This is a genomic window from Microvirga splendida (assembly GCF_016427565.1).
In the GTDB taxonomy this organism is placed as follows: Bacteria; Pseudomonadota; Alphaproteobacteria; order Rhizobiales; family Beijerinckiaceae; genus Microvirga; species Microvirga splendida.
On sequence record NZ_JAELXT010000001.1, the window covers coordinates 393,528 to 438,022 of the forward strand.

Annotated in this window: 38 protein-coding genes and 1 tRNA gene (1 of these 39 only partly in view); 20 read left to right on the forward strand and 19 right to left on the reverse strand. The window is 66.2% G+C overall.

What is annotated here, in order from left to right:
* From JAO75_RS01905 to JAO75_RS01915, 3 genes are all read right to left on the reverse strand, one after another.
* Positions 1 to 83: the beginning of a CAP domain-containing protein gene (locus JAO75_RS01905; protein WP_199046206.1), read on the reverse strand. Its footprint begins 415 nt before the window's first position; 83 of the gene's 498 nt are visible here — the first part of the coding sequence; it begins with the start codon at positions 81 to 83; the stop codon falls past the left edge of the window.
* On the reverse strand, positions 80 to 2,647 hold the full coding sequence (locus JAO75_RS01910) for a DUF3772 domain-containing protein (protein ID WP_246742311.1): 2,568 nt from the start codon (positions 2,645 to 2,647) through the stop codon (positions 80 to 82). The genes JAO75_RS01905 and JAO75_RS01910 overlap by 4 nt, the downstream gene beginning before the upstream one ends.
* Before the next feature lie 201 nt (positions 2,648 to 2,848).
* Positions 2,849 to 3,139, reverse strand: coding sequence for a hypothetical protein (locus tag JAO75_RS01915; protein ID WP_199046208.1), 291 nt, complete (start codon positions 3,137 to 3,139; stop codon positions 2,849 to 2,851).
* A 327-nt stretch (positions 3,140 to 3,466) separates the two neighbouring features.
* Between JAO75_RS01915 and JAO75_RS01920 the strand changes: the two genes are divergently transcribed.
* On the forward strand, positions 3,467 to 6,217 hold the full coding sequence (locus JAO75_RS01920; protein ID WP_199046210.1) for a glycoside hydrolase family 2 protein: 2,751 nt from the start codon (positions 3,467 to 3,469) through the stop codon (positions 6,215 to 6,217).
* 122 nt (positions 6,218 to 6,339) lie between these two features.
* On the opposite strand, the gene JAO75_RS01925 is transcribed toward JAO75_RS01920, so the two are convergent.
* The 7 genes from JAO75_RS01925 to JAO75_RS01955 form a co-directional block, all read right to left on the reverse strand.
* The gene (locus tag JAO75_RS01925) at positions 6,340 to 8,511 is read right to left on the reverse strand and encodes a family 1 glycosylhydrolase (protein WP_199046212.1); all 2,172 of its coding nucleotides are present in this window, start codon (positions 8,509 to 8,511) and stop codon (positions 6,340 to 6,342) included.
* A gap of 75 nt (positions 8,512 to 8,586) precedes the next feature.
* Entirely contained in the window at positions 8,587 to 9,741 is a 1,155-nt protein-coding gene (gene glf / locus JAO75_RS01930; protein WP_199046213.1) for a UDP-galactopyranose mutase, read from the reverse strand.
* 6 nt (positions 9,742 to 9,747) lie between these two features.
* Positions 9,748 to 10,965: a glycosyltransferase gene (locus JAO75_RS01935; protein WP_199046214.1), complete on the reverse strand. Its 1,218-nt coding sequence runs from the start codon at positions 10,963 to 10,965 to the stop codon at positions 9,748 to 9,750.
* Positions 10,966 to 11,157: 192 nt separating this feature from the next.
* The gene (locus JAO75_RS01940; RefSeq protein ID WP_199046215.1) at positions 11,158 to 11,469 is read right to left on the reverse strand and encodes a polyhydroxyalkanoic acid system family protein; all 312 of its coding nucleotides are present in this window, start codon (positions 11,467 to 11,469) and stop codon (positions 11,158 to 11,160) included.
* Between the two features lie 161 nt (positions 11,470 to 11,630).
* The gene (locus JAO75_RS01945) at positions 11,631 to 11,936 is read right to left on the reverse strand and encodes a hypothetical protein (RefSeq protein ID WP_199046216.1); all 306 of its coding nucleotides are present in this window, start codon (positions 11,934 to 11,936) and stop codon (positions 11,631 to 11,633) included.
* Positions 11,937 to 12,009: 73 nt separating this feature from the next.
* Entirely contained in the window at positions 12,010 to 12,366 is a 357-nt protein-coding gene (locus JAO75_RS01950; protein WP_199046217.1) for a hypothetical protein, read from the reverse strand.
* Positions 12,367 to 12,424: 58 nt separating this feature from the next.
* Positions 12,425 to 12,844 (reverse strand): septal ring lytic transglycosylase RlpA family protein, encoded by a 420-nt coding sequence (locus JAO75_RS01955; RefSeq protein WP_246742312.1) that lies wholly within the window; start codon positions 12,842 to 12,844, stop codon positions 12,425 to 12,427.
* Positions 12,845 to 13,150: 306 nt separating this feature from the next.
* Here JAO75_RS01955 and crtI point away from each other — a divergent pair, with 306 nt between their 5' ends.
* From crtI to ispH, 8 genes are all read left to right on the forward strand, one after another.
* Complete coding sequence (crtI, locus tag JAO75_RS01960; protein WP_199046218.1) at positions 13,151 to 14,701, forward strand: phytoene desaturase family protein; 1,551 nt, start codon at positions 13,151 to 13,153, stop codon at positions 14,699 to 14,701.
* 139 nt (positions 14,702 to 14,840) lie between these two features.
* The gene (locus tag JAO75_RS01965) at positions 14,841 to 15,938 is read left to right on the forward strand and encodes an SAM-dependent methyltransferase (protein ID WP_199046220.1); all 1,098 of its coding nucleotides are present in this window, start codon (positions 14,841 to 14,843) and stop codon (positions 15,936 to 15,938) included.
* A gap of 82 nt (positions 15,939 to 16,020) precedes the next feature.
* On the forward strand, positions 16,021 to 17,556 hold the full coding sequence (locus tag JAO75_RS01970; RefSeq protein ID WP_199046222.1) for a phytoene desaturase family protein: 1,536 nt from the start codon (positions 16,021 to 16,023) through the stop codon (positions 17,554 to 17,556).
* Between the two features lie 95 nt (positions 17,557 to 17,651).
* Positions 17,652 to 18,392 carry a lysophospholipid acyltransferase family protein gene (locus JAO75_RS01975; protein WP_199046224.1) on the forward strand — a complete coding sequence of 247 codons (741 nt, stop codon included), beginning with the start codon at positions 17,652 to 17,654 and terminating at the stop codon, positions 18,390 to 18,392.
* Positions 18,389 to 19,501, forward strand: a complete 1,113-nt coding sequence (locus JAO75_RS01980; RefSeq protein WP_199046225.1) for a glycosyltransferase family 2 protein — start codon at positions 18,389 to 18,391, stop codon at positions 19,499 to 19,501. The genes JAO75_RS01975 and JAO75_RS01980 overlap by 4 nt, the downstream gene beginning before the upstream one ends.
* Positions 19,498 to 21,156: a squalene/phytoene synthase family protein gene (locus tag JAO75_RS01985; RefSeq protein ID WP_199046226.1), complete on the forward strand. Its 1,659-nt coding sequence runs from the start codon at positions 19,498 to 19,500 to the stop codon at positions 21,154 to 21,156. Before JAO75_RS01980 ends, JAO75_RS01985 begins: the two co-directional genes overlap by 4 nt.
* Positions 21,153 to 22,439, forward strand: coding sequence for a hydroxysqualene dehydroxylase (locus tag JAO75_RS01990; RefSeq protein ID WP_199046227.1), 1,287 nt, complete (start codon positions 21,153 to 21,155; stop codon positions 22,437 to 22,439). Before JAO75_RS01985 ends, JAO75_RS01990 begins: the two co-directional genes overlap by 4 nt.
* Complete coding sequence (gene ispH, locus JAO75_RS01995) at positions 22,436 to 23,404, forward strand: 4-hydroxy-3-methylbut-2-enyl diphosphate reductase (protein WP_199046228.1); 969 nt, start codon at positions 22,436 to 22,438, stop codon at positions 23,402 to 23,404. Before JAO75_RS01990 ends, ispH begins: the two co-directional genes overlap by 4 nt.
* Here ispH and JAO75_RS02000 read toward each other — a convergent pair.
* Entirely contained in the window at positions 23,383 to 24,804 is a 1,422-nt protein-coding gene (locus tag JAO75_RS02000) for an MATE family efflux transporter (RefSeq protein ID WP_199046230.1), read from the reverse strand. The two genes, ispH and JAO75_RS02000, sit on opposite strands and share 22 nt — an antisense overlap.
* Before the next feature lie 133 nt (positions 24,805 to 24,937).
* Here JAO75_RS02000 and JAO75_RS02005 point away from each other — a divergent pair, with 133 nt between their 5' ends.
* Both JAO75_RS02005 and JAO75_RS02010 read left to right on the forward strand, forming a co-directional pair.
* On the forward strand, positions 24,938 to 25,915 hold the full coding sequence (locus tag JAO75_RS02005; RefSeq protein ID WP_199046232.1) for an amidoligase family protein: 978 nt from the start codon (positions 24,938 to 24,940) through the stop codon (positions 25,913 to 25,915).
* Positions 25,912 to 26,613 carry a gamma-glutamyl-gamma-aminobutyrate hydrolase family protein gene (locus JAO75_RS02010; RefSeq protein ID WP_199046234.1) on the forward strand — a complete coding sequence of 234 codons (702 nt, stop codon included), beginning with the start codon at positions 25,912 to 25,914 and terminating at the stop codon, positions 26,611 to 26,613. The genes JAO75_RS02005 and JAO75_RS02010 overlap by 4 nt, the downstream gene beginning before the upstream one ends.
* Before the next feature lie 46 nt (positions 26,614 to 26,659).
* On the opposite strand, the gene JAO75_RS02015 is transcribed toward JAO75_RS02010, so the two are convergent.
* Entirely contained in the window at positions 26,660 to 28,174 is a 1,515-nt protein-coding gene (locus JAO75_RS02015) for a response regulator (protein WP_199046236.1), read from the reverse strand.
* Positions 28,175 to 28,303: 129 nt separating this feature from the next.
* On the opposite strand from JAO75_RS02015, the gene JAO75_RS02020 reads away from it, so the two are divergent.
* From JAO75_RS02020 to JAO75_RS02030, 3 genes are all read left to right on the forward strand, one after another.
* A complete protein-coding gene (locus JAO75_RS02020; RefSeq protein WP_210340132.1) occupies positions 28,304 to 30,565 on the forward strand; it encodes a glycoside hydrolase family 3 N-terminal domain-containing protein in 2,262 nt (753 codons plus the stop codon).
* Between the two features lie 132 nt (positions 30,566 to 30,697).
* Positions 30,698 to 31,489, forward strand: coding sequence for a YoaK family protein (locus JAO75_RS02025; protein WP_199046240.1), 792 nt, complete (start codon positions 30,698 to 30,700; stop codon positions 31,487 to 31,489).
* 84 nt (positions 31,490 to 31,573) lie between these two features.
* Positions 31,574 to 32,416: a DUF1206 domain-containing protein gene (locus JAO75_RS02030; protein ID WP_199046242.1), complete on the forward strand. Its 843-nt coding sequence runs from the start codon at positions 31,574 to 31,576 to the stop codon at positions 32,414 to 32,416.
* Positions 32,417 to 32,435: 19 nt separating this feature from the next.
* Here JAO75_RS02030 and JAO75_RS02035 read toward each other — a convergent pair.
* A tRNA-Arg gene (locus JAO75_RS02035) sits at positions 32,436 to 32,512 on the reverse strand.
* A gap of 154 nt (positions 32,513 to 32,666) precedes the next feature.
* On the opposite strand from JAO75_RS02035, the gene JAO75_RS02040 reads away from it, so the two are divergent.
* The 3 genes from JAO75_RS02040 (at position 32,667) to JAO75_RS02050 (ending at position 35,352) form a co-directional block, all read left to right on the forward strand.
* On the forward strand, positions 32,667 to 32,879 hold the full coding sequence (locus JAO75_RS02040; protein WP_199046244.1) for a sugar phosphorylase: 213 nt from the start codon (positions 32,667 to 32,669) through the stop codon (positions 32,877 to 32,879).
* Positions 32,880 to 33,096: 217 nt separating this feature from the next.
* On the forward strand, positions 33,097 to 33,921 hold the full coding sequence (locus JAO75_RS02045) for a thermonuclease family protein (RefSeq protein ID WP_199046246.1): 825 nt from the start codon (positions 33,097 to 33,099) through the stop codon (positions 33,919 to 33,921).
* Positions 33,922 to 33,927: 6 nt separating this feature from the next.
* On the forward strand, positions 33,928 to 35,352 hold the full coding sequence (locus JAO75_RS02050) for a M48 family metalloprotease (protein WP_199046248.1): 1,425 nt from the start codon (positions 33,928 to 33,930) through the stop codon (positions 35,350 to 35,352).
* A gap of 83 nt (positions 35,353 to 35,435) precedes the next feature.
* On the opposite strand, the gene JAO75_RS02055 is transcribed toward JAO75_RS02050, so the two are convergent.
* From JAO75_RS02055 to JAO75_RS02080, 6 genes are all read right to left on the reverse strand, one after another.
* Positions 35,436 to 36,308, reverse strand: a complete 873-nt coding sequence (locus JAO75_RS02055; RefSeq protein WP_199046250.1) for an RNA polymerase factor sigma-32 — start codon at positions 36,306 to 36,308, stop codon at positions 35,436 to 35,438.
* 163 nt (positions 36,309 to 36,471) lie between these two features.
* Positions 36,472 to 37,053, reverse strand: a complete 582-nt coding sequence (locus JAO75_RS02060; RefSeq protein ID WP_199046252.1) for a CarD family transcriptional regulator — start codon at positions 37,051 to 37,053, stop codon at positions 36,472 to 36,474.
* A 411-nt stretch (positions 37,054 to 37,464) separates the two neighbouring features.
* Positions 37,465 to 37,803 (reverse strand): ferredoxin FdxA, encoded by a 339-nt coding sequence (fdxA, locus tag JAO75_RS02065; RefSeq protein WP_199046254.1) that lies wholly within the window; start codon positions 37,801 to 37,803, stop codon positions 37,465 to 37,467.
* 51 nt (positions 37,804 to 37,854) lie between these two features.
* Positions 37,855 to 38,157 carry an RNA-binding S4 domain-containing protein gene (locus JAO75_RS02070; RefSeq protein ID WP_199046257.1) on the reverse strand — a complete coding sequence of 101 codons (303 nt, stop codon included), beginning with the start codon at positions 38,155 to 38,157 and terminating at the stop codon, positions 37,855 to 37,857.
* A gap of 13 nt (positions 38,158 to 38,170) precedes the next feature.
* Positions 38,171 to 41,377, reverse strand: coding sequence for a helicase-related protein (locus JAO75_RS02075; RefSeq protein ID WP_199046259.1), 3,207 nt, complete (start codon positions 41,375 to 41,377; stop codon positions 38,171 to 38,173).
* A gap of 187 nt (positions 41,378 to 41,564) precedes the next feature.
* Positions 41,565 to 42,425 carry a DUF3108 domain-containing protein gene (locus tag JAO75_RS02080; RefSeq protein WP_199046261.1) on the reverse strand — a complete coding sequence of 287 codons (861 nt, stop codon included), beginning with the start codon at positions 42,423 to 42,425 and terminating at the stop codon, positions 41,565 to 41,567.
* Between the two features lie 234 nt (positions 42,426 to 42,659).
* Here JAO75_RS02080 and rpmB point away from each other — a divergent pair, with 234 nt between their 5' ends.
* The 3 genes from rpmB (at position 42,660) to JAO75_RS02095 (ending at position 44,394) form a co-directional block, all read left to right on the forward strand.
* Positions 42,660 to 42,950 (forward strand): 50S ribosomal protein L28, encoded by a 291-nt coding sequence (rpmB, locus tag JAO75_RS02085; RefSeq protein ID WP_199046263.1) that lies wholly within the window; start codon positions 42,660 to 42,662, stop codon positions 42,948 to 42,950.
* A gap of 109 nt (positions 42,951 to 43,059) precedes the next feature.
* Positions 43,060 to 43,683 carry a queuosine precursor transporter gene (locus JAO75_RS02090; RefSeq protein ID WP_199046265.1) on the forward strand — a complete coding sequence of 208 codons (624 nt, stop codon included), beginning with the start codon at positions 43,060 to 43,062 and terminating at the stop codon, positions 43,681 to 43,683.
* 81 nt (positions 43,684 to 43,764) lie between these two features.
* Positions 43,765 to 44,394, forward strand: coding sequence for a DUF4304 domain-containing protein (locus tag JAO75_RS02095; protein ID WP_199046267.1), 630 nt, complete (start codon positions 43,765 to 43,767; stop codon positions 44,392 to 44,394).
* Positions 44,395 to 44,495 lie beyond the last annotated feature (101 nt).

Here is a 44,495-nt window from a genome sequence, read left to right on the forward strand (position 1 = left end):
GTCTGGCCCTGGGTGACGGGCTTATCGCTCTGGCAGGCGGCCAGGCCAAGGGCGGACAGGCTGATGAGGATGAGACGCTTCATGCGGGCGTCTTATCCTTGAGAAGGGTTAAGGTTTCGTCCTCCTTCTCCTCGGGCTTCGGTGTCTTGCCCTTCGGCTCATCCTCAGGCTCGGGTTCGGGAGCCGGCGCGGGCGCGGGCGCGGGAACCCCGATGCCGGCCCTGCGCAGCCCGCGGAAGATCTCGAAATAGATGTCGCTCGACACCCGGCCCGCCGCGTCGATGTCGTCCACGAAGCAGATGAGGTCGAACTCGATGGTGTTTTCGGTCACCTTCTTGAACAGCACCCGAGGAGCAGGCTCGCTCATGATCTCCCGATGGGCGAGCGCGGCCTTGCGCATGATCTCCGCCACCTGATCCGGGTCGGAGGCGCGGGGCACCGGAACCGACACGAGCACGCGGCCGACGCGGTCGTTGCGCACCCGGTTGCGCACGATGCCGGAGATCAGGTTCGAGTTCGGCACGATGATCGTCGAGCGGTCGAAGGCCTGGATTTCCGTCGAGCGCACGTTGATCCGGCGCACATAGCCCTCGCCGTCGCCCACGACCACCAGATCGCCGACGCGGATCGGGCGCTCCCAGAGCAGGATGAGCCCCGAGATGAAGTTGTTGACGATGGATTGCAGGCCGAAACCGATACCGACCGAGAGCGCGCCGGCCACGATGGTCACCCGCTCCAGGCTCAGGCCCAGATAGGTGAAGGCCATCACGCCCGCGATGATGATGCCCACATAGCCGGCCGCGGTGCTGATCGAGTTGCGCAGGCCCGCATCGAGTTCGGTGGCCGGCAGGAACGTGTTGTTGAGCCAGCGCTGGATGATCCGCGTGACGGCAAAGCCCCCGGCGAACAGCGCCGCCGCAATGAGGATCGACGACACGGAGATCGTGACGTCGCCCACATTGAAGCCGAAGAACAAGGTCCTGAGAGAGCCTGTGACGTCGGCTGAATCGATGCCCCAGGGCAGCAGCACGAGCAGGACCGCGATGAGGATGAGCGCAAGGCGCGCAACGCCGCTCACGAGGATGCCGATCTGCTCCAGCGAGCGGCGGCGAAGGCCCGTATTGGCCTGGAGCGTGGTGGCGATGCGGCTCTGGCCGCGCAGGGAGCCGCCGATGAACTCGTCGGCGAACGCGATGCCGAGAGCCAGAAGAGCGATGATGAGGGAAATTCCCACCGCCTGATCGACCAGGAACGAGGCCAGGGCGATGTAGCCGCCCAGCACGCTGCCGATGATCAGGGCCACGACGAACCAGCCGAGGCTGCGCAGGGGACCGCCGATGTCGACCTCCTGCGGGACGTAGGGCCCGAGGCAGGCTTCGTCCTGAGACTCGCGGGCCGCGAACCGCCGCAGGAGCTCGGCGAAGACGAGAGCCGCCGCGAGGGCGAAGACCGCCCGGGTGATCACCGTGATCGGCAGGGCAGCCGCAACGGCCTTGTTGAAGGCCTCGATCACCTTGCCGACCACCATGACCGTCGCGAGGGTGACGGAGAAGTGCATGATCCGGTCGGCGGAGGCGTCCCGCACCGGGATCAGCCGCCACGAGGTATGGTCCGGCGCCAGGATGGCGTCGATCAGGGCCCGCACGATGGCGATGAAGGCAAGCCCGCTCAGGAGAGCCCTGCCGACCAGCTCCAGGCGGGGCGGCACGATGTCGGCGGAATCGAAGGCGGCCCAGACGACCCAGCTTCCGGCGATGGCCGGGCCCGCTCCGAGAACCAGGACGCCGAGCGCCGCCAAGAGGCGGCTGCGGCGCGAGGGATCGTTGATGGCCCTGTCGCGCCGCACGAGACGGGGGGCGATGGAGCGCCGGCCGGCATAGAGCGCAATCGCCGCGCCGATGGCCAGTCCGAGGAGGAGCAGGACCCCAAGGGTCGTGTTGCGCCGGAACTGATCCAGGGCATCCTCGGCGACGACGCCCAGCGCCCGCAGCTCCCGCGGAAGGGCCTGCGCCACCCTCATCCAGAGGCCGGGGCTGAACAGGCCATCGCTCTGCTCGAACAGGGCGCGGGCGAAGCCCGTCCGGCGCAGGTCCCCGATCTGGGTGCTGAGCTGCTCGGCCTGCACCAGCAGGGCACGGCCGAGGCGCTGGGTTTCGTCGAGCTCCGCCACGGCGGCCTCGCGCTCCGCGCGGTCGCGGGCCACGTCAGCACTTTCCTCGGGCTGCCCCTTCTCGGGCTTGGGCCCGAGCTGCGACAGACGCTGCCTGCTGGCCTCGAGGCGTGGGGCCTGCTCCTCGACCACGGTGCGGATGTCGGTGATGATCGGTTCGATCTGCTGACGAATGGTCTGCAGATCCGCATCGGCCATGGTGCGGCTCTGGATCGCCGCCTCTTTCTGCTCGAGGTCGGCCTTGTAGCCGTCGAGCTTGGCGCGGGCAGCCTTGGTCTCGGCGGAAACGGTGGCGGGAGCCGGTGCGGCAGCGGCCGGTAGGGGCGCAGGAGCCGCCTGGGGCTGCGGTTGAGCCGGAACCTGCGCCTGCGGTTTGGGAGCGTTTGGTGCCTGCTGCGCGTCGGACGCGCCGCCGACGGCCGTCGCCAGCACGATCACGGCGGCCCCGAGGAGCCGCTTCAAGCCGATACTCGTCATTCGGTCTACCCTATCGCATTCCCAGGGGCACGGATTCCGTCCGATGCTCCCCTTCTGCCGGTTCCGTTTTTCGCACGATGCTCGAGCGGGCCGGTTCTTTGCGAATCATTACGGCGAAAACTCGCCGCAGGGCAGACCAAGCGCAACAAAAAAGCCGGGGAGGCTCGGATGCCTCACCCGGCTGACTTTGGGGAAGTCGCCTTACTGCTGCGGAGTTGGGTTCGCGGAGGGCTGCGCGTTCGGCGCCGGATAGGCCGGGTTCTCGGGCGGGATCCTGTTGGTGGGATTGGCGTCGGACGCGCCGCTCGTGGACCCTGTCACGTTGGCCCGGGCGGCATCCGTGCCCGGATCGTCGGGCGAGCTTGTGGTCGCCCAAATCATGTAGCCGGCGACTGCAACCACGAGAAGCATGAGGGAGCCGAGCAGGACGCCCAGAACCGGGCGGCCGGAGCCTCCCTGGCGGGTGCGATCATCAGGAATCAATCGAGCCATTGTCAGCCTCTTTCAAAAACGTCGTCCGTGGAGCGAGCAGCAAGGCTCGGCGTTATCAGGGCAACGCCAGATGCGGAGGGCGGTTCCTGTCCGGATGGAACTTGGCCGTTCGACTTCCATGCGCTCCGATCCCTGGATCCAATGAAGCTCTTTTCCGTTGTCCGACACGGGCCGCCATTCACGGTCAGAGACGAGGGGCCGATGGGTCGAGCAAGCCAACGTGGCACGAGGTGTCGCAGGGCGGGCAACTGCCGCCGCCGGGCTGCTCTCAGTCATGTTTTCGCCGCTTTCGAAACCCTTGGGTAATCTCTGATTCAAGGAGAGATCATGCAGGACTATCGCATCAGCCTGGACGGGACTTGGGAATTTCTGCATGTGGCCGACGACCGTCTGTCGGGCCCGGCGGAGGTCCGCCAGATCACGGTGCCCAGTCCTTGGCAGGCCCAGTTCTCGGACCTGCGGATGCGGGCCGGCATCGGCATCTACCGCAAGACGATCGAGATCGACGAAGACTGGCTCCACGACAGCGTCTGGATCCGCTTCGGGGCCGTGTTTCACAACACCAAGGTGTTCGTGAACGACGAAGTCGTGGGCCACAACGAGGGCGGCTTCCTGCCCTTCTCCTTCGACGTGACCGCCCACCTCAGGCCCGGGCCCAACGAGATCAAGGTCCGGGTCGACAGCCCCACCGACAACCCGGCCGAGTTCCCCGACTCGCCCTTCGCCGAGATCCCGTTCGGCAAGCAGAGCTGGTACGGCCCCCTGTCCGGCATCTGGCAGTCGGTCTATCTCGAGCGCCGCATCTCGGACCACATGAACCGCGTGCGCCTCGTGCCCAACCTGACCACCGGGCGCGTCACCTCCGGGGTGTTCTTCGCGCGCCCGCTGACGGACGCGACGCAGATCCGCATCCAGGTGACCGACCCGTCCGGCGACGTGGTGCTCGACGAGATGCACGAGACGCAGGTGGGAGTCACCTCCATGCCGTTCGAGTTCACCCTCGACGATGTGCAGGCCTGGTCGCCCGACCATCCGAATCTCTACCGCATCACCTTGGCTCTCATGCGCGGCGGTGAGGTGAAGGACGAGATTGGCGACAATTTCGGCTTCCGCTCGATCGAGACCCGGAACGGCAAGCTCTATCTCAACGGCGAGCCGCTCTATCTGCGCTCCGCCCTCGACCAGGACTACTACCCGGACATGATCTGCACCGTGCCGTCAGTAGAGTTCCTGGAGGACCAGTTCCGCAAGGCGAAGGAGATGGGGCTCAACTGCCTGCGCTGCCACATCAAGGCGGCGGACCCTCGCTACTACGAAGTAGCGGACCGGATGGGCCTGCTCATCTGGACGGAGCTGCCCAACGGCGGCATGGCCACCGACCGCTCGCGCGGGCGAAAGGAAAAGCTGCTGAAGGGCATCGTCGACCGCGACGCCAACCATCCGTCCATCGTCATCTGGACGATCATCAACGAGAACTGGGGCGTCGACCTCGTCAACGACGCGGATCACCGCGACTGGCTCAAGCGCACCTTCGCGTGGCTCAAGGCCTACGACCCCACGCGCCTCGTGGTCGACAACTCGCCGCTCGCGCCGAGCTTCCACGTGGAATCCGACATTGCGGATTATCACTTCTATGCCGCCTATCCCGATCACAGGGAGCAGTGGGACCAGTTCGTGGACGAGCTGTCGGTTCGTGCCTCGTGGCTCTACTCGCCGCACGGCGATGCGGTGATCACCGGGCGCGAGCCGCTCATGTGTTCGGAGTTCGGCAACTGGGGCCTGCCCTATCCGAAGGACCTGCGCGACGAGAAGGGCGAGGAGCCCTGGTGGTTCGAGACCGGCCACGACTGGGGCGAGGGCGTGATGTACGCCCACGGGGTCGAGAACCGCTTCTCGGACTGGAGCCTGGACCGCGTGTTCGGCGACCTGCGCCGGTTCGTGATCGCCGCGCAATGGCAGCAGTTCCGCGCGCTGAAATACGAAATCGAAGCGATGCGGCGCAAGCCCAGCCTCGCGGGCTACGTGATCACCGAGCTGCACGACTGCCACTGGGAATCGAACGGCCTGCTCGACATGCGCCGCAACACGCGCGTGTTCCACGAGCTGTTCCCCATCATCAACTCCGACACGGTGATCGTGCCGAAATGGGAGCGTGCCTCCTACTGGTCCGGCGAAACGGTCGCGCTGGAACTGGCCGTCGCACATGGGGCTGGTCCCGTTCTGGAGAATTGCCAGCTGGAGGTTACGGTCGCCGGCGAGAGCCAGACGCTGCCCCTGCCGCGCATCGAGGCGCCGGACGTGCTCGACCTGGGTCGCGTGGAGATCAAGCTGCCCACCATGGACGAGCCGGAGCTGCGGCGGATCAGTTTCGATCTGCGGGCATCCGACGGCCGCCTGATCGCGCATAACCACCACGATATCGCGATCCATCCCAAGCGCACCCGGCCCGTTCATGCGCGTGAGCTGGTGTGGTCGCCGGACGAGGACATCCGCGAGCGATTCCAGGCGCTGGGCTACACCCTGGCCCGCGCTTTCGAGGAATCGACCCTCGTCGTCGCCCGCACGCACAGCAAGGCGATTGCCGACCACGTGCGCGCCGGCGCCAAGCTCCTGCTGCTGCCGGAGAGCGACATGAGCCTCTATCCGTTCTTCCCGCACTGGCAGGCGGTGAAGGTGCAGGCCCGTCACGGCACGCTCTGGTCGGGCGATTGGGCTTCGTCCTTCGGCTGGCTGCGGCGCTCGGGCCATTTCGCCCGCTTCCCGTCCGGGCCGCTGCTCGACGAGACCATGGATCGGGTGCTGCCGGATTACGTGATCTCGGGCTGCAACCTGCTCGACTTCCAGGCCCGCGTGTTCGCCGGCCTCGTGGTCGGCTGGATCCACAAGCCGGTGGCGCTCGGCGTCGAGCGCTCCTACGGCCGTGGCCGCCTGGTCGCCTCGACCCTGCGCCTGCTCCGGGATGCGCCGATGGCCGACCCGACCGCCACGATGCTGCTCGATGCCTTGGTGGAGCTCGCGGTCGAATCGCGGACGGCGCGTCTCGAGGAAGCAGTCCGGGCCGCGGAAGCTGCGGCGTAAGGCGCTTTAGACCATGCGCACAAAAGGCGGTGCAGAGAGGTCTGCACCGCCTTTTTCTTTGCGCCCCATAGGAAAAGGCCGGCGCAAGGCCGGCCTCTCGAGCATGATCGGAATGGGGGCGGTTACTCGGCTGCTACTTTCATATGGTCCTCCGACCACTCGACTTCACTGTCGGCGAAGAAGCGGTCGAGGGCGCCCTCGAGGTGCGGCATGAGAATGCCGCGCTCGGTGGACAGCGCCGTGTTGAGCACAGGCCAATCGCCCGCATCGGTGACGAGGCCGGGATCGAAGCCCGCGCGCTCGGCTGCTGCAGCGGCCAGATCCCGCCAGGAGGTCTCGCCGATATTGGCCATGTGCCAGATGCCCGTACCGCCATCGATCAGCAGATCGAGGGAGGTGTTCACGAGATCGGGCACGTAGGTGGGCGACACCACATCGAGGCTGGCTTCCACCCCTTCTCCCTTGCTCAGGGTGTTGAGAATGGACCAGACGAAGTTGTAACGATCCCAGGGTCCGAAGAAGGCGCTCGTGCGAAGGATGAGCGCCTTGTCGTGCGCTTCCAGCACGCGACGCTCGGCCTCGGCCTTGCTTTCACCGTAGACCGTGGTCGGGTTGACCGCGTCACTCTCCACATAGGGTCTCTCGAGTGAGCCGTCGAAGACGAGATCGGACGAGAAAGTCACGAGCTTTATGCCAAGATCGGCACAGACCTTCGCGAGAACCTCGGCGCCCTTGGTGTTCTCGCGGAAGCACGCCTTAGGATCGTTCTCGGCCTCCGAGACGCGCACATAGCCGGCCGTGTTGATCACCGCCCAGGGCCGGTGGCACTCAAGGCTTTTCGCAACGCTCGCCGGATCGGCGATGTCCATGTCCTGGCGCGAGAGCAGAGCGTGGTTGAGCCCGCGGAAATCGCACAGGCGCGAATAGGCGCGGCCCAGGGTTCCGGTAGCGCCCGTGATCAGGAGCTGGCGCGGCTCGTCGGCGAGCCAGCAGGCGCGCGACTCCTTCGACGGGCGCTTGTAGAAGCGGATGTCGCGCTTCCACCAGCCGGCGCGGTCGAGCACCGGATGATCGAAAGTGCCAGTCTTGGCGAGCGCCTCGGCCAAATGGGCCAGGGCCGTGCGTCGCGGCACCGGAGCGCGAACGTCGAAGGGGCCCGGCTCGTAGAAGCCGTTGCGCCGGGTGAGCAGGCTGTTCCAGTCCACGGCCCCGTTGAGGGACCAGACGGTCACGGCACGGATGTCGGCGCCCTCGCTGCGCAGCGTCTCGACGTCGTTCCATACCTCCATGAGCCAGCGGAGCTGGTCGTCGCGGGTGCTGCCGTGATGGGCCTCGGTGACGGCCATGGGCCGCCGGTAGCGCTCCCACACCTCCCGCAGGCGCGCGGCGGGGCCGAGATCGGCCGCAGGCAGCGGCATGCGCACGGCCTCCGCGTCCGCATATTCGTGTCGCCCGTTGCCGCCCCAATGGTGCTCCGGATAGCGGTTCTTACGCTCGTCGAGATAGCGCTCGCTGGTGAGATAATGGTTGATGCCGATCATGTCGGGCGCCGCATCAGCCTCAAGCAGCAGTTCGAGATCGGCTTGCGCGACGCCGTTAGCGATGAACGTGTTCCACCAGGGATGGTCCCGGTCGACCATGCCGCACAGGAGATCGAAGCTCAGGAAACGGCGCTGGTTCTCGTGCTCTGCCTGATAGGCGAGCGCGGGCGTCGAGAAGGTCTTGCCCATGTCGTCCGTCTGCACGAGCTGCGCATCGGGCCGCACCTTGCGGATGGCGCGCATGGACAGGACGGTCGCCTTGCACTCGTTGACAAGGATCTTGAGGAAAGTCTCGTAGCTTGTGCCGTGCGGGTACCAATGGCCGTAGAGCCCCGAGAACCGCGCCGTGGTGAGCGGCTCGTTCACGGGCGTATAGAGATCGAGATGAGGGTAGCGCTCCGCCACGTTGGCGGCGTGACGCGCCAGAAGCTCGGGCCATGCGGGATCGAGCATGTCGGTGTAGCGCGGGCCGCTGCCGTGGTGGCACAGGCCCGCGATGGCGCGGATGTTCAGCTCCTGAAGGCGCTTTAGGCGGGTGTCATGCCAGGAGAAGTCCGTCCGGTCCGGGCTCTCGGGAGAGATCGTCTCCCAGAGCACCGGATGACGGAGCGTGCGGATCCCGAGTTCGGCAATGCGGTCGAGATCCTCGATGCGATCATTATAACCGGTCTCCAGGCTTTGGTCGCGGTAGTCGTCGCCTACGCGTGCGACAGTACATTCCAAACCGCCCCAAAGCTCTAGTGATCGTTTCATCATGCAACTCCGAGCTATTGTAACAAGCGTTCGTCAACTACTCTTAGCGCGGAATGTTCGATGTTTTTCAGGTGATTACGAAAATAATCCTGCGGGCGACGACATGACCTTGACGGCCGATGTATCGGCGCCGACCGGCAGGGACTCGTTGATGCGCCGGAAGGTGGCGAGCGCCTGACCGACGATCTGGTCCATGTTGTAGTAGCGGTAGGTCGCGAGACGACCCACGAACCACACGTCGGGCGTCGCCAGAGCCAGGCGCTCGTACTTCTTGAAGAGCTCCTGGTTCTCCGCCTTCGGGATCGGGTAATAGGGGTCGCCTTCGGCGGACGGATACTCATAGGTAAGCGCCGTCTTGGCATGTTCCTGGCCCGTCAGGTGCTTGTATTCCGTGACGCGCGTGTAGTCGTGCGTCTGCGGGAAGTTCACCACGCCGACGGACTGGTGCCAGGGCTTGTCGAGCGTCACATGCTCGAAGCGCAGCGAGCGGTAGGGCAGCCTGCCGAACTGGAAATTGAAGTACTCGTCGATCGGTCCGCAATAGATGACGCGGCGGTGCGGGATGACATTCTTGACGTCGTCGTATTCGGTCTGCGTCATGATGTCGATGTTCGGATGGCTGACCATCTTCTCGAACATCCGCGTGTAGCCGTGCTTGGGCATGAACTGGAACTCGTCCGTGAAGTAGCGGTCGTCCCGGTTCGTGCGGGTCGGCACGCGGGAGGTCACGGATTTGTCGAGCTCGGATGGATCGAGGCCCCATTGCTTGCGGGTGTAGCCGCGGAAGAACTTCTCGTAGAGTTCGCGCCCGACCACGGAGACCACGACGTCCTCGGACGTCTTGATCTCGCCGATCTTTTCGGCGCGCTCGGCGAACCAGTCCTGCAGCTGTTCGGAGGTCAGGTTCAGGCCGTAGAGCTTGTTGACGGTGTCGAGGTTGATCGGGATCGGCACCTGCATGCCGTCAACCTCCGCCAGCACCCGGTGCTCGTAGAAACGCCATTCGGTGAAGCGGGAGAGATGGTCGAAGATCTGCTTGGAATTGGTATGGAAGATATGCGGGCCATATTGGTGGATCAGCAGCCCGTCATCGTCGTATCGGTCATAGGCGTTGCCGCCGATATGCGGGCGACGGTCGATGAGAAGGACGCGCTCGTTGCGCTCGCTCGCAAGTCGTTCGGCCAGAACGCTGCCCGCAAAGCCGGCGCCGACAATCAGCCAGTCGTACATTCGAGATCACTCCGCAGGCGTGGTGGCATAGACGGGAAGAGACGAGGCAGGACGATTCGTGGCGATCTCTCCGGTGGCATCCAGCATCAGCTTGTGCATGGAGGCCCAGGTCTTGTCCCAGGAGCCGGCGGCAAGGTGCCGGTCCACCCGGGCGAGCCAGGGATCCTTCGGCCGCGCCAGAATGGTCTCGACCTTGGCGACCACCTCACCTGCGTTCCTGGCGATCTCGACGAGGCCCTTCTCGCCATAGGGGCGGACAACGTCGGTGATGGCGGTCGACACGACCGGCACGCCGGCGGCCAGGAATTCAGGGGTCTTGGTGGGGCTGATGAACTTCGTCGCCTCGTTGAGGGCGAAGTTCATGAAGCCCACATCCCACCCGGCCAGGTAGTGCGGCAACTCGTTGTAGGACTTGCCGCCGAGCCAGTGGATGTTGGGCCGCTGCGGCAGGGATGCCGGATCGATCTTCACCACCGGGCCGATCATGACAAAATTCCAGTCGGGCCGCAGATCGGCGACCTCGGCCAGGAGATCGATATCCATGCGCTCGTCGACGACGCCGAAGAAGCCGAGGCGCAGGTGTGGAATCTGCGCCTGATCCTCGGGATCCTTGTCGATGGAGCGCGCCTGGGAGAAGTGGTTGAAGTCGATGGACGACGGGAAGCCGTGAACGCTGCGGTGACGGCTCTTCTTGGCCTCGTAAAGGCTCATGCCGCCGGTGAACACGAGATCGCAGCGCGAGAACAGTGCGCTCTCCAGGTCGAGGAGCTCCTGCGACGCGCCGCGGAAGAGCGAGAGCTCATCCATGTTGTCGTAGACGCACAGGTCGCATTCCAGATCGCTGGTGAAGGCCATGGCCATGGGCGTGTAGTACCAGAACACGCGCGGGCTCGCGGCCTCGCGGCCGATCAGTTCCTCGATCAGATCGTGCTGCTCGGAGATGATATCCTCATGGGACAACCCTTCGGGAAGCATGGGGACGGCGATCGTGACGCCCTGCGGGCGCTCGCTCACATCCATGTGCGCGGTCACGCCAACCTTGAACATAGGCTCTTCGACGATCAGCACGTTGTAGTGCTTGGCGGCACGGCTGAGGAGATGCTGGGGGCGCTGCCAGACGAAATCCCAGCGCAGGTGAGAGAAACAAACGAGGAGGGGCTTTTCCGATCCGGCTTTGATAGGCGAACGATGGGCATAGGACTGCGTCGTCAAACGCTCGTGCATAGCGCGAACCTCAGGTAAAGGTGTGTTGTCACGATCGGACAGAAGAACCCGGTCCGGGCGAATAAATTGATGTCTTTAGTGAAGCGCACCGGCGAAGGGTCGCGGTCGCAATCGATTCCACAACGCAGATGGGGCAATTTGGTTCCATCTGCGTTCATCATCGTGAGCGGCTATTCATGGGAATAGTTGGCGTCACTTCTTTTCGAGCAAGAGTGTTCCTTGCTTTTGGATAAAGGTCTTTGCCTTCTCCGCAACCATCGCAAGTATCCACGGCAACTGCACTTCGACACGCACCTGATCTTGCATGACTTCGAGATGGCCGCTGACGTTCTGGCCCATGGCGCCGACGCGAAAGTCCATCCTGTTTCCGCTCCAGGTCTCCTGGATGGACGCGACCTTGTCGCCGAACTGCGATTTCACGCCTGCCATGCCGCCCTGAAGCCGTCGCGTGGCTTCGGCTTGACCCAGGTTATGGGGAATGGAGACGACGAGAGGTTTCGACATGAGGGTGCTCCGCTTTTTACTCGACAAGCGAAGCCTTGCCTTTCGGTTCCGCTGCTAGAGCATCGAACCCAAAAGTGGATTGCACTTTTGGGGCCTATTCGATGCTCCGAAACCTAAGACAGCGCATCGTTTGGGGCAGGCCCAACGGGCCGCACGATGCGCTACAGCATTTCCACGCGAATCGCCCGGATCACGATGGCTTCCTGGTCGAAGCGACGCTCCAGTTCGGCACGATAGGGCTCCCACCAGGAATGATCGAGCTCACGCGCCATGACCTCGAACACGACGATATCGTCATGAGTCGTGTGGCTGCCTTCCTTCCAGACGCCTTCGGCCGGCGCGCGGGTGAAGCTCGTGATGCCGCCGAAGCGCTCGGCCAGCTCCGAGCGCACCTGCCCATAGGCTTCGCCTTTGAAGCGGCGGCCCGCATTGTCGGCAAGCGGCAGAAGGATTTGAATCAGGTGCATCGCCTTCCCCTGGAACGCCTAGACCGGAGCAGGACATAGCTCACGGAGGGGGAAAGGCGAGTCCTAGCGGCCGTCAGGCCTGCAGAGCCGCGAACAGATCCCTGTCGGCTTCGGGAATACCGCCATCGATACGGTAGGATCCTGAGGGCTTCGAGATGCGCCAGGGCAAGGCCGTGGAGGCGTGAAAGGCCTCCGAGGGGCGGAGTCGCCGCCCCATGCCGTCCGCCTGGATCTCATCGATGACGACGAAACCGAAGATGGTGAGCCGCGTCGCTATGGCCTTCGTCATGCGATCGCCGGCCCCAATCGTCAGCGAGCCCGCGGAATACACGGCGTCCATGAGGCTCTTCTGGTCGTGGCGGGGATTGGCCGACGAGCGCGCGCCCGGAAAGCGGATGACGTTCGTCGGCTGAGACGATCTCGATTCCATGTAAGCAACCCTTGGTCCCGAATCGGAGCAAGAATCGCCGCAAGGGATTAAGAAGCGCCTAATTGAGCCGGTGAAGGGAAACGTAGCCGACTCCGGACGAGGTCAGGCCGAGGGCCTGCGCGGGTCCCTTGGCGAGGTCGATGATGCGCCGGTGGACGAAGGGACCGCGGTCGTTCACCCGGACGACCACGGAACGGCCGTTGGTCTCGTTGACGACCTTGAGACGGGTGCCGAAGGGCAGAGAACGGTGAGCCGCCGTCATAGCGTTGGAATTGAAGCGCTCCCCGCTGGCGGTTTTGCGACCGTGGAAGCCGGGCCCGTACCAAGAGGCGGTGCCGCGTTGGAGCGCTTTGCCCGTCTCGATATTGGCCGTCGAGATGGATCCCGTGACCGAGGGGTCGTTGGAGGCGGTTGTATTGCAGGCCGCCAGGAAAAGAAGTGGCACCATCATGGATGCTCGGGTGAGGATATTCTTCAAGGACAGTCTCCCCTTCCGTTTCGTTGGGAAGTGAAGCTGAACTTCAAAAAGGCAAGAATAAGGCGTCTAAATTTTTCCAGCCCCTTATCATACTTCAGAGATATGGAATTACTGGCAAAACTAGCCTGAAGAATTTTTTGGCGCTGCATCAATATGTGAAATGACGTTTCTCTATTTGGAACAAAGTTTCTTTCCGTCGACGGAATATTTCACCATTCCGTGAGCGTCCGGGGCCGCCCCTACCCCGCTCTTGAAGGTGTTCTAGTTCCAGCAGCAATCATTCCAAGAGGGTAGGGCTGCCGGTTCATGCCGACTTCCACGCAGTCACAACACGTCGCCATCATCGGGGCGGGTCCGGGGGGCTTGGCATCTGCCATGCTGCTGGCCCGCGAGGGGATTCCGGTCACGATTTTCGAGCGCGAACCCGCCGTGGGTGGCCGCACCCGCACGATTCACGCTCCCGGCGGCTACAAATTCGACATCGGCCCCACGTTCTTCCTGTATCCCCGCGTCCTGAAGGACATCTTCGAGGCCTGCGGCGAGCGCCTGGAGGACCATCTCGAACTCCGGCGCCTCGACCCGCAATATCACCTCGTGTTCGAAGGCGGCGGCGATATCCGCGCGACCTACGACCTCGATCGCCTGGAGCAGGAGATCGCCCGGCTTGCTCCTGCCGATGCCCGCAACGTGCGGCGCTTCCTCGACGACAACCGCGAGAAGCTCGAAGCCTTCCGGCCCGTGCTGGAACAGGCCTTTTCGAGCCCGGCGGACCTCTTTTCGCCCGCCATGATCGCGGCGCTGCCGAAGCTCAGGCCGTTCTCCAGCGTCGACGGCGATCTCAAGCGCTACTTCGCCGACCCGCGCGTGCGCCTCGCCTTCTCGTTCCAGACGAAATACCTCGGCATGTCGCCGTTCCAGTGCCCGAGCCTGTTCACGATCCTCTCGTTCCTCGAATACGAGCACGGCGTGTTCCACCCCATGGGCGGCTGCGGCGCGGTGTCGGAGGCCATGGCGAACGTGGCGCGCAAGATGGGGGTCGACATCCGGCTGAACACGCCGGTCGATCGCATTCTCTACGAGAACGGGGAAGCGGTCGGCATCGAGGCCGGCGGCGAGCGGTTCGGTGCCGGCTCCGTGGTGGTCAACGGCGACTTCGGCCATGCCATGCGCCGCCTCGTGCCGGAAGAAATGCGCCCGCGCTGGAAAAACAAGAAGCTCGATCGCGCCAAGATCTCCTGTTCCACCTTCATGCTGTATCTCGGCATCGAAGGTGATGTGGGCGATCTCGCCCACCACACGATCCTGCTGTCGAAGGAATACGAGCGCAACATCCACGAGATCACCAACGGCATTCTGCCCGACGAGCCGTCGATCTACGTGCATCATGCCGGCGTGACCGACCCGTCGCTTGCGCCCAAGGGCCATGCGAGCCTTTACGTGCTGGTGCCCGTGCCGAACCTGCGCTGCGACGTCGACTGGGCGCAGGAGGCGCCGCGCTATCGCAGGATCGCCCTGGAGCGGCTGAAGGTGCTCGGCCTCACCGACATCGAAAGCCGCATCCGCTTCGAGCGCGTGGTGACGCCGCGCGGCTGGGAGGACGAGTTCGCGGTTTTCGAGGGCGCCACCTTCAATCTCGCGCACAACCTGACGCAGATGCTCTATTTCCGGCCGCACAACCGCTTTGGCCGCAACGTCTATCTCGTCGGCGGCGGCACCCATCCGGGCAGCGGGCTGCCGGTCATTTACGAAGGCGCCCGGATCACGACGCGCCTGCTGCTCGAAGATCGCGAGCGCCGCAAGGTCGGGAATGACAGGCCGGAGCCCGCCGTCGCGCCGGTGGGCGAAGCCGCTTTGTGAGGGAAGATGCCATGAGCCGGATCGGATTGCTCGCGTTTCTGTTTCTCATTCCCTCATCGGCCCCCAAGCCCGCCAATCGGCCCGAACCCTCATCGAGGATCCCTCGATGAAGGCCCTGCCGTCGATCCGCTAGATCCCCATGCTGTGGCGCGCCTATGCCCTTCTGTCCCATGGGGGAGACCGCTTCGGCCTCGGCTCCATGGGTCTCGGCTCCTGGCGCATTCCCGTCGGCGCGCCGGCCTCCCGAAAGGCTGACGACGTCCTGAAGGTGCTCGAAGAGGCCGATACCGCCATCTGGTCGGCAAGCGTCCTGTCGGCCTGCGCCGAGAGCGGCCTGCTCATGCGGCTCAGGCAGCCGGCCACCAGCGCCGAGCTGGCGCAGGCCCTGTCCCTTCCGCCGGCTCTCGTGCAAACCCTGCTCGATGCGCTCGCCGCCCGCGGCTTCATCACATGGAAGGGCGGCCGGGTGCAGGCCTCACCGTCCCTGATGCCGTTCACGTCGCCGGAAGGGGCGGAGACCTTCAAGGCCGCCTTGCGCGCACCGCTGCTGCAGAGCGAGGATTTCCGGCGCAGGCTGAAGGCGGGAACCTTGAGCCTCGACGGCTGGTCGCACACCGACGACGCCATCATCGAGGCGCAGGGCACCCTGACCCGGCACTGGACCACGCGGGCGCTGCCGAAGCTGAAGTTCCTGCCGGGTCTCGTCCCGCGGCTGGAGGCCCCCGGAGCGTCGCTTCTCGACGTGGGGGCAGGCGCTGCAGGCCTCTCCATCGCGCTCTGCCGGCAATACCCCCGCCTGAGCGCCGTCGCGCTGGAGCCGGCACCGCATCCGGCCGAGCTCGGCGAAGCGCATGTGCGGCAGGCGGGGCTGGCGAACCGCATCGCGATCCGCCGGGAGCGGGTGGAGGAGATGCAGGAGGACAAAACCTTCGACCTCGCCTTCCTGCCCCAGATGTTCCTGCCCGATGCGGTCATCGAGGAGGCCATTCGCCGGATCTTCCGCGCCCTGAAGCCGGGAGGCTGGCTTCTGGTCGCAGCCCTCGCCCATGACGGCCGGAGCACGGCATCCGTGGTCAACCGGCTGAAGAACCTGCTCTGGGGCGGCAACACCCGCGACGTGGCCCAGATCAAGCCGCTCCTGGAATCGGCCGGCTTCGACCCGGTGATCCGGGCGCCGGGACGGCAGTCCCTGCGCATGATCTGCGCCCGTCGCCCAAACCTGCGTGATCTGCCTTGAAGTGGGTCATGCCATTCCTAGAACCAACACAACTGGACACCGGCCTTGGAACGACTAGGCTCGTGCCCTGCGGGAGGACATCGTGAGCGCTCAAGGAAGTTCGGTTGCAGTCATCGGCGGAGGACTGGGCGGATTGGCGGCCGCCTGCGTTGCCGCCGCCCGCGGCCACACGGTCACGCTTTATGACAAGAACGCCTGGATCGGCGGCAAGGCGGCCGTGCTGCACGAGGACGGGTTCCGGTTCGACATGGGCCCGACCATCCTCACCGTGCCGCGGGTCCTGGAGCGCATCTTCGCCGAGGCCGGGCGCAACCTCCACGACTATCTCGACCTCGTGCGGCTCGATCCGCAATGGCGCTGCTTCTTCGACGACGGCACGCAGATCGACCTGCAGGAGAACATCGACGCCATGGCCCAGGCCATGGACCGCTTCGCTCCGGGCAAGAACACCGGCGAGGGCTACAAGCGCTTCCAGGAGATTTCCGCCCATCTCCACGAGATCTCGAACAAGTTCTTCTTCTGGAAGCCGGTGGAGGACCTCTTCGACACGATCAACATCCGCGCCAACATGAATCCGGGAACGTTGCGGGACGTGCTGTCCCTGCGCATGGGATCGTCGGTGGCCGGCACGATCCGGTCCAAGGTGAAGGATGAGCGCCTGGCCCAGATGCTCGACCACTTCACCCAATATGTCGGCTCTTCTCCTTATGGCTCGCCCGCCGTGCTGTGCGCCATCGCCCACATGCAGGCGGCGGACGGCGTGTGGTATCCCATGGGCGGCACCCGCGCCGTGGCCGAGGCCCTGGCGAAGCTCGCGACGGAACTCGGCGCCACCATCAAGACTGACAGCGACGTGGCGTCCCTCAGGATCGAGAACGGCGCCGTCACCGGCCTCGTGCTCGCGAGCGGCGAAACGGTGGCCTACGACCGCGTGATCTCCAACATGGATTCGATCCGCACCTATCGCGAGCTCGTCGGCGGCGAGGTGGGCGAGCACTACGCGAAGAAGGATTTCGAGCCTGCCTGCTCCGGCGTGGTGCTCTATCTCGGCCTCAACAAGCGCTACGATCACGTGCTCCACCACGACTTCGTGTTCTCGCGCGACCCGGAGGAGGAGTTCGACTACATCTACCGCCGCGGCGAGCCGGCGCCCGATCCCACCTGCTATCTCGCGGCACCGGCCGCCACCGACCCGAGCGTCGCGCCGGAAGGCGGCGAGGCGCTCTACGTGCTGGTGCACACGCCGTATCTCCGCCCGCATCACGACTGGTCGCAGATGTTCCCGGCCTATCGCCAGACGATCATCGACAAGCTGAAACGCACGGCGGGCATGGAGGACATCGAGGAGCGCATCGTCGTCGAGCGCCATCTCACGCCGCAGGACATCCATGACCGTTACAAGGTGCTCAACGGCGCTATCTACGGTCTGGCGAGCCACGGCAAGTTCATGGGCGCGTTCAAGCCGGGCAACCGCAGCCGCCAGGTGCAGGGCCTCTACCTCGCCGGCGGTGCGGCCCATCCCGGGCCGGGCATGCCGATGGTCATGATGTCGGGCTGGATCGCCGCCGACGCGCTCGATGCAGACACCAAGGTCACCGATCTACGGAACGTGTCTTGAGGCAGGAAACGAGCAAGGCCGCCACAGAACGCTCACCGCCCCGTCGCGGTGGGCTTTCACCTGTTGCGCGTCGCTCCCCCCTGCTCCACCGCTTCATGGTCTCGACCTTCCGCCGCTACTTCACGCGGCACATGAATGCGCTGCGGATCGCCGCCTGGGGCATGCCGGCCGCTCCTGCGAGCGGTCCGGTGATCGTCTATTCAAACCACCCGGCGTGGTGGGACGCGGCGGTCTATATCATCGCTGCGGATCGCTTCCTGCCCTCTTACGAAAGCTACGCGCCCATCGACGCCGCGATGCTCAAGCAATACGGCGTCTTCGGCCGCATCGGCGCCTTCGGCGTCGATCTCGAGAGCCCGCGCGGCGCGGCGGACTTCCTGCGCGCCAGCGCCGAGATCCTGTCGTCGCCGGACCGCGCGCTCTGGATCACCGCCCAAGGGCACTTCAGCGACGTGCGCGAGCGCCCGCTCGGCCTGAAAGCCGGCGTGGCGCGCCTTCCCGAACTCGCGCCCGGCTGCACGATCATCCCGCTCGCCATCGAGTACGGCTTCTGGCTGGAGCGCGGGGCCGAGACCTTTATCGCGTTCGGCAAGCCCATGCGCGGCGAGGACCTCCTGAGCCTCGCACGCCCCGCGCGCCTGGACCGCCTCGAGGGCGAACTCGCCACCACCCTCGACCGGCTGAGCGCCGACGTGCAGAGCCGCGACCCGGCGCGCTTCCGCGCCCTGCTCGAAGGCCGGGCCGGCGTGGGCGGCCTCTACGACGGCTGGCGCCGGGTGGCGGCAGCCCTGCGCGGACGAAGCTTCGATCCCTCGCATGAGGGACGCCCGTCATGATGGTGCTCGGCCTCATCCTGCTCGCGCTCGCGATCCTCCCCTTCGCGTTGGCTCTCGTGAACCTGAGCATCCTGCGGGCGACACCGGCCCATGCGCCGAAAGGAGATGTCCTCGTCTCGATCCTGATCCCCGCACGCAACGAAGCGAAGAACATCGGCCCTGCCCTCGATGCGGCTCTGGCCAGCGTTGGCGTGCCGGTCGAGATCCTGGTCATGGACGACGGCTCGACGGATGCGACGCCCGAGATCGTCCGCGCCTATGCCGCCCGCGACGCACGGGTGCGCCTCCTCACGGCTCCTCCGCTCGAGGAAGGGTGGACCGGCAAGGTTCACGCCTGCCATCATCTCTCCGAAGCAGCCCAGGGCACGCACTTCCTGTTCGTGGATGCCGACGTGCGCTTGAGGCCGCAGGCCGCCGCCCGTCTGGCGGGACACGCGCAGGAGACCAATGCCGGCCTGGTGAGCGCCGTGCCGCGCCAGATCATGCGCTCGCCAGGCGAGCTGCTGACAGTCCCCACCATCAACCTGCTGCTCCTCGGCTATCTGCCCATGGGCTTCATGCGCCTTTCCCGCGATCCGGGGCTCGGCGCGGCCTGCGGCCAGCTCATGCTGGTGGAGCGGGAGGCCTATCGCGCGAGCGGCGGCCACGCCGCGATCCACGCGCGGATCCATGACGGCATTCAGCTCGCGCGGCTCTTCCGCCGCAAGGGCTTCATGACCGATCTCGTGCCGGGCGATCCCCTCGCCTCCTGCCGGATGTATGCGCGCTTCGACGAGGCCTGGAACGGCTTTGCCAAGAACGCCCATGAAGGCATGGCGACGCCCGTCGCGCTGCCGGTCTGGACGGCGCTTCTCCTCGGCGGGCATATCCTGCCGTTCGTGCTGCTGCCGTTCGCGCCGAATCTGCCCATCGTGGCTGCGGCGCTCCTGTCCCTCGCGACGCGGACGCTTGTGACCGTGGCGACGCGGGAGAATCCCTGGTCCATCCCCTTGCATCCCTTCACCATGCTCGTCGGCCTCGCCATTCAATGGAGCGTGCTCCTGCGGATCGGCACGGCCCATCGGGCCGGCTGGAAGGGGCGGCTCTATCCTGTCGGGGTGAAGCCATGAGCCTGGACACGATGCAGGCAACGAAGCGGCCACGGAACGAGAATTTTCCCGTGGCCTCCCTGGTGCTCTCGCCCGAGCACCGGGATGCGGTTCTCGCCTTCTACGCCTTCGCGCGGCTCGCCGACGACATCGCCGATGCACCGGGGCTGAAAGCAGCCGAGAAGCTCAACCGGCTCGATGAGCTCGAGCAGGCGCTCATCGCCGGGGATCCTGCGATTCCCGAAGCGGCGCGCCTGCATGCCGCCGACAGGCAGCACAAGGCCGGGATCGTGCAGGCGCGCGATCTCCTGCGCGCCTTCCGCCAGGACGCGGTGAAGGCGCGCTACAACGAGTGGGCGGAGCTCATCGACTATTGCCGCTTCTCGGCCAACCCTGTCGGACGCTTCCTGCTGGCGCTGCACAAGGAGCGCGGCGGCGCGCAAGGTCCGGCGGATGCCTTGTGCACGGCGCTGCAGATCCTCAACCACCTGCAGGATTGCGGCAAGGATCACGACAATCTCGGGCGCATCTACATCCCGCTGCGCTGGATCATGGGCGCAGGTTCGAAAAAGGCCTTCTTCGAACCGTCGCGTGCCGATCTGCGCCGCAGCGTGTGCGACGCCATGCTCGACCGGGTCGACGCGCTGATCGATCAGGCGCAATCCCTGCCGGAGCATCTGCAGAATCCTCGCCTGCGCGCCCAGAGCATCGCCACGGTCGCGCTGGCCCGGCGCTTGAGCGAACGCCTGCGCCGCAGCGATCCGGTTCTGGAGCGGGTGCAGGTGAGCAAGGCCGACGCCTGCATGGCCTTCCTGAAGGGGCTGGGCGGAACGCTGCGCCAGCCGGCGGGAAGCGACCAGCGCATCACGGCCGCCATGGTGCGGCGCTCCGGATCGTCGTTCCGCCTCGGCATGCAGAGCCTCCCGCAGGAACGTCGGCGGGCCATGCATGCGGTTTATGCCTTCTGCCGCGCCGTCGACGACATCGCCGACGGGGCCGCGCCGCCCTCCGAGAAGCGCGCCTTCCTGCGCGAATGGCGACGCGAGCTCGACCGGCTGCAGCGCGCCCCGGAGACGCCCGTCGGGCGCGAGCTCGCCCGTGCGTCGACCCTCTTCAAGCTGCCGATGGAGGAATGCCACGCGCTCCTCGACGGCATGGAGATGGACAGCGCGGACAGGGTGCGGATCACGAGCGATTACGAGCTCAATCTCTACGGCCGCCGGGTAGCGGGTTCGGTCGGAGCCCTGTCGATCCGCATCTTCGGCGTGCCGTCGGCCCATGATTTCGCCATCAATCTCGGGCGCACCCTGCAACTCGTAAACATCCTTCGCGACGTGGACGAGGATGCAGCCTGCGAGCGCGTCTATGTTCCCCTGTCGCGGCTGGCGCAGCTCGGGTTGCAGGATGCGCCCGCCGCCACCCTCGTGGCCGATCCGCGCTTCGCCCGCGTCTGCGAAGGCTTGGCCGAAGAGGCGCATGCAGGCTTTGCCGTTGCCGATGCCGCCCTGACGCGCCTCGACCGCACGGCCTTGAAACCCGCGATCCTGATGATGGAGAATTATCGCCGCGTGCTCGCACGATTGCAGGCCCGCGGCTGGGGCACGCGCCAAGGCCGGCTGCGCCTGAGCACAGCGGATCGCCTGCACCTCATCACCCGCGCCATGAGGGCCGCATGACAGCACGACGCACCCATATCGTCGGCGCGGGAATCGCAGGCTTGAGCGCGGCGCTGGCCGTCACGGCGGATGGCGGCGAAGCCGTGCTCTACGAGGCGGCTCCCCATCCGGGCGGGCGCTGCCGCACGCTGCATCCTGCCGATGGGTTCGATCACGACAACGGCACCCATGTGCTGTTCACGGCGAACGGGCGGGCGCTCGATCTCCTGAGAACCGTAGGTGCGCGCGAGCGCTGGATCGAGCCCGAGTCCAAGGGCCTTCCCCTTTATGACGGGCGCACCGGCGAGATGCGCCGGGTCGGCCTCTCGCCCTGGTCCTGGCTGCGGCCATCCCGCCGCCCGCAGGGGCTGACCCTGCCCGATCTCGCCCGCATCCTGCGCCTGGTCTTTGCCGCGAAGGACTGCCCGGTGGCCTCCATCATCGGGAAGCGCCCGATCATGGACAGCCTGATCGAGCCGCTGACGGTGGCGGTGCTCAACACGCCGCCCGAGCAGGCCTCCGCGCAGCGGCTCGCCTGTGCGCTCCGCCAGCTCATCCGCCCCGGCGCCGGGCGTCTCCTGGTGGCGAAGAACGGGCTGAGCGAGGACCTGATCGCGCCCGCCGTCGCGACCCTGCAGGCCAGAGGCGTGCCCGTTCTCACCGGTCAGCGCTTGCGCATGCTGCTCACGGCCAACGGGCGCGTGATCGGGCTGGCGCTCAGCGACCGCACAGTGATGCTCGGCCCCGACGACCGCGTGATCCTGGCGCTCCCTCCTTATGAGGTGGAGCGGCTTCTGCCCGAGCTTCCCGTGCCGACGCAGTTCGAGCCGATCCTCAACGTGCATTACCGCATGCAGGGGCTGGAGCATCCGCGCTTCATCGGCTTTATCGGAACTCTCGCCCAATGGGCGCTGATCCGCCCGGGCCATGTGAGCGTCACCGTCTCGGCGGCCGACGCGGTGGTCGATCAGAGTGCGTTCGATGTGGCGGCGCGGATCTGGCGCGAGATCGCGCCCGCCTTGCGCTCCCTCGGCCTCGATGCACGCGCCGACCAGCAGCCCGAAACCCGCGTCGTGAAGGAAAAGCGCGCCACGATCCGCCAAGCCGCCGAGACGCTGCCGCAGCCGCCCCTGCGGCCGCTCGCCAACTTGGCGCTGGCCGGCGACTGGATCGGCTCCCTTCCCGCCACCATTGAGAGCGCCGTGATGGCCGGCGAGCACGCCGCATCCATTCTGCACCACGCCCGCGGCACCCGGGCCACCATTGCCAGAGATTCAGCCTTGAAGACGGAGGATGCGGCATGATTCAGGACCATCCGCCGCTCACCGTTCTGCTGGCGGCGCCGCGAGGCTTCTGCGCCGGGGTCGAACGCGCCATCCGGGCTGTCGAGGACGCGCTGGAGCGCACGGGAAAGCCCGTCTATGTGCGCCATGAGATCGTCCATAACAACCGGGTGGTGGACGACCTCAAACGCAAGGGTGCGGTCTTCGTCGATGACATCGCGCAGATTCCCGACGGTGCGGTTGCCATCTTCAGCGCCCATGGGGTGTCGCGCGCGGTGGAGCGGGAGGCCGCAGGCCGCGGGCTCTCCGTGCTCGACGCCACCTGCCCGCTCGTGCGCCGCGTTCATCTCGAAGGACAGCGCCATGCCAGGGCAGGCCGCGAGATCATCGTCATCGGCCACCGGGGCCATGTGGAGATCGAGGGCACGACGGGTCAGATCGACGGCACCGTGCATGTGATCGAGAGCGTCGAGGAGGCGCTTAACGTGCCTGTCCTGAACCCGGAGCGCATCGCCTACGTCACCCAGACTACGCTCTCCGTGGACGACACGCGCGAGATCATCGCGGCGCTGAAATCACGGTTCCCGGCCATCCAGGGACCGGACGTGAAGACCATCTGCTACGCGACGCAGAACCGGCAGATGGCGGTGCGCGTCATCGCCCGGCGGGCGGAGCGGATCATCGTGTGCGGCGCGCGCAACTCGTCGAACACCAACCGCCTGTGCGAGGTGGCCGTCAACGAGGGCCGCCAGGCGCTGCTTCTGCAGGATCCGAAGGATCTGACCCTCTCCTTCATCGACGGGGCCGCCGTGATCGGCCTCACCGCCGGAGCCTCAGCGCCGGAGGATCTGGTGCAGGAGGCCTTGGCGCGGCTCGCCCAGTGGCGGCGCCTCACCGTCGAGGAGGTGAGCGTCACCCGCGAGGATGCGCAGTTCGCCCCCGTCGATCTCTCGCGTCTCGTCAATCAGCTCGCAAACGCTTCCTGAACGTCCTGTGGCATGGCCGTGACCAGCCCGAGCCGGTCGCGGCGCAGCCAGCGCCACAGCATGAGCGACGCCACCACGGTGAGCCCGCTCGCGAGCCCGATCCAGATGCCGATGCCGCGCAGCGGCGTGCCGAAGGCCAGGATGATGCCGAGCGGCAGGCCGACGCCCCAATAGCCCAGGGCCGCATAGACCATCGGCACCCGCGTGTCCTGAAGACCGCGCAGCATGCCGGCACCGACCGCCTGCGCGCCGTCCACCAGCTGGAAGATGGCCGCCACCACCAGGAACGAGCGCGCCAGCTCGACCACGAGCGCATTCTTCGGGTCGCTCAAATCGAGGAAGGCGCCGAGCAGCAGGTGCGGGGCGAACATCATGAGTGAGGCCGTGATGACCATGAAGCCCGTGCCGAGCGCGAACGACGTCCAGCCGGCGCGGGTGACCCCTGGCGCGTCCTGCGCCCCATAGGCGCGGCCCACGCGCACCGTGACGGCCTGCCCGATGCCGAGCGGAACCGAGAAGCAGAAGGAGGCGATCTGCAGCGCTACCGCATGGGCGGCGAGCTCGCTCGCGCCGAGCCGGCCCATAAGCATGGCAGCCGCGTTGAAGATCGTCACCTCGAACATCAGCGTCAGGCCGATGGGAACGCCAAGCCGCCACAGGGTGCGATAGCGCGGCCAATCGGCTCGCCAGAAGCGCCCGAACACATGATAGCGCCTCAGTTTCGGGTCGAGGACGATCACCAGGGCGAGCCCGAGGAACATGAACGTGCTCGACAACACCGTGCCGAGGCCCACGCCGATCAGCCCCAGGGCCGGCAGGCCGAACGAGCCCACCATCAGGGCATAGGCCGCGCCGAAATTCACCGGGATGGCGAGCAAGCCGATGAACAGGGCCCAACCCGGACGCTCCAGCGCCGCCAGGAAGGAGCGCAGCACCAGGAAGAACAGGAACGGCAGCAGACTCCATTGCAGCGCCCGCATGTACTCGCCGGCATTGTGCGCAAGCCTGGGCTCTTGGCCGATGGCAAGCAGGATCGCTTCTCCGTTCCAGGCGACGATCCAGATCGGGATCGCAACCGTCACCGAGGCCCACAGGCCCTGGCGAACGGTGCGCCGCACCTCGCGCACGGAATGGCGCTTGCGGCCAAGCTCCTCGGCGATGATCGGCGAGGTGGCGTTGACGAGGCCGATGCCGAAAATGAGGAAGGCGAAATAGAGATTGGTGCCGAGTGCACCCGCCGCGAGCGATTCCGAACCCATCCAGCCCATGAGAATCACATCGGTGGTCATCAAGGCGTTCTGCGCCAGGGTGGCGAGAACGAGCGGCCAGCCGAGGGCCAGAGTCGCGCGGAGTTCCGCCGCCCAGGCGGTGCGTTCGGTCGGGGAGGTGCGATGAATCATGATGCGGGGCTTGTAGCCAACCTGCCGCCGGAAAGCCACATCGGGAACTCTCGTCGCAGGAAGGAACCTGAACTCAAGCGCGTCCGTTCACCTCTTCGCTCACAAGTTTGTGTTGGCTTTATCGGAGTTCTTCATGGCGCAGCCGGCGCTCTCCACCGCAATCGACTTCGCCCTGCCGCCGGTCCTGCACAACGAGCAGGGCGAGATGCGCACGGTCGGGGTCGAGATCGAGTTCGTCGGCCCGTCCGCCGAGAAGACCGTGCAGGCCCTGCAGGAGGCGCTCGGGGGACGGCTCCTCGAGGAGGACCCCCATGCCTTCGCCCTGAAGGAATCGGCCATCGGCGACCTGACCGTGGAGCTCGACAGCCGGATCCTGCATCCGGGCAAGCAGGCCGGCACCCAGCGCGGCGTGCTGCCCAAGATCGCCGCACTGTTCGGCTTTGCGGCAAGCTATCTCGTGCCCTGCGAACTCGTCACCGCCCCGACCCCCATCGACCGGCTGGAAGAGCTTAACCGCATCCTGGCGGTCTTGCGCCGGCTCGGCGCCAAGGGCACGCAGGATGCGCCCTTTTATGCCTTCGGACTGCATTTCAACCCGGAGATCCCCCGCCAGGACGCAGCGACCGTCACGGCCTTCATGAAAAGCTTCGCGCTGCTCAATCCATGGCTCCGGCGCGAGGCCTCCCCAGACACGACCCGCAATCTCCTCGGCTTCGCGGATCCGTTTCCGGCCGAGTATGTCCGCAAAATCGTCGAGCCGGATTACGGGCCCGACATCGCGGCTTTCATCGACGACTACCTTGCCTTCAACCCGACCCGGAACCGCGACCTCGACCTTCTGCCGCTCCTGCACCACTTCGATGAGGAGCGCGTGCGGAACGTGCTGCCGAACGAAAAGATCAACGGCCGCCCCACATTTCACTACCGCCTGCCCGATGCGCGGGTGAGCGATCCCGGCTGGAGCATCGCGCCGGACTGGAACCGCTGGGTCTGCGTCGAGCGCCTGGCCGCCGATCGCGAGAAGCTGGATGCGGTCGGCTCTGCCTATCTCGGTTTCGAGGGCACGGAGAAGAGCTGGGCCAACGTGGTGGAACAGGTCATACGCACATGACGAAGCCCCTCATCGGCGTCACCACCTCCCGGCGCGGCGGATGGCGCAGCTACCTCATGCACCGGCTGGCGCTTTATCGCGCAGGCGCGCGCTCCATCCGCCTCGTGCCGGGGAATCCCTTGCCGGCTGAGCCGCTCCACGGGCTCGTCATCGGCGGCGGCGACGACATCGGCGCGGAGATCTACGGCGGGCAGGTTCTGCCCGACGTGCGCATCGACCCCGATCGCGACAAGCTGGAGCTCGGCCTGCTCAAGGCGGCCCTTCCGGCCAGATTGCCGGTGCTCGGCATCTGCCGCGGATCGCAGATGATCAACGTGGCGCTTGGCGGCACGCTGCACACGGACATCTACGAGGTCTACGTGCAGGCGCCGAAGATGCGCACCGTCCTGCCGCGCAAGACGGTCTCCGTCGAGAAAGAATCGCGCCTCGACCGCATCCTGCGCTGCAACCCATGTCTCGTGAACGCCCTGCATCATCAGTCCGTCGACCGGCTCGGGCAGGGCCTCAGCATCGCGGCCCGTGACGAGAGCGGCATCGTGCAGGCCATCGAGAGCCGGAGCGCGCCGTTCCTGCTCGGCGTTCAATGGCACCCTGAGCTGCTGGTCTGGAAGAAGCCGCAGCAGCGGCTGTTCGCGGCGCTCACCGAAGCCGCCGGTGAGGCGACGGTTCCTCTCTCGGCGGCGGCACTGGCCCTCTAGGGCCAGGGCCCAACAGTGGACTTGCACCTTTGGGATCCAGGCTGGATCAGCGAGCGCGCCTGGAGGTGCGCGGGAAGAGCGGAATCACCTTGCCGTCGCGCGGCGGGTTCAGGTGCCGCTGGATCGCCGCATGCAGGTCGCGGCTGACGATGGGCTTCTGGAGCAGAGGAAATTCGCTGGTCTCGTCGGCGGCAACGGGGTTGCCCGTGATCAGCAGCACGGGCATGGCCGGCGCGATCTGCCGCACCTCGCGTGCCAGCATGATGCCGTTCATGGTGCCCGGCATCGCGATATCCGCCAGCACCAGCGCGGGCCTGCGGGCATTCAGGGTTCTGATCGCCTGCGCGGCATCGGTGGCGATGCTCGCCACGTAGCCGAACTCCTCCAGGCTCGACTGAAGGGCGAGCGCCACTTCGAGCTCGTCGTCCACGACCAGGATTTCCGTGTGGTTCGGCACCTGCTCATCCGGCGCGTCGTCTTCGCTCGGGGCTCCGGGCTCCAGCAGGGTCGCCGCATCCGCCCGGGGAAGATAGAGGATGATTGCGGTGGCCGCTCCATCCCGGCGCACCTCGGAGGCGCCGCCGAGCCCCTCCAGAAAATGCAGGCTCTGGCGCAGGGACAGCCAGGACGAGAGATCGATGTCGCGCAGGACGAAGGCCTGCTCGAGATCGGCCTCCGGCACATGGCGCCCATCGTCGGGCCCTGAGCTGCGGATCGTCAGCTGCACGAAGTCGCCCTCGCGCGTCAGGTCCGGCAGCGCTCCCTTCTCGACCCGCATGTTGCGGGCTTCGACCGTGATGGTGCCGCCCTGAGGCAGGGCGTCGCGGACATGCCCGCTCAGCGTCACGACGGCCGTCTGGATATCGTCCGGATCGGCCTCCACGGGCCAGAGATCCTCCGCCAGGGACAGCCGCAGCTCGACCGTATCGCGCAGGAGCGAGCGGCTCATCAGGCCGGCGACCGAACCCACCTGCTCGGCGATGTTCACATACTGCACCCGTGGATCGCCCTGCCGTGCGAAGGCGGTCGATTGCGCGATGAGCTTGGCCGCCTGATCGGCGGCCACGAGCGCGGAGAGCAGCTTGCGCTGAAGGATCGGCTGCTCCTTCAGCTGGCGCGCCGCGGCATCGATATTGGCGCTGATCACCATGAGCCGGTTGTTGAGATCATGGGTGATGCCGTCGCGCAGCCGGTCGACGGCCTGGGCCTTCTGGAGGCGGCGCAGGGCCTCGTCTTCATCCGGCGCAGAGGACACCTCCGGGAAGGCATCCTCGGCGAATGCGAACGGCGTCGCGGGTTCTTCGACCGGACCGGCGGTGACGTCCTCGAAGACCGAGAACTCGTCGGACGCGCCGGCTTCCCTGTCCCGGAGAGCCTGTCTGATCTGCCGTCCGATCAGGAGCGGAGCTCCGGCGGCCATCAGCAGGAAAAGCCCCGCCGCCGCCGCGATCAGCATGGACTCCCTGGAGAAGGCAGCGCCGGCCAGCGCGAAACCCGACAGGATCACGGCGCAGGACAAGGCCAGCAGCGACAGCTTCAACAGGGCAGGCAGCACAGGCACTTGAGCTTCCCGAAAATATGAATTGACCGGGCGTCCCTCAGACGCCACTTGCAACGACTATCTTGTGTAACACGAACCGGCGGCAAGCGCGGCTGCCCCACGATAAAGTGTTACTGTCCCACAAAGGAGATGATTGTGCGGCTTTCTGATGTCCATGGATTGGCGCGGCTGGCGCTCGCGGCGGTTTTGACGGCTTCTTTCGTCCCGCAGACCGGAGCCCGGGAAACAACGGACCAATCCATCGAGCGCCGCGTCGACGAGCTCCTGGGGCAGATGACCCTGGAGGAGAAGGTCGGCCAGCTGAACCTGGTCTCCCACGGGCCGCCCCTGCGCTGGGAGGACATCTCCGAGGGCAAGACGGGCGCCCTGCTCAACTTCAACAGCGCCCAGGACGTGGCCCGCGCCCAGGCCCTGGCCCGTCAGAGCCGCCTCAAGATCCCGCCGCTCTTCGGCCTCGACGTGCTGCACGGCTTTCGCACCCAGTTTCCGCTTCCCTTGGGAGAGGCTGCGGCCTTCAGCCCGCGGGTCTCGCGCATGGCTTCCGAATGGGGCGCCAAGGAAGCCGCCTACATCGGCGTGAACTGGACCTTCGCGCCCATGGCCGACCTCTCGCGCGACAGCCGCTGGGGCCGCATCGTCGAAGGTTTCGGCGAGGATCCCCATCTGGGCTCCGTTCTGACCGCAGCCCGCGTGGAAGGCTTCCGCCAGGGGGGCCTTGCGGCCTCCACGAAGCACTTCGCGGGCTACGGCGCGCCGCAGGGCGGGCGCGACTACGACACCACCTACATTCCCCGTGCGGAGATGTACGACACCTACCTGCCGCCGTTCCGGGCGGCCGTAGAGGCGGGCTCGGCGAGCTTCATGGCCGCATTCAATGCGCTGAACGGCGAGCCCTCCACGGCCAATTCCTGGCTGCTGACCGACGTGCTGCGCCGGCAATGGGGCTTCGACGGCTTCGTCACCTCCGACTGGGTCGGCATCGGCGAACTGATCAACCACGGCATCGCGGCGGATGGCGCGGAAGCCGCCCGCAAGGCGATCCTCGCCGGCGTCGACATGGACATGATGGGGCTGCTCTACATCAAGCACCTGCCCGACGAGGTGCGCGCCGGCCGAGTGCCGGAAAGCGTCGTCGACGAGTCGGTGCGCCGAGTGCTGCGCACCAAGTTCCGCATGGGCCTGTTCGACCGTCCCGACATCGATCCCTCCCGGGTCGATTCGGTCTTCCCCTCGCCGGAATCGCGCCAGGCGGCGCGCGAGGTCGCGCGCGAAACCTTCGTGCTGCTGCAGAACCGCGGCGACGTGCTGCCCGTGCCGGCCAGCGCCCGCTCCATCGCGGTCATCGGCCCTCTCGCGGATGCGCCCCATGACCAGATGGGCCCGCACGCGGCCCGCGGGCACAAGGAGGACAGCGTCACGATCCTTGAAGGCATCCGCCGTCGCGCCAAGGATGCAGGCATGACGGTGCGCCACGCTCCGGCCTGCGACCTGTTCTGCCGCGACACAAGCGGGCTCCAGGCTGCCCTCGACGTCGCAAAGCAATCCGATTTCGTCGTCGCCGTCTTCGGCGAACCGCAGGAGCTTTCCGGCGAGGCGGCCTCCCGCGCGTATCTCGAACTCAACGGCAAGCAGATCGAGGTGCTGGAAGAGCTGGCCAAGACCGGCAAGCCCATCGCCCTCGTTCTCCTTGGCGGGCGCCCGCAGGTGCTGGGACGGGTGGCCGAGCGCATTCCCGCCATCCTGATGGCCTGGTATCCGGGTACGGAAGCAGGCCCGGCCGTGGCCGACGTGCTGTTCGGCGACGTGAGCCCGAGCGGCAAGCTGCCGCTGACATGGCCCCGCGCGACGGCGCAGCTGCCGCTCTACTACAACCGGCTGCCCACCGGCCGTCCGACCCTCGACAACAACCGCTTCACCCTGCAATACATCGACGAAGGGATCGCGCCGCTCTACCCGTTCGGCTGGGGCCTGAGCTACACGCAGTTCGCCTATTCCGACGCCGCGATCGCGCAGAAGCGGCTCGAACAGGGTGAGGCACTGGAGGTGACCGTGAGCGTGACGAACACGGGCAAACGCGAGGGCCAGGAGGTCGTGCAGCTCTACACCCGCGATCCGGTGGCAAGCCGCAGCCGTCCCCTGCGCGAGCTGAAGGCCTTCGAGAAGATCGCGCTCAAGCCCGGCGAGACGAAGCGCGTCACCCTGCGGGTACCGGTGGAGTCGCTCGGATTCCACCTCGACGACGGCACCACCCTCGTGGAAGAGGGCGCGATCCAGGTCTTCGTCGGCGGCAGCTCCCTGGCCGAGCGGATCGGCGATGCCGAGATCGCAAAGACCTTCCGCATTCCGCCCATGGAGCGGCGCGCCTCGGCCTCGACCAGCGTCGCACAGTGACGGAACATCGGCTGCCCGAAGATCGATCATCGGGCAGCCCTTCGGTGCGTTGGATCTCCTGAACGTTCGGCGTTCAAGCATCGTGCGGAAAACCGGGTCTACTTTTCCGCACGATGCTTTAAGCTCAAGCCCATGAGCGCTCAGTCCACCAAGCCAGAGCCCCGCGACTTCAGCATCCGGTCGGTGAAGTCCATCATGGCTCATGAGCGGACGGATGCGGCGGACACCCTGCTCGGCATGGCGCTCACCTTCGTGGCGGGCGCGATCAATGCCGGCGGCTTCCTGGCCGTCGGCCAGTACACCTCGCACATGTCGGGCATCGTCTCCGGCATGGCCGACAATACGGCGCTGGGCTCCCTCCAGCTTGTCGCCCTCGGGCTCATGGCGTTCCTGCCCTTCGTCGTGGGCGCCGCCTGCTCGGCGATGCTGATCAACTGGGGACGCCGCCACCATCTCGGCAGCCGCTATGCCATGCCGCTGATGCTGGAAGCCTTCCTGCTGCTGGCTTTCGGCATCCTGGGCTGGCTCGCCCATCCGTCTCCGGCCTTCACGGCCCTCGCCGTGCCTCTCCTGTGCTTCATCATGGGCCTGCAGAATGCCACCGTCACCAAGATCTCCGGCGCCCGCATGCGCACCACCCATGTGACCGGCATCGTCACGGATATGGGCATCGAGCTCGGCAAGCTCCTTTACTGGAACCGCGATGCGGACAAGCCGGATCGCGTTCTGGCCGACCGGGCCAAGCTGCGCCTGCTCGCCCTGCTGCTCGCCTCCTTCTTCATCGGCGGCGTGACCGGCGCCATCGGCTTCAGCCAGATCGGCCTCCTGTTCTCGCTCCCCTTCGCGCTCCTGCTGCTCCTGCTCGCCGGGCCTCCCCTGGCCGAGGATGCCTCCGCCCTGGCACGGCACCTGGGCAAGCGCTGAGGCGCCTGCCTCCGATGCGCCCGCTCGGCGGAACATCGGCGCAGGCTTGGCGGTTCACTCATGACACAAGTGGAGCCGTCATCTATGTCGTATCTCAGCCGCAAACCCGTCGAGACCCTGGCCCGGTTCGGCTATGGCGCCAGGGGCGTGGTCTATGGCCTCGTCGGCGGCCTGGCGCTTCTCGCCGCCATCGGGTCCGGCGGCCAGACCGGCGGCAGCCGCAGCGCCCTGCAGACGCTCCTCTCCCAGCCCTTCGGCAAGGTCTGGCTCGTCCTGATCGCCGTGGGCCTGTTCGGCTTCTGCGCCTGGCGGATCCTGGAGGCGCTCACCGATGCCGACCATCGCGGCTCGGACATGAAGGGATGGGCCGTCCGGGGCGCGCATCTGGTCAGCGGCATCATCTATGCGGGTCTTGCGATCTTCGCCCTGAACCTCGCCCTCGGGCGCAGTTCGGGCGGCGGCGGTGAAAATCAGGGCGCCCAGGACTGGACGGCCTGGCTCATGAGCCAGCCCTTCGGCCGGTGGCTGGTGGGCCTCGTCGGGCTTGTCATAGTCGGCGTGGGCCTCGCCTTCATCGTGAAAGCCTGGCGCGGACGGGTGGCGGACCGCCTCTCCCTGCCGGCCGACAAGAGGGATTGGATCTGCACCATCGGCCGCATGGGCTTTGCCGCCCGCGGCGTCGTGTTCCTGATGATCGGCGGCTTCCTGGGCCTTGCCGCCTGGCACGCCTCCTCTTCACAGGTGCGCGGCCTCGGCGGAGCCCTGGAGGCGCTGCAGCAGCAGCCCTATGGCTGGGTGCTTCTGGCCCTGACGGCCCTGGGCCTCTTCGCCTTCGGCCTCTTCGGCCTCATCCAGGCCCGCTACCGCCACATCGACGCCCCGGACCTCGACGACGCAAAGGCGGCCGTCGCGCGGGCGGGGCGGTAGGCGGGCTGTTGCGGAAAACTGGCGATCCCGGGAAGACTCGAACTTCCGACCTTCGGTTTAGGAAACCGCTGCTCTGTCCTGCTGAGCTACGGGACCGCTTGAGAGGTGGGATTTAGCACGGTCGGCAGGGTCATTCCAGTGGCTTGTGCCCTCGAAAGGTTCGGGTGACCCCGGTCCCGAATGCATCCTCGCCGAGCCGAAGGAACTCCCCACGGCCAAGCCGGTTGGTGAAGGCAACTGGAGGTACATCATGGCGCAGACGCTTCGCGATTTCCTGAAACAGGTCGAGAACCTTCCCCCCGATACGCTGCTCTGCGTCGCCGAGGTGGACGAGGCCTTCGCCGCCCATGTGGCGGAGATCGAAATTATCGAGGATGCGAAGCCTCAGAACCGGAAGGCGGAAGGCACCGAAGCGGTGGAACTCGGGAACGGCAAGGAGCGCGTGGTCGTCATCCGCTGGTAAGCCCGCAAGAAGGCGGGTTTTCCTTCACCAAAAACGGCAAGTCGGAGGCCGGCCGGCAGGGCGGCGCATACCATCGGGAATGCCGCGACCACAACAAGCACAACAGCTCAGGGCAGAGCGGGCACAAGCCGCGGCAGCACAGCCCGGCGCAGGAAAAGCGCTCACACGACGGCGCCGAGCGTAGCCGTTTCCCGACAACCGGGTATGATCCCGTCCCATGACGGGATCGACCCTGCGGATGCTTCTGGCCCTGTGCCTCGGACCTGCCCTGGCCATCGGCATCCGGGACGCCGGCGCACAGGCCCCGCTCTCAAACCGCCGGTCCGCGGAATGTGTGAGCGAGGCCAGGCCCGACCGGTTGCAGGGCCTCTCGCCCGAGGGCGACCTCATCCTGGCTTCAGGGCCATCGGCGCGCCTGTCGGGCATCCGCCTTCCCGACGCCCCGCCCCATCGCGAGCAGGCCCTCTCCTGGCTGAGAGCCCGAATCGGCCAACCGGCCCTCGTCCAGGGGCCGGACAGGCGCGACCGCTGGAACCGCGTCGCCATCCGCATCAGGTCGTCCGGCGAAGCCCCGGCGCTCGACTGGGCGCATGGATTGGTCGAGGCCGGCCTTGCCCTCGTCGATGCGGGGCCGGATGGCGTCTTCTGCCAGCCCGAACTTCTCGCTCTCGAGGCCACGGCCCGCGAACGACGCCTTGGTGTTTGGGCCGATGACCGCTATAAGCCCCTTGATGTGAATCAATCCGAGCGCCTGCGCGAGCGGATCGGCAGCTTCGTGCTGGTCGAAGGCCGCATCAGGAGCATCGGTGAGCGCAGGCAGCGCACCTATTTGAACTTCGGGGGGCTCTGGGCAGAAGACTTCACGATCATCATTCCCCGGACGACCTGGAAACAGATGTCGGATCGCGGCCTGGGCCTTGATGCCCTCAAAGGCCGGCGGATCAGGGCCCGAGGCATTTTGCAGTCTTGGCAAGGAACCGCTTTTTCGATTGTCATACCGGATATGATTGAACCTCTCGAGAGCGGTCGTCTGCCACGATGAACGAGCATGATCACAACACGTCGTCCAGGTAGCATCGGAATTCTCGGCAGCCTCATGCTCGCAGCCTTCCTCGCGGGCTGCTCCGGTTTTGGCGGAAACGTGTCGCTGCCGGCCAACGCCCCGCGGGTGATCAACCCGGACCGCGACCGCGATCATGTGCGCCTTGTCCGCGCCTTCGGCGGCGAGGGCCGCGCGCCGCAGCTCCAGCAGCTTCTCACCGACGTGACGAACCGGCTCGTCATGGCCACCGACCGGCCGGACGAGGCCTTCCAGATCACGATCCTCAACTCGCCTGCGGTCAATGCCTTTGCCCTGCCGAACGGGCGCCTCTACGTGACGCGCGGCCTCCTGGCGCTGGCCAACGACACGTCCGAGGTGGCCGCCGTCCTGTCCCACGAGATCGCCCATGTCACCCTGCGCCACGCCAATCAGCGCAGCGAGCTGCAGGCGCGCTCGGCGCTGATCGAGCGCGTGGCCGAGAACGTGCTGAACGATGCCGAGGAAGCCGCATTGGCGCAGAACCAGTCCCGCTCGACCTTGGCCAGCTTCTCGCGGGCGCAGGAGCTCGAGGCGGACCAGACCGGCGTGAAGGTTCTGGCCCGCGCCGGCTTCGATCCCTTCGGCGCCCCGCGCTTCCTGACCTCGCTCGGGCGCTCGGGCACCAGCTCCGACAGCCAGACAGGGGACCGGCTGGCCTCGCACCCGAGCACCAACGATCGCGTCTCGCGGGCCCTGCAGGCCGCGCGGCGGACGGAGCTGCCGGGCGGCGGCGAGACCGGGCGGCTGGCCTATCTCACCGCCCTGGACGGCCTCTCCTATGGCGACGATCCGGCCGACGGCGTCGTGAAGGGCCGCCGCTTCGTTCACTCCCGGCTCGGCGTCGCCTTCGAGGCGCCGGACGGCTTCAGCCTCGAGAACACCTCCCAGGCCGTGCTCGGATCCTCCGCCGACGGCGAACGCCGCCTGCTTTTTGACGCCGCCGACACGCCGGAGGGTCAGAGCCTGGAGGACGTGCTGCGCTCCACCTGGACGGACACCATCGAGCCCGGATCGCTGACCACCGGCACGGTGAACGGCCTTCCCGTGGTGACGGCCCTGTCCAACGGCAAGGAATGGACCTTCCGCCTCTCGGCCATCCGGATCGGCAGCACCACCTATCGTCTCATCATGGCCACCCGCGGCAACAGGGGCGATCTGGAAGCGATCTTCCAGCAGACCCTGGACAGCGTCCGTCAGGTGCAGCCGGAAGAGGCAAGGCGGATCCGGCCGCTCAAGCTGCAGATCGTCACCGCCCTGCGCGGCGACACCGCGCAGACCCTTGCCGCACGCATGCCGATCGATCGTCCGCTCGAACGTTTCCTGCTGCTCAACGGGCTCGACAGGAACGCTCCGCTGAAGGTGGGCGAACGCTACAAGGTCGTGGTGGAATAGAGGCTCGCACCGAAGCTCCCAAAAGCGGATCGGCGCGGCAGTCACCTGCCGCGCCGATCCGCTTTTGTGGACTGTCTTCGTGCTTAGACGAATGCGCCGGAGGCTTGGGGGTAGCGCTCCACCAGGGCGCGCTTGAGCTTTTCCAGGGCACGGTTTTCGATCTGACGGACGCGCTCCTTCGAAATCCCGAGGCGGTCGCCGAGGAATTCCAGGGTCACCTGCTCGTCGTCGAGACGGCGGGCGCGCAGGATGCGCAATTCGCGTTCATTGAGCACTTCGAGCGCCTGCTGAAGCCAGCGCACGCGGCGCTCGGTGTCGATCGAGTCGGTGACGGTCTCGTCGGGCAGAGGGCTGTTGTCGACGAGGAACTCGACCCGCTCGGCGGAATTCGACGAGTCGGCATCCATGACCGGTGCATTGAGGGATGTGTCCGGCGCCGACAGGCGGGCATCCATGAGGGCGACATCGGCCTTCGACACGCCGATCGCCTCGGCGATCTTCGCGTGCACGTCGGAGGAGATGCGCTCTTCCCCGCCACGGGTCAGACGGGCGCGCAGGCGGCGCAGATTGAAGAAAAGGGCCTTCTGGGCGGAACTCGTTCCGCCACGGACGATTGACCAGTTACGAAGGATGTAATCTTGCACGGAGGCGCGGATCCACCAGGTCGCATAGGTCGAGAAGCGGACCTCCCGTTCGGGCTCGAACCGGGCGGCGGCTTCGAGAAGACCCACATGGCCTTCCTGAACCAGATCGGCCATCGGCAGGCCGTAATGACGGAAACGGGCTGCGAGCGCGATGACCAGGCGCATATGGGCAGCAGTCAGTTGATGAAGCGCCGCCTCGTCCCGGTTCTCTTTCCAGCGCACGGCAAGAAGGTGCTCCTCTTCTCTCTCGAGAAAAGGTGCATTCATGGCAGCGCGGACGAACCGGCGGCGAACCCCTGAGATTTCTCCCATTGTGTCCTCTCCCTTGGCAGAGACACAACGAGCGAGGCCGCAAAAAGTTCACCTTCAACAGCCAAGTTCTGCAAAATAGATTCCGGCCTTTGGAAAACAAGGCTTCGAACACAAAAAAGCCCGGCTCCTGGCCGGGCTTTTGAAACTCCATAAAGGCGTCCGATCAGGCGGCCTCTTCCTGCATGTCGTCGCCTTCGGCATCGCCGTCCTCGGCGCCTTTGACGCGGCGCGGGGACTTGGCGAGGCTCTGCTCGATGAGCTTGAGGGCTTCCGTATCCGTGATCTTGTTCACGGCCGCGATCTCGCGCACGACGCGGTCGAGGGCGGATTCATAGAGCTGGCGCTCGCTGTAGGACTGCTCGGGCTGAGCCTCGGAGCGGTAGAGATCGCGCACGACCTCCGTGACGGAGATCAGGTCGCCGGAATTGATCTTAGCCTCGTATTCCTGGGCGCGGCGCGACCACATGGTGCGCTTCACGCGGGCACGACCCGTCAGAACGTCCAGAGCCTTTTGGACCAGAGCCGGTTCGGCGAGCTTGCGCATGCCGACGCTGGAGGCTTTGCCCGTGGGAACACGGAGGACCATCTTGTCCTTGTCGAAGGAGACGACATACAGCTCCAGTTTGAATCCCGCGATTTCCTGCTCTTCGATGGCCGTGATGCGGCCGACACCGTGAGCGGGATAGACGATCGCTTCACCGGACTTGAACCCAAGACGCTGGGCGGACTTCTTGGCGGTTGTCATGCGAGAGAGGCCTCCTTGCATGGCCCTGGCCTGGACGGCGAGGGAGCTGTTGTCTCACCGGGCAGGGTCCCGATGGAACGAGGATAGGATGTGAGTGTCACGGAACTTGACTATTCCGCTCGTCTCCCTGATGTAAGCCAGCGGCTACAAACGCTCATGCCCTTGACCAAGGCAGCAACGCTCCCTTAAGTCAAAGGACGCGAATCTTTGCTTCATTATGTGAACCGCCGGTCTGCGGGGACGGTGCACGGCTTGAGCGCAAGCGACGGCATTCACGGACCCTATCACAGTCCGGCCGAAAAAGCAAAAATATTTCAAAGCACAGCGTTAAGGAAGCCCGTTTGAGCCAGGCTTGGCTTTAGAACGTCGGATGAGCCCCAAAAGTGCAGGTCCACTTTCGGGTCCGGTGCTTTAGTCGCCCTCGCCCGGATTGGGCGAGAAGAACGCCTCGAACTTGCCCGCCACCCCGTCGAATTCCTTCGCGTCGGCGGGCGCATCCTTCTTGACGGTGATGTTGGGCCAGCTCTTGGCCATGTCGGCATTGAGCTTCAGCCACTGCTCGAGGCCCGGCTCCGCATCGGGCTTGATGGCCTCGGCCGGGCATTCCGGCTCGCAGACGCCGCAATCGATGCACTCGTCCGGGTGGATGACGAGCATGTTCTCGCCCTCGTAGAAACAGTCCACCGGGCACACCTCGACGCAGTCCATGTATTTGCACTTGATGCAATTTTCAGTGACGACGTAGGTCATGCACGGTCCTTCGCGGGTCTGTTCCAATCGAGAGAAAGGGCTGCTGCCGCTCTAGCCGTTGTCAGGGGCGCTGACAAGCGCCCCGTTGTCCCGGCTGAGATCCAGGTAGAGCAGCCTTGCTTCCGGTGCAGGGCCCCGGCGCTGGCCGAGATCCTCGATCCGGACCACCAGGGTGGACCGGGGCAGCGCGATAGTCAGCACGTCCCCCACGGCCACCGCCTTGGCGGCATTGTCGGTCCGCTGCCCGTTGAGGCGGACATGGCCGCCGGTCACCATCTTGGCGGCCAGCGTCCGGGTCTTCGCGAAGCGCGCGAACCACAGCCACTTGTCGAGGCGCTGCCGGTCCTCGCGCATGCGCTTCAGGGCCTCACTTCTTGCTGTCCTCGAGCTGGGCCTTGAGGGCCATCAGCTTGGCGAAGGGCGAGTTCGGGTCCGGCTGCTTCTCGCGCCGCTCACGATTGCCTTCATGACGGTTGTCGGCGCGCTTGTCGGGCCTCGGGCCGCGACGCTCCTCGCGGCGGCCTTCCCCCTGGTGGGGGCCGCGCGGCGGACGGTTCTGAGGCCTGCCGCCCTCCCCTTGCGCCTCGCGGCGCTCGGGACGCGGCCGGCGCTCACCGGACTGATCGCCCTGGTTGGCCCCATGGCGCGGGCGACGGTCGCCGCGATCCTGCCGCTGGTCCGTGCGGTCGGAACGCTCGCCGCGCTCGTGACGGCCGCCACGGGCATCGCGACCCTGGCGGGCCTGCGCGCCGTCGTGTTGGCGGCGGCCCTGGCGCCATACCTCGATCAGCTCGGGCTCGGCAGGAGCCGTTTCCCCGGAAGCCGCCTCCGCAGGAGCAGCCTCGGCCGGTGCGTCTGCGGGAGCCATCGCGTCGCCTTCGGGCGAAGCCACGGCCTCGGCGGCGCTGGCCTCCACCTCCTGGTCGGAGACCGACGCTTGAGGAGCCGGCGCGGCAACCGCGCCCGTTTCCTCGCTGCCAACCGCAGCCTCGGTCGGGGTTTCGTCGGCGGTCTCGGCCTGGCCGTTCTCGACCGGAGCGGCAGCCTCACCCTCGGGAGCCGCGGCCTGGGGCTCGACGGCCTTGGGCGCTTCCACGAGCGGCACGGTGATGGCGGGCCCAGGACGGCGGTCCATCACGTAGCCGAGCGACTTCAGGATCGTGGCGAAATCCTCGCCGGCACAGCCGACCAGCGACGTCATGGCGACGGTCGGGACGAAGCCCTCGCCGTCGGCGGCGCCCGCCGGCGGCTCGCCGGGGGTGATGCCGGGGCGGTAGGAGATCGCAGGACGGATCAGGTCCGCCAGACGCTCCAGGATGTCGACGCGGACGGCGCGGCCGCCGAGCACCCGGAAGCCGGCGGCCCGGTAGAGCCCCTGACCGATTTCTGGATCGACCGGGATCGACGTGCGGCCGGACTGGGCGAGATGGGCGATCTCGTCGATGCCCTTCTGGTCGAGGCCGCCGTTCTGCAGCGCCCAGAGCTGGGTCGCGAGCACACGGGGGGCGGGCTTCAGCAGGGCCGGAAGATAGAGGTGGTAGGCGCCGAAGCGCACGCCCGCCTTGCGCAGGGCGCTCCGGGCCTCCTGGTCGAGGCTGCGAACCTCGTTGAGGACCTTCGACCGCTCCAGCACGCCGAGCGCCTCGCCGATCTGGAAGCCGATGCCCCGGGCCAAGCCCGTGAGCTCCTGGCTGTCCTCGAGCTGCAGCAGGGGCCCGAGCAGGCGCACCACATAGGCCTTGAGCCAGGCGCGCAGGCGGGTGTCCACCTTGTCCCGGGCCGGGCCCGTGAGATGCTCGTCCGACAGGATGCGAAGCTTGGGGTCGAACAGCTTGTCGCCCGGCTCCAGCTTGGCCACCGGGTCGCCCATCCAGCGGATCGTGCCGTCGTTCGACAGCACGAGCATCGTGTCGGGGGTTTCGGCGAACCGGTCCGCCCGCGCCTCGATCTCGCCGGCCAGCGCCTTGCTGGCGGCGTTGCGCAGGGTCTTGGCCTCCGTGGTGTCGGCCTGGGGATCAGGCACGAAATGGAAGCCGTGCAGGTGACCGATGTGCTGACCCTCGACGGTGACGTCGCCGGTGGTCGTAATTTCCGCTTCGAGCATCTTGTTCTCTCTCAAGCGCCGCATGAGAACGCTCGTCCTTCGGTCGATGAACCGTTGGGCGAGACGTTCATGGAGCGCATCCGATAGCTTGTCCTCTACCTGACGCGCAACATCCTGCCAATGCTCTGGATCCTTCAACCAATCGGGACGGTTGGCGACGAAGGACCAGGTCCTGACCTGGGCGATGCGGTTGGAGAGGGTGTCGATATCCCCATCCGTCCGGTCCATGGCCGACAGATGGCGGGCGAACCAGTCGGCCGGGATGGCCCCGTCCTTCATGAGGAAACGGTAGAGCTGGCCGACGAGATCCGCGTGGGTCTGCGGCGAAACCTTCCGGTAGTCGGGCACCTGGCAGATCTGCCAGAGCCGCTCCACGGCGAATTGCGAGCGGGCCATGGCCTGGATGTCGTCTTCCCGGGCCAGGACCTCGAGGGCCGTGACGTCCTCGCCCGTGGGGGCGCGCACGAGGCCGTGCTCCCGGGGCTGATGGCCCAGCGAATCGCGCAGGCGGGCCAGGGTGGAGAAGTCCAGGTCCGGATTGCGCCATTGCAGGATGCGGACCGGATCGAAGACGTGGTTTTCCAGCGCCTGGACGATCTCCGCATCGAAGGGCGGGCAGCGTGCCGTGGAGCCGAAGGTGCCATCGCGCATGTAGCGGCCGGCGCGGCCGGCGATCTGGGCCAGTTCGGAGTTGTTCAGCTTGCGGAACTGGAACCCGTCGAACTTCTTGTCGGACGCGAAGGCCACATGGTTCACGTCGAGGTTGAGGCCCATGCCGATGGCGTCGGTGGCGATGAGATAATCCACGTCGCCGTTCTGGAAGAGCTCGACCTGGGCGTTCCGGGTACGGGGCGACAGGGCGCCGAGCACCACGGCGGCGCCGCCGCTCTGGCGGCGGATGAGCTCGGCGATGCCATAGACCTCCTCGGCCGAGAAGGCCACGATAGCCGAGCGCCGGGGCAGGCGCGAGACCTTCTTCTCGCCCGCGAACGACAGGTTCGACAGGCGCGGCCGGGTGACCACGTGGACGCCCGGGATCAGCGCCTCGATCACCGGGCGCATGGTGGCCGAGCCGATGAGCAGCGTCTCCTCGCGCCCGCGCTGGTTCAGCAGGCGGTCGGTGAACACGTGGCCCCGGTCGAGGTCGCTGGCGAGCTGGATTTCGTCCACGGCCACGAAGGCGAGGTCGAGGTCCCGGGGCATCGCCTCGACGGTGGAGATCCAGTAGCGCGGCCGGTCCGGCTTGATCTTTTCCTCGCCGGTGACGAGGGCGACGTTGTGGTGACCCGCTTTCTCCACCACACGGTTGTAGACCTCGCGGGCGAGCAGGCGCAGGGGCAGGCCGATCATGCCGCTGTCGTGGCCGAGCATGCGCTCGATGGCCAGATGCGTCTTGCCGGTATTGGTCGGGCCGAGCACGGCCGTGACGCCGCGCGAGCGCGCCTGCGGGGGGAGGGAACGACGGGCCATGCCTGGATGTCGGGTAATGCTTGAACGTCCCGGAAAACGAGAGGCTTTAAGGGTCGGACGCCGGAGCCGGAAGCCTTCCTGTCAAGGCAGCCTGGCCCTCGCGGCCGGCTGCGGGCTGCTCCTTATATGGGAACGAGCGCTGCTTTCGCCACCCGCAGCGGACGCTTTCACCAAGGATTCTCAGGGCTTATTGAAGCGTCCCGGCCTTGATGGCCTCGTCCGCGCGCACGGCCCGGCGCGTGCGGGTAGACGCCTTGCCATCCCCTTCCAGGGACCAGAGGGAGGCCTGCATCTCGCCCATGCCGATCATGGTGCGCACCGAGACCTTCAGGGGAAAGAGCAGCCGCGGCCCTTCGACGGGCGCGAGCCACACGGCCATGTCCCGGTTCTCCTGCATGAACTTCGTCGCCGGGCGCTCCGGCCGGTGGCCGGAGACGGGCACGTAGCGGGCGTTGCACACGAGAACCGGACCGGAATAGCCCGTCACCTCGACGTTCTTCGTCTCCGCATAGGTGAGGACCACGTCCATGCGGGAGGCTCCGTCGAAGACGGGAATGGTCCGGTTGCAGTTGTCGGGATCGGTCAGGCTCTTCGAGGCGAGCGCCGGCATGAGCAGCGCGCTCATGGGGTCGACCACGCCCCGCTTGTCGGCGGCCTTGACCGGGATCCGGTCCTCCTTGGGCTCGAGAGGCGGGTCGATCTCGACCTCGGCCACCCGGCCGCCCTTCAGCCCCATCCGGACGCTGCGCTGGTTTTCGGAGGCCTTCGACACCACCTCGAAGCTCGTCGAACGGGGCTTGGCCTCTGCGAGCGTGCCCGCGGCCGAGGCTTCGCCCTTCCCGCCCGTAAGAAGCATGGCAAGGCCGGTCAGTTTCGCGTTGCCCTTCATCTCGTACTTCTTTCCCTTGAAGGACGAGATCAGGTCCGCTTTCCCCAAGGGCAGACCTGCCAGGGAGAGGTCGTACGTCACCTTGAGGGTTTGACCCTGAGCGAACGAAGCCGTTCCTGCAAAGGCCAAGGTTGCGAGAGCTGAAGCGATGAGGCGCATGGGGCTTTTCCGATAGTCTATTCTGTTGCATCGCACGAGATTCGGAATAAATCGTGACCACGCGGCCGAAAAAAAGAGGGTGCGACGTCGCGCTATTCTTGACCCACCCCCCTGTTTCGGCTTATAGGCTCCCACCTTCCAAGGACTTCTGGTGTCCGGCCGCGCGGGATCTGCGATCAGGCAAACCCGCGAATTCGTGGCCGCGACCCTCACACGACGAATAGGATTGAACCCATGTCGCGCCGTTGCGAACTGACCGGCAAGGCCGTGCTGAGTGGCCACCTGGTGAGCCACTCGAACCGCAAGACGAAGCGGAAGTTCCTGCCGAACCTCTGCAACGTCACGCTCCAATCTGACGCCCTGCAGCGCTCCGTGCGCCTGCGCGTCTCCGCCAACGCGCTCCGCTCCGTCGAGCACCGCGGCGGCCTCGATGCCTTCCTGGCCAAGGCCAAGGCTGAGGAACTCTCCACCACCGCCCTGGCGGTGAAGCGCGAGCTCGAGAAGAAGCTCGCTGCTGCGAGCTGATCTCGGACCGCCGAAAAATTGGCTTTGCGGGCGGCCTCAGTGCCGCCCGTTTTGCGTTATCCGAAGGCTTGAGCATGAGGCTCGAGCACTTGCCTGGAAGGGCCGTCCCATGACCCAGATCGACCGCCGCGACTTCCTCATTGCGCTCACCGCAATGACCCTAGTCGTCCTCTCGTCGAACATCCTGGTCCAGCATCCCTTCACCCATTGGGGCATGGGCGACTACCTGACCTGGGGCGCCTTCAGCTATCCGTTCTCATTCCTGGTCACGGACCTGTCGAACCGCCGCTTCGGAACGAAGGGCGCCCGTCGAGTGGTCTATGTCGGCTTCGTGCTGGCCGTGGCTCTCTCCGTCGTCTTGGCGACGCCGCGGATTGCCATCGCGTCGGGCGCGGCCTTCCTGACAGCCCAGCTCCTGGACATCAGCATCTTTGCCCGCCTGCGCGGCAAGGCCTGGTGGATGCCGCCCTTCATCTCCTCCGTGATCTCCTCGGGGCTCGACACGGCGATTTTCTTCTCCTTCGCCTTCTATTGCGGCGTCGTGCCAGGCCTCGGCCTCACGATCAGCGAGATGCTGGGCCAGACGGGGATCGCGGACGAGTGCATCGCCCTCCCGTGGGTCAACCTCGCGGTTGCGGATTATGGGGTGAAGCTTGCGCTCGCCGCCATCGCGATTGCGCCCTACGGGGCCATCCTGGCGCTCATGCGCCCGCGGCTGCAGCGGGCTGCCTGACCGAATAGAGTTGCAGAAGCTCCTGACCAGTGACATCTTCCGCAGCCTGCGCTGCCAAGCTCTGTCTCCCGGGAAGGATTCATGGGGCAAACAGTAACCTCGAAGGCCATCTCGCTCGCATCACGGATGGCCTTTGACACGCATCTCAAAGCTGCCGGTTTCAGGAAGCAGGGCGCCCATCTGCATCGGGCGAAAGAGAACCTGATCCACGGGATCCATTTCCAGCCGAGCCGCGGGAATCAATCGGAAAGCGGCACGTTTACGATCAACCTGATCGTGACATCCTCCGCGATCTACAGCGCCTTCTTCGGTTCCTCCCTGCCGTCAAACCCCGCTACGGCCGGTTTCCCGATCACAGAGCGCATTGGCTTCCTCATGCCGGCCCACAAGGATCATTGGTGGTACGTTTCACCCGAAACGGATGTCGAGCGGCTCTCGTCGGAGGTTTCTGAGGCCATCACACATCACGCACTTCCCTTCTTCGATGAATACGTGGGGCCCGATGCTCTTCTTCATAAGCTCCGCGCGCAGGAAGCCCTACCAGGAGTGGCCGATCCCCAGATCCCGGTACTGCACGCCGTCGTGGCCAAGCATGCAGGATACGACGATGAGGCTCGGCAATTGCTGCGGCAGGCAATCGAAACCTCGCACTACCCTGGATTTACCGAGACCGTGAAGAAGGTCGCCAATCGGATCGGGCTCGTCCTCTAGAGCAGATGTGTTGCTGACAGCATTCTAGAGCACCGGACGATTACACGGACGCATATCCGGCTGCCTTGAGGAAGTTCCAACACTCCTGTGGCTCGAAGAGA

Excerpts from the sequence above, each read along its gene's own strand:
- JAO75_RS01910 (WP_246742311.1), bottom strand. The coding sequence starts at position 2,647 with ATGACGAGTATCGGCTTGAAGCGGCTCCTCGGGGCCGCCGTGATCGTG.
- JAO75_RS01915 (WP_199046208.1), bottom strand. The coding sequence starts at position 3,139 with ATGGCTCGATTGATTCCTGATGATCGCACCCGCCAGGGAGGCTCCGGC.
- JAO75_RS01920 (WP_199046210.1), top strand. The coding sequence starts at position 3,467 with ATGCAGGACTATCGCATCAGCCTGGACGGGACTTGGGAATTTCTGCAT.
- JAO75_RS01925 (WP_199046212.1), bottom strand. The coding sequence starts at position 8,511 with ATGAAACGATCACTAGAGCTTTGGGGCGGTTTGGAATGTACTGTCGCA.
- glf (WP_199046213.1), bottom strand. The coding sequence starts at position 9,741 with ATGTACGACTGGCTGATTGTCGGCGCCGGCTTTGCGGGCAGCGTTCTG.
- JAO75_RS01935 (WP_199046214.1), bottom strand. The coding sequence starts at position 10,965 with ATGCACGAGCGTTTGACGACGCAGTCCTATGCCCATCGTTCGCCTATC.
- JAO75_RS01940 (WP_199046215.1), bottom strand. The coding sequence starts at position 11,469 with ATGTCGAAACCTCTCGTCGTCTCCATTCCCCATAACCTGGGTCAAGCC.
- JAO75_RS01945 (WP_199046216.1), bottom strand. The coding sequence starts at position 11,936 with ATGCACCTGATTCAAATCCTTCTGCCGCTTGCCGACAATGCGGGCCGC.
- JAO75_RS01950 (WP_199046217.1), bottom strand. The coding sequence starts at position 12,366 with ATGGAATCGAGATCGTCTCAGCCGACGAACGTCATCCGCTTTCCGGGC.
- crtI (WP_199046218.1), top strand. The coding sequence starts at position 13,151 with ATGCCGACTTCCACGCAGTCACAACACGTCGCCATCATCGGGGCGGGT.
- JAO75_RS01965 (WP_199046220.1), top strand. The coding sequence starts at position 14,841 with ATGCTGTGGCGCGCCTATGCCCTTCTGTCCCATGGGGGAGACCGCTTC.
- JAO75_RS01975 (WP_199046224.1), top strand. The coding sequence starts at position 17,652 with ATGGTCTCGACCTTCCGCCGCTACTTCACGCGGCACATGAATGCGCTG.
- JAO75_RS01980 (WP_199046225.1), top strand. The coding sequence starts at position 18,389 with ATGATGGTGCTCGGCCTCATCCTGCTCGCGCTCGCGATCCTCCCCTTC.
- JAO75_RS01985 (WP_199046226.1), top strand. The coding sequence starts at position 19,498 with ATGAGCCTGGACACGATGCAGGCAACGAAGCGGCCACGGAACGAGAAT.
- JAO75_RS01990 (WP_199046227.1), top strand. The coding sequence starts at position 21,153 with ATGACAGCACGACGCACCCATATCGTCGGCGCGGGAATCGCAGGCTTG.
- ispH (WP_199046228.1), top strand. The coding sequence starts at position 22,436 with ATGATTCAGGACCATCCGCCGCTCACCGTTCTGCTGGCGGCGCCGCGA.
- JAO75_RS02000 (WP_199046230.1), bottom strand. The coding sequence starts at position 24,804 with ATGATTCATCGCACCTCCCCGACCGAACGCACCGCCTGGGCGGCGGAA.
- JAO75_RS02005 (WP_199046232.1), top strand. The coding sequence starts at position 24,938 with ATGGCGCAGCCGGCGCTCTCCACCGCAATCGACTTCGCCCTGCCGCCG.
- JAO75_RS02010 (WP_199046234.1), top strand. The coding sequence starts at position 25,912 with ATGACGAAGCCCCTCATCGGCGTCACCACCTCCCGGCGCGGCGGATGG.
- JAO75_RS02020 (WP_210340132.1), top strand. The coding sequence starts at position 28,304 with ATGATTGTGCGGCTTTCTGATGTCCATGGATTGGCGCGGCTGGCGCTC.
- JAO75_RS02025 (WP_199046240.1), top strand. The coding sequence starts at position 30,698 with ATGAGCGCTCAGTCCACCAAGCCAGAGCCCCGCGACTTCAGCATCCGG.
- JAO75_RS02030 (WP_199046242.1), top strand. The coding sequence starts at position 31,574 with ATGTCGTATCTCAGCCGCAAACCCGTCGAGACCCTGGCCCGGTTCGGC.
- JAO75_RS02040 (WP_199046244.1), top strand. The coding sequence starts at position 32,667 with ATGGCGCAGACGCTTCGCGATTTCCTGAAACAGGTCGAGAACCTTCCC.
- JAO75_RS02045 (WP_199046246.1), top strand. The coding sequence starts at position 33,097 with ATGACGGGATCGACCCTGCGGATGCTTCTGGCCCTGTGCCTCGGACCT.
- JAO75_RS02050 (WP_199046248.1), top strand. The coding sequence starts at position 33,928 with ATGATCACAACACGTCGTCCAGGTAGCATCGGAATTCTCGGCAGCCTC.
- JAO75_RS02055 (WP_199046250.1), bottom strand. The coding sequence starts at position 36,308 with ATGGGAGAAATCTCAGGGGTTCGCCGCCGGTTCGTCCGCGCTGCCATG.
- JAO75_RS02060 (WP_199046252.1), bottom strand. The coding sequence starts at position 37,053 with ATGACAACCGCCAAGAAGTCCGCCCAGCGTCTTGGGTTCAAGTCCGGT.
- fdxA (WP_199046254.1), bottom strand. The coding sequence starts at position 37,803 with ATGACCTACGTCGTCACTGAAAATTGCATCAAGTGCAAATACATGGAC.
- JAO75_RS02070 (WP_199046257.1), bottom strand. The coding sequence starts at position 38,157 with ATGCGCGAGGACCGGCAGCGCCTCGACAAGTGGCTGTGGTTCGCGCGC.
- JAO75_RS02075 (WP_199046259.1), bottom strand. The coding sequence starts at position 41,377 with ATGGCCCGTCGTTCCCTCCCCCCGCAGGCGCGCTCGCGCGGCGTCACG.
- JAO75_RS02080 (WP_199046261.1), bottom strand. The coding sequence starts at position 42,425 with ATGCGCCTCATCGCTTCAGCTCTCGCAACCTTGGCCTTTGCAGGAACG.
- rpmB (WP_199046263.1), top strand. The coding sequence starts at position 42,660 with ATGTCGCGCCGTTGCGAACTGACCGGCAAGGCCGTGCTGAGTGGCCAC.
- JAO75_RS02090 (WP_199046265.1), top strand. The coding sequence starts at position 43,060 with ATGACCCAGATCGACCGCCGCGACTTCCTCATTGCGCTCACCGCAATG.
- JAO75_RS02095 (WP_199046267.1), top strand. The coding sequence starts at position 43,765 with ATGGGGCAAACAGTAACCTCGAAGGCCATCTCGCTCGCATCACGGATG.